Origin of the sequence: Photorhabdus heterorhabditis, assembly GCF_001280945.1 — a bacterium.
Classification (GTDB): domain Bacteria; phylum Pseudomonadota; class Gammaproteobacteria; order Enterobacterales; family Enterobacteriaceae; genus Photorhabdus; species Photorhabdus heterorhabditis.
This window is the reverse complement of the sequence record NZ_LJCS01000002.1, coordinates 1-57,671: the sequence shown is the minus strand read 5'-3', so window position 1 is coordinate 57,671 and position 57,671 is coordinate 1. Positions and strand designations below refer to the sequence as shown.

Here is a 57,671-nt window from a genome sequence, read left to right as displayed (position 1 = left end):
GGAGCATAGATGACGATGTGACTAAGGTGAGTGAAAGCAGCAAATTGAAAGATAAAGGATATAAAAACAATCATTTCAATACCAATTAATATTTTTTACAAAATCACTTTATTTATATATTAAAATACACTTAACTTTATTTTTAAAAAATAAAATGACAATAGCCAATCCATATAGTATTTATTTCCAACATGCCTCTTACTGAAAATTCACAGGTGATAATATGGTATTTGAGCACGATAAAACCGTCGAAAGAACAAAAAAACCGTCGATTCAATTAGGCAATGCTAAAGAGAAATCATCGGAACAAGCACTAGAATTGCCTCAAAGTCATCAGAACAATCCATTACTCCATGACCTCATCACCAGCGATAATTTACGTAAAGGGGCTGCGATCTTTGCCAAACGGATTGGTCCCTCCTATCAAGGAATTCTGGATGAACTTGAGCATCTCCATAATCTGAGTGGCAATGAGCAATTCACGGCAGGTTTCGAATTACATCGACGTATTACCCGTTATCTTGAGGAACATCCTGATTCTAAACGTAATACTGCCCTGAGAAGAACACAGACACAGTTGGAAGACTTGATGTTTACCGGTGCTTTGCAGGAAGTACGCAACCCATTGTTGGAAGTGGCGGAAACCCGCCCTGCAATGGCATCACAGATCTACCAGATTGCCCGTGATGAGGCCAAAGGTAATACACCTGGGCTGACCGACCTGATGGTACGCTGGGTGAAAGAAGATCCCTATCTTGCGGCCAAAACAGGCTATCAGGGAAAAGTTCCCGACAATCTTCCCTTTGAACCTAAATTCCACGTGGAGCTAGGCGATCAATTTAATGACTTCAAAACGTGGCTGGATACTGCCCAAAGTCAAGGGGTACTGACTCATGCACGGCTTGATGAACAGAATAAACAGGCCCATCTTGGCTACAGCTATAACGAGCTGCTAGATATGACCGGAGGAGTTGAAAGTGTGAAGATGGCAGTCTATTTCCTTAAGGAAGCAGCCAAACAAGCCGAACCAGGTTCTGCTAAATCACAAGAGACAATTTTACTCAACCGGTTTGCTAATCCGGCTTATCTGACCCAACTGGAACAAGGCAGATTGGCACAAATGGAAGCAATATATCACAGCTCACATAACACGGATGTCGCTGCCTGGGATAAGCAATTTTCCTCAGATGCGCTGACGCAATTTAATCATCAATTGGATAACAGCATGGATCTGAATAGCCAGTTGTCTCTTTTACTTAAAGATCGTCAAGGGTTACTGATCGGTGAAAGTCATGGCTCAGATCTGAACGGATTACGTTTTGTCGAAGAGCAGATGGATGTATTAAAAGCGCATGGCGTGACGGTCATTGGTCTGGAGCACTTACGCTCAGATTTAGCTCAACCGTTGATAGATAAATTCCTGACAAACGAGAATGAACCCATGCCCGCTGAGCTGGCCGCAATGCTTAAGACCAAGCATTTATCTACAAATTTGTTTGAACAGGCCAGAAGCAAGCAGATGAAAATCATTGCTCTAGATAACAACAGCACAACTCGCCCTTCCGAAGGAAAGCATGGCCTGATGTATCGTGCCGGGGCGGCTAATAATGTGGCAGTTGAGCGTTTACAACAATTGCCTGCGGGAGAGAAGTTCGTTGCCATCTATGGTAATGCTCATCTGCAATCCCATGAAGGTATTGATCACTTTTTACCAGGCATTACCCATCGTCTTGGATTGCCAGCCCTCAAGGTAGATGAAAATAATCGTTTTACCGCTCAGGCCGACGATATCAACCAACGCAAACGTTATGATGATGTGGTTGAAGTACCCCGTATTCAATTAACATCTTGATTACATTACAATTGCTAATATAACAAAACCAAAGATGAATACTTTTCACTATACCCAATAGATTGCAATTTGCAGCGCGGCGGCAAGTGAACGCATCCCCAGGATGCATAGATAACGATGTGACTGGGGTAAGTGAACGCAGCCAACAAAGAGGCAACTTGAAAGATAACAAGTATAAAAACTTATAGGTGATAATTATGGTGTACGAATACGGTAAAACCAATGATAGAAAAAGAAAACGATCAACACAGTCAGATAATTACGAAGAAAAACTATTTGCACCAGTATTAGATTTACCTAGAAATAATCAAAATACGCCTAATATGGAAGATGAATATGAAACACCTAAGGATTTTATTAATAGAACGGGTCGAGAAAAATTATTCCGTGCAATCCGTATGATAGCCTCAGATAAACGAGATCCTATTACACAAGATCAAGTTTCAGTGCCACCTGATGGTAATCTATTTACGGAACTTGAAAAGACACATCAAGGTAGAGCCGATGAATATAAAAAATTAAAAGAATGGCCGACACATGCTTCAATTATAGCAACCTCCCCCAACGCTAATATCCCTATTGCACAACATGTTTCCGGGGATAATATATTAAGCCCTTATATCTCTACAGGTGACGAACTAGGGGCCGCGCAGAATACGGTAAGGAGTTGGAATCAGGCTGGGCCAGTATCAGAAAGAAGGCTAAGACCAGAAAAAAATTGGTCGCCAATAATAGAGATCGACGTGAATAAGCTGCCTGACACGACTAAAATCTTCGATCTGAATAAACCGAGTAATACCTTCTTTAGTACCGCAAATAGCGACATCTCTCAAAACGCTTTTGCCGATAAAGAAGTGCTAATTTCACCAGAAATTCCAGGCCACGCTATCACACGGGTAATTAATGATCCAAAAGAGATCAAACAGATTGCTAATCTTAATCCAAGCCAATCGCCTATAGAAAAAAAGAACATCATTCCTGAAGAAAAAATAATTTTTGAAGAGAAAAAATCTGCTCCTATTCATGATAGTGATGCCAATCTACCGTCATCATCATTTATCTTTCAAAAACGCAAGAAACCGAGAAATATAAGATCACGCACGGATAGTTGATGCAAAAAACAGGCTAAATTAAGCCTTGAAAGACATATTTTTTTGAAACATCAAAACCAATATTCAATAATTGGAAAATTAAACTTAATTTTCCAATTATAATTGAAAGATGTAAACATTTATTCCAATGACTACAAATATAATGAGAAACAACCTAAAGGTGATAATATGGAACATGACTATAATGAGAAAGAAAAACAGAGAAAGTCATCAATTAAGTTGAATGATACTATTGCAAATAACGAAGGAAATATGGATATGACTAGCCCATTGGAATTGGGTCCTGAAATACCCCATTATAATCAAGAAAATGGCGATCTGTTTTATGGGCTTGCGACTAAAAGGGGACGCTATATAAAAAGCGCTAATCCTGATTTTGATTCAACGAAATCTGAGAGCATTCCAATGATTATAGATGTTTATAATAATAGTATTTCCAAGAATGTTTGGGATAGGCATACAGGAAAAGACCCAGACGAGATAGATAAGGAAATAGAAAAATTATTCGATGATCCCAAAAAATATTCTAGAAATATTAAAGTGTCAAAGAAATTACAGCAGGATGTTATTTCAGATGAAAGAGGATGGTATCCTCTATGGAATGATTATTTTAATACTGGAAAGAAAAACCCTAAATTTAATCTTTCTAAGATATATGAAAAAACAGCCAGTAAGTATGATTCTGATTATTATCACTCATGGGCTCTTTCCGCATTAGCACCTAAATTGCTTTGGAAAAGAGGCAGCAAATTAGGTATAGAAATGGCTGCCAAAAATGGGAGAACAAAGATACATTTTGTTCTTGATGGTCTGAATATCGAACAAGTTGTTAATAAAACCAAAGGTTCTGATTCTTTTGAAGCCGGCCCCGGTGAGTCAATTACCGCTTCTGAATTACGTTATGCTTATCGAAATAGAGAAAGGCTCGGAGATAGAATTCATTTTTACAAGGATGATAAAGAAGCTATTGCACCTTGGGATGAAAATCCAGAGCTATGGCAAAATTATATGCCTAAGAGTAATAAAAGAAATGTAACGGCTCAAGGAAATAGTGAAAGAATATCTAGATTAAACACATTGTTCGGGAGAGTGTTTTCTTCTTCAAAGAAAAGAAGCTGATTATATTTTACGAGATTTGCATATGAGAATCGCAATTACTTATCAAAAATAAATTCGAATTATTAGCAGAGAATTAACTGAGAGGTAATATATATGGAACACGAATACAGTGAAAAAGAAAAACCCAAAAAATACCCAATAAAGCTAACGGATTCTATTGAACATGATCAAGAGGGTATAAATACCACGACTCCATTAGAACTTAATTCTCAATACACTAACAGAGAAAGACCCGGGTTACGCGAACGTTTCTCAGCCACTCTACAACGTAACCTACCAAGCCATTCTATGCTCGATCGTGAGTTAACCACCGATGGCAAAAAAAACCAAGAGAGTCGATTCTCTCCCAACATGATAATGGACCGGATGATGCATTTCGGGGTCAGAACCAGATTAGGCAAAGTCCGAAATTCGGCGAGCAAATATGGCGGTCAAGTCACCTTCAAATTTGCCCAAACTAAAGGTACCTTCCTGGACCAAATCATGAAACACAAAGACACCTCAGGCGGTGTCTGTGAGTCTATATCGGCTCACTGGATAAGCGCCCATGCCAAGGGTGAAAGTATCTTTGACCAACTCTATGTCGGGGGCCAAAAGGGAAAATTTCATATAGACACTTTATTTTCCATTAAGCAGTTACAGATGGACGGCTATCTGGATGATGAACAAAGTACAATGACCGAGTACTGGCTTGGTACGCAAGGCATTCAACCAAGCATGCAAGAAAACGACGACATGGACGAACACTCATCCAAGGTAGTGGGTCAAACCGGTACCAAAGGTACAAAAGACCTATTAGACGCCATTCTAGATACGGGTGATAAAGGATCAGGCTACAAGAAGATAAGTTTTTTCGGAAAAATGGCTGGACATACTGTAGCTGCCTATGTGGATGCTCAGAAAGGTGTCATTTTTTTTGATCCCAACTTCGGCGAGTTTAGCTTCCCGAACACAACTTCGTTTTCTCGTTGGTTCACTGACGATTTCTGGCCAAAATCCTGGTACAACCTGGAAATCGGTTTAGGGCAACAATTCGAAGTCTTCAACTACGAGCCTAAGAAACCATAATTCACCACTCCCCCTAGTCAATTGAACAATCTGCTAATGAAGCAGTACAACAAGCAACTACGATCAACAAGTGGAAAACATAAAATAATTTTATAAATTCATTTTCAATTGCGCAGTCGTGATTTAATTACATTATTCCCTAAATACACGGCTGCATCACACATCACAGATCCTATACTTAGCCCGTTCCCTCTTAACTCAATGAGAACGTTCTCCTTTCATTTATTTACAAATATTTATCATTTATCCTATTTACAACTTATCACAAAAAGTCTTTACCAATATTCCTATCCCCTAAGAACATCCCTCCACTATCTTTCTCAACGGCTGTACCGATTTGTTTGTTATCCGTATATAAAAAACAATAGATAAACATTTATATATAATTGGACTAATTAATAGTTTTATATTGTTATTAATTGATATTTGATATTACACCAGTTTGATTATAATCACTCTGCCTTACGATTAGGATTAAAAATTACAACATAATATGTTGGCATGAATAGTAATCTCTGTGAATCAGCTTACTACGATAGCTATATAAATAATAAAATTAATCAACCTGGAGGATTATATGTCAAATTCCGAATACGATATTACAAATGAAAACGAAGTTTATCAGGAAAAAGAAAAGGAATATACTGTAGTCAATGGGAAATATTGGCAATATGAGATAGAAAGTAATAAAAATGACAATAATGATTTTATTTCCCTCATGAAAGGTAATCAAAATCATCCAATCTGGATAACATCTGATATTAAAGAAATGGCTTTATATATAGTAGAAGGTCTATTTTCTTATCACAAATTTTCAGCCGAATTACAACATACTTTAAAAAATGCAGTGAGCGCTGTTTTCAATGAATATACTGAAATAAAATATTCTGAGTTACTGAATAATATTAACAATATATTCAACTTGTTTTTTATAAAAAATTACAATACAAGCGATATCGATGCAGCAATAAATATTTTAACAGCAAAAATAGAAACTTATGACAAACTGGAAAAAATCGATCAAGACCAAACAGATTCAAATAATACTAAAGTGGATATATGGGAAGAACTTGGTATCAATGCCGAAGAACCTTTACTGAAAATATATCGTCAGGCATTCTCTACAGGAGATATTGATGATAAGATCTATTCAGATGTATTACTCACTTTCATGTCAGATGGTAATATAGAGTTAGGCGATAAAGAAAAATCAGATTATAACCAACGAATTAAGGATAAAGCAAATCTTTTCAAATCCTATAAAAAAGGAATTGAAAAAGTAGAGAATTTAATTGCCTTAAATAATATTAATCCAGGTATACCTATTACTCACCCAGAAACAGAACAAAGTATTAACATTGGTGATGATATACTATTAGCCCAATTAGCGAAAGAAGAGATAGCAATAAAAAAACAAAACCGTAGTGAATATAATCAGAAAGACATCTTTGACCTGCAAACACTACAAGCTGCTAAATATCATTTATTAGTCTTATCTTCGTTAGGCGCTCTACTCTATCAAATTGCCCCTAAAGTCGAAAAAATGACTAAAGGTCATGGTGATTATCGCGATATTATTTTTTCCCAAGATCAGGCTGAGTTATTATTTAAAAGAAATAATATTCACTATGATACTGACCATGTTCTTTACCAAGAATCAAAACATATTGAAATGGAAGGCTGTATTATTTTAACAGCAGCAATTATTTATCGCATGAGAAAAGAGAATACTAATACAGAACAAGCATTTAATTACTCCACCTTAGAAACAATAAAATTATTCGAAAACGACAAACGAAAACTTAACCCTTTCAATAAAAACAACGTAAAGCCCGCAGGATACTTTTCTTTTATCGATTTCAAAAAGAGAGATAAATTTGATTCACAATACAATTTTAATGAGCAATTTAATGTTTATAAAAACAAATACAGTCATTATGAATCTGTTTCGTTCAGTAAATTAATCCTTTCATCTCCCGCTGCACACTTAACTGTCGAAGAGATTATTAACCCACCAGAAGAGGCTTTTCTCTATTCAGTCGAACAGGGTATGGGAAATGTCGCCATGATAAAAATGTATCAAGGTAATTGGTTGGTTGTTTCAACGATCCAAGGCGGCGTGAAAGCAAAAAAATACTCCCAGCAGCAAGTTGATAACAATCCGACCTTACGTGCCATGTCTAAACCCAATGCATTATTTTTAATTGAAAGAAAAATTGAGATAGGCATGGGAATATTAATGCCAAATATGATAGTCAACACCGGAAAAAGACTTTTCCCAACGGGTTATGAACGAGCCAAAACCTTAAGCGGCTTCGCAGAAACAAGCAGATATAAATATTCTTACGATGCATTCTGGAATGACTATTATGGTATAACGTCAGGAATGAATGTAGGAATTAGTTTCACTGGTTCACCTAGATTTAATTTTTATAAAGAAGAGAACTTACTTTCTGTTACGACAACAGTCATCCAGCAAGGTTTAAATGATATTGCAATAAAAAGTAAACAGGCGCTGGACATTACCTCTGGTTGGCATATAGCAGCAACCATTCTTATTCCTTTCTATAATGTTATCTATAAATCAACGACCGATAGTGAATATAAATTAACGGGAGAGGATATTGGTTCCATTGTCTTTGATACCGCAAATGTGCTTTTGGTTGTTGCTACCCTAGGTATGTCATTGACTGAATCAATGGCCGCAAAAGTAACACAAACTACATTGCGCCTCAGACAAGCTGGTCTGACCGGAAGAGCTTTAATTACAGCGGTTGTCAGGACATTACCAGAGCATGGAATAATAACCTTACGTCAATCCTCTGGAATTATACTCGGTGGATTAATTGATTTAATCGAACCTTTGCCTATCAGATCAACACTAACCTTAACTTACCGGGGAGTCATCAGCGCAGTCGGTGCCATGAGAAATAGCATTAAACTTGAGAAAAGTTTCGCTGATATTTTTGGAAAAAGTACCAGAGGATTAGGTAAACTTAAAAATGAATGGCAAGTCAAAAATATTTCACTCGATAGGATGGCCCTTCATACAAATGAAGGAATATATAAAGGAATTTATTCAATACGCCCTGCTAATGTAGAAGTAGCGGTTAAACAGAACTACTATATAAAGGAATCAAGCACTCACTATCAAGTTAAATGGGATGATGCAAATCACACCTGGCGCGTTGTCAATCCAACTTATCCCGAACAATTTAGTTACTGGCCCGCAGTTAAATTAGATAAAGATGGGCATTGGGTTACTCATGCCAATATATCTAATCAATTTATTATTCTGGAGCAAAGTAAAAGAATCGATCAGGAACTTGAAGCTGCACACAGAAATATTAATAATGATAATATATTGGATGCATTTATTCATATCAATACCGCATTCAAAGATGGTGAAAGATATGATATTGATAAACTATCAGATATTACTGACACGTTAACCCATTTTTTCGAAAAATCGCTAAAACTTAGAGATAACACGATTCTACTCAGCACAGAGGTAATAGATATCCAACAGATCTGGATACGTGAAGTCATCTTACCATTGCAAAATAACCTAAGTATTTCGGTTGAAAAAATTAATGCGATCAAAACAGAATTTCCTTATTTATTAAGAAAAGCCTTTCCCTTTGACAACGAATCAGTGGTAAATAAAATTGCATTTTCCATCGAGGAAATACCTACCACACTGATGCCAAAATATAGTTCGGGTAATATCTTAAAAACGGTACAGTATACATCGTTAGAGAGTAACTATATCGATATTCCCCCTGTCGGGATCACAATAACAGGTAATGATATATTCATCAATCAAGTCACTCGTATACTCAATGAAATAGAGGGGATACCATCCGGCAATATTGTTATTCAAGAGATTGAGAAACAAGGTATAAATATTCAGCCACCTACCATGAACGCAATTGTACGTGAAAAAGAGGGGCAATTCTATGCCCGTAACAGCGCTGGCAGCAGTATCACTTTTGATCCTGATAATCATATTATTGATACAGAAGAGAAGCTTATTGAGGAACCCTGGCGCTCTCGTGAACCCGCTATCGCTTTATATCACGAGATGTTACATATCTACTATAATCGCTATCCAACATGGTTTACTTCTATTGATAACAAAGTGATTGATAAGAAAGTGAGTGGTGGCTTTTCTTTACTGGAAGAGTCGCGAATTGTGGGAGCAAAATATTATGTCAACGATAAAAATACATTATTTGATTTCAGTGATCTTAATTATTTACTAGAAAATAATTCCGCTTTATTGACGGAAAATAGATTCAGAGCAGAATATGCCATATTTAAAGGCAAAAGTGAGTATGTTATCCGACCGTATACTGGTAAAGGCGATAGTCAAATCCCACTGACAAATACCAAAATAAACATCAATGAATCACACCGAAACGTAATGGGCGTGGGTAATGGCAAACCTGAAAAAATGCCAAACGAATCAGCAACGGATTATCGAAATAGAGTGAGAGAATGGAGGAAAGCAAATAAGCAACCTGGAACAGATATCGAAACGGGTGATATTAGAAAGACAAAATCGGAAACCAGAATTAAACATTTGAAAGAAAGTTATCCTCAATTTGAACCACAAAAAATTGAGCTTGGGGGTGCATTCCAATTATGGACGGTACCGAATCAATCTGCGAATAAATTGATGCTGAGTTCCCACGGATATTTTTTCTCTGATAGTGCAGCGACACAAGTCCCCGCAGGAAAAACAATCCAATTTCTGGGTCCTCACGGCAAAACATTATTGGAAGCACCGGAAAATCCCTTGAATTCCCCTTTTGATGTCACATTGGGTAATAGTGGTTTTACTGTGCAACTTTATGCGACGATTGAATCAGGCAGCAAAGCAAGCTCCAGCAGTGTAAAAATAGGTGATAAGACATTTACCGTAAACGATATTCAGAATATGACTGCCGATGATGTTGAAAATTATTTACTTGCTACCGGAGTAGAAGCTAATACATCAAACCATGGTAAGGTTAGAAATTACGGTATCAAATATTACGAAAAAATGCCGGATGAGGAAGTTAAAGCAGCAATATGGAAAAATAGAGCAGACGAGACTGTTACCAGTAAATATGATGCCTTATTAGTTAGTCCAGAAGCGGGAAATCGTAAAAAATTGTCTGATATTTTTACTCTGATGAAAACAGACGAAAGGATGTCAAAGTACGACGAAATAACCTTTGTTGCTTGTCGTGAAGAATTGAACAGAATAAATATGAAATCAGTTCATGATACCGGCCTTGGCGGCGGTTATGAACCCAAGCTGGAACCAACTGTTATTCTTTCACGCCGGCGACGGGAAGCAACATTTACCCCCGATGGCGCAGTCATCTATTCAGTTATTGCGGTAAATCTGCATCGTAATTTCATAACAGAGAAAATCGTCGGCATAGCCCCTTTTCTGTTTATCGATAATTAAAAGGTCTTTTTGTATCACTTGAAACACTAAATTGAGGCGAGGAATATTTTCTCGCCTTATTTATTTTAAACTGTACTAGAATCCAGACTCACTCCTCGCGCCGTGAGGAGTAAGAAAAAGCATCCTACGATTTTGATATCTTATTTAGCCGACTACGTAGATCTGCGGGGGCAATATAATGAGTTGTTCGTTTTATTTTTATAGGAAGAAATATATTCATTGACTCAAGCTCTCTAAGTAATTTCCTGGCTGTATTTTCACTAACATCATATATATTTTGAACTGATTTTACTTTAAACAATCTTCCGGGTTCTTTTACACCTTTTTTGATTAAATCTTTCTGAATGAAGGTTAGCTTACTTTTATACTTTGAATGTTCCAACACATCGACAATTTCATAGAATTCTTTTGTTTTTACTTTTAAATACTCTTGTAATTCATCAAATGCATTTAGAATAATATTAACATTAAAATTGATAAAATAAGTCAAATCCCCATAATCCTTTTGAACATAAAGATATGACATACCATAGTCTTTAGCGTTCTCCTTGATAACCTTGCTTATTGAAATATATTCAAAAATGTCATATCCATTCTTTAGCATATACCAATAAAATATTGCCCTTGCAGTTCTGCCATTCCCGTCTCTAAATGCGTGTTCATACCCCATCATAAAATGAAGAATAATCGCTTTTATTACTGGTGGTATAAATTTCCTGCCATCCTCTCCATTATGATTTTCGTTAGCAAAAGCACATAATGCTTCTAACCTATTTTCTAACTCCTTATAGTTTGGCGGGTAAAATAATGGATTGTCATCATTTCCAATGTAAATATCATTACTGCATCTAAATTCCCCCGGTATATTTTCGTTTTCAGATACACCATTAGTCGCTATTCTGTGAAATTCAAGCATCAGATCCCTTGTAAGGGGTTCTTGTTTTCTTTTATCCGCTAGCTTTAATAGCATATAATTATTCAGAATCATTCTCTCATCAGGAGTACTGGGCGCTAATTCTTCCTCTAGCATTTTTTTTGCGTCAGCTCGGGTAGTTGCTGCGCCTTCCAATTGAGCGCTGGTGATGGCTTCTTCCATCAGTAAAGATGATACTAAGTAATTCTGTTGAATATTATCTGATGCTTGAGATCCTGCAATTGCAGCGACTTTACCTGCACCAAGTTGTACAATTTTGTGCAACTTTGGCTCTAGTGAATCATGTATACAAAAACTAAACTCATTCCCGCTTTTATCAAATAAGCCCGTACTTTTTTTTACCTGATCTCTACAGAACTTTACTGCATACCAGATGTGTTCAGCTTCTTTACTAGGAACTCGCCACTTAAGCTGACTCCAATGAAGGTATCTTCCTTGTTTATCAACAATACTATATTCACTGAGGTATTCCCCGAATTTAACAAAATCTAAATTTGAGAAATCAAGTTTAGGTGATTGTTCTACAGGATGTTTTGCCACATTACCTCACATTTCAAAATTTGATGTATAGGTAAGTATGACAATAAATCCTTAAGGAGGTCAACACGAATAAACCCGATTTATGAACTGTTTGAAACGTAGCCGAGGCCCCCATTTGGCTCGTCACTCAGCAAATTTTTTTGCTCAGTTCCGATCGACTGAAAATTTAGCTGATGAACCTACCAGCAGGCGGGTATATCGCTGATATTTTTTTCTTAAAAGACTTATATAACACTTTAAAGTATCTTAAATACCTTTATAAGCTTCAAATAGAACTTTTAAACCCTTCTCTTTTCATGTCAAATTTTGGTAAAATAAGAGATATGATAAAATCTCTTAACCATAAAATTTAAACTTAAGAGGTGCATTTGTGGCTCTAATACTTTATACCGAATCGGAGTTGCTAGCAGAACTTGGACAGCGCCTCCGGGAACATCGGCTACGACGTAACATGCTCCAGACAGAGCTGGCGTCCAGAAGCGGTATTTCTGTCTCAGCGCTCAAAAAAATTGAAAGCAGCGGGCGGGGTACGCTTGAAAATTTCATGAAAGTCGTTTTTGCTCTGCGGCTGGAGAACGAAATTAAGTCCCTGTTTATGCTACAACCGACCAGCATTGCTCAACTCAAAGCCATGAAAGCGCCGGTTCGCCAGCGCGCCCGGCGAACCCAACGTTCGTCTCGGAAACTCTCCGGCAATGGCCGCGCTCATCAATCAGGGAACGCAAAAAAATGACGAAGCGAAACTTTCAGTACCGGTCACTGGACCGACTACAGGTGATCTACAACGGTCATGGAGAACAGTGGGTATTAGGTCATCTGGCCGAAAGTACCGTACATGCCCGCTATTTATTTGAGTACACCCACAAAGCTCTTGAGAGCGGCATCGAATTCTCTCCTCTGCAACTGCCACTTTCCACTAATACTTACGCAAATTTTGAACACTTTCAGGACTGGCTCCCTGGCTTCATTGCAGATTCTCTGCCGGATGGGTGGGGACGGCTGCTTATGGACCGGTTCCTTCGCCGTAATTATGTCGATCCTGGGCGGATTTCCGTCCTGGAACGCCTTGCATTGCTAGGCGATAACACGATGGGGGCTTTGACCTACCAACCTGCTCTGCCTTTACCAGACGACCAGCAAGACAAATATAGTATTCTAAACTTGACCGGGCTGGCCAAACAAATCCGTAAGGAAGTCACTGGTCAGGACTCGGAAGCACTGCGTGAACTTTTCCTGCTTGGTGGCTCGCCTCACGGAGCCAGACCAAAAGCACAGGTAGAATATAATCCCTCCACCGGCCAAATGAAAACGACGGCGTTCCCAGGGAGTGAGCCTTGGTTGGTCAAATTCCCCGCAGCAGAGGAAAATCCTTGGGTCTGTGCCCTTGAAGAAGCGTATGCCTGTACTGCCAGAATGGCGGGCATTAATTTCCCCACAAGTCGCTATTTCCGCCTTGAAGGAGGACTCGCCGCATTTGGTGTCCAGCGATTTGATCGCGAGAATGGAATGCGAATGCCAGTACTGAGTATGGCCGGCGCCCTACATGCCGACTTCCGATTACCCTGTATGGATTACATAGATATCTTACGGGCGACTGGCTCTATCACGCGCTCTGTTGTTGAACGAGAAATCCAAGCCCGCCGCATGGTGTTCAATGTGTTGATGCATAATCGTGATGATCATGTGAAGAATTTCTCCTTCATTTTGAATAAAAGCAATGAGTGGGTAGTGTCCCCCGCCTATGATTTGACCTTTGCGGACGGCCCCGGAGGACAACATCAGACCTCGGTGACCGGCCACGGAACGGATATCACCCGCACCATATTGTTGAAGGTTGCCAATAATGCGGGCATCTCACCGGCCAGAATGAACAGCATTATTGATGAAGTAGCGGATGTCGCCGCCAATTTCGCTCATACTGCACGGAATGTAACTGATGATATTCCCGCTGACGAACTTCATCAGGTCACGGACTGCATTAACCGAAATCTGTCCTGCCTCAAACGATAGATTCAGGGTACGAACCTTATAGATTTTTCTGTTAATCAGAATCCGACGGCACCGACGGCAGAGAATACCGCACATCGGCAGCGTCCTGGCCGTCACCTGAAAAAAGAGTGGCTGCCAAACCTACGGCTTTACCTAATGATTAAATCACAATCCTAAATCAGATAATCCGGGATGATCGTCAGGGCGACGGCCTAAAGGCCAATGAAATTTTCGTTCAGACTCTTTTATTGGAAGATCATTAATGCAAGCATAGCGGTTATACATCAAACCCTCTTCATTAAATTCCCAATTTTCATTACCATATGAGCGAAACCAATTGCCAGAATCATCACACCATTCATAAGCATAACGAACCGCTATCCGATGATCAGTAAACGCCCATAGCTCCTTGATCAGTCGATATTCATGCTCTTTTTCCCATTTTCTGGTTAAAAATTCTTGAGCTTCCTTACGGCTGTGAACAAATTCAGAACGATTACGCCAATTAGTATCCAATGAATAAGCTAATGATACTTTCTCAGGGTCACGGCTATTCCAGCCATCTTCAGCCAAACGAATTTTTTGAATAGCAGTTTCCCGGGTAAATGGGGGTACTGGCTGGCGAATTTCTTTTATATCAGACATGTTGTCTCCTCATTAAATTTTCCATTAATTCACATTGCATTCACTTAATAATACTTTTGCAATATTCATTGCATCTAAAACACAATTCTTGTCACTCATTACATGAGCCATGGTAATAGCACCTTCTATCAAAAGTAGAAATTTCCTGGCTAAATCTACTGATGAGTCTGGCGATATTTCTTCACAAATAGAGAGAATATAAGTAAAAACTTTCTCTTTATGCTCCTTAGCAATGATTCTCACCGGATCATCAGGATTAAGGCGTTCACCAGATGTATTGATAAATGCACATCCTCTGAAATCATCACTTTCAAACCATGTTTGTAATACCAGAAAAATATTTAATAATTTTTCTTTAGGCGTATTATATTCGGCGATTGATGAGGTAAACCACCGCATCCAGCGTTCATCTCGTCGGCGAAGAACCTCTTCGACCAACCCATCTTTCGTACCGAAGTAACGATAAATTGTCTTACGTGAAGAACCTGTGGTACGCGTTATAAGATCAATACCTGTAGCAGAAATCCCCCTTGTATAAATCAATTCCTCTACCGCATCCAACATGTTTTCCCTGATGTTGGGCACCTGCTCACCTTCCATGCCTTTTAGGGTAGAACGATCGTTCTCCATAGTCAACCTCTTTACTAAAAAAATAGATTTAAATTGTTATCTCTATGATTTTAAAACAATTATAATATTTCCCACCTTTTCCATCAAAGGTACTCATTTCCACATAATAACGACTTTAAATAAAGAAAAATCACGAAATAATATTAAGTTTCCTACTACTGTTTCTTGCTAAGATATATCAGTAAAAAATAGAATTATTTATTAAGCATAGGCGAATAATATCATTAAATTATTTTCATAGAAAACTTATAATAATTTATCGCATCTCTTTATTGTAAATAATTTTTAATTTAAATATTTGATAATATTATTAGTTAATATCTTAAAACGCCACCAATAATCAAAATGAGAAATATAAAATGAAGGGCGAATATCCGCCCTTCTATCAGCCACCCGCTAATTTAACTGTCATACCTTTGGCTTCAAGTAATTGTTTCAATAAGTCTCTTTTATCGCCTTGAATTTCTATTTCGCCATCCTTTACTGAACCCCCACAGCCACATTTTTTCTTTAATTCAGCCGCCAGTTTGATCAGTGCCTGATCATCAGTATCAATGCCAGTAATTACGCAGACCCCCTTTCCTTTACGACCACTGGTTTGGCGCTGAATACGTACAATACCATCACCTTTTGGCCGCGGAGGTTTAACCGCTTCTTCCTGAATACGGCCTCCGTCCGTAGAATAGACCAGGCGCGAATTATTATCTTGCATTAATAAGCTCCTGCAATGGATTGATTAATTTGACGCAATGCCGCAGCAGGATCAGCTGCACGAGTAATCGGGCGCCCGATAACCATATAATCAACACCAGCCAATACCGCTTGTTCTGGTGTCATGATACGACGCTGATCACCCGCATCACTGCCTGCCGGACGAATTCCCGGAGTGACTAATTGGAAATCCTGACCGCAAACCTTTTTCAGTTGCTGAGCTTCATGAGCAGAACACACTACACCATTCAGCCCACATTCCTGAGTCAGTTTTGCCAATCTTTCAGCCTGTTGCGCTGGCGTAATATTAATACCAATGTCTTGCAGATCCGATTGTTCCATGCTGGTTAATACAGTGACAGCTATTAATAATGGCGCATCATTACCATAAGGTAGCAGCGCTTCTTTCGCAGCAGTCATCATTCTGGCACCACCACTGGCATGTACATTGACCATCCAAACCCCGATTTCAGCCGCCACCGCCACCGCTCTGGCTGTAGTATTGGGAATATCATGGAATTTTAAGTCCAGAAATACTTCAAAACCACGTTGGTGTAACGATTTAACAAACTGAGGACCATTAAGGGTAAACATCTCTTTACCCACTTTCAAACGGCAATCCTGTGGATCAATTTTGTCGGCAAAAGCCAATGCAGAATCTTGGTTGTCGTAATCTAAAGCCACAATTACAGGCGAGTTAATCTGTTTACCGAATGATGTTAAGGTATGTGATGTCATTTTTTAACCTTTTTAACCAACAAAGAAATATTACTGTGACACTGTCACTGACCATCCAATCCACGAATAGGTTTAATAGAGTCCCATAAACGACATGATGGGCAATGCCAATAAAGTGAATGAGAAGTAAAGCCGCATTTATGGCAACGATAATCGGGTTTGGTCCGAATTTGTTCACCAACCATGTCCCTCAGCAAAACAATACTTTCTTTCGCTCGGCCCTCTTCTGCTTCAGCCAGATGGTAATCCATCAGACGACAAAACAAGCGCATTGTCGGATGACGTTTCAGTTGATGGTTGATATAGATTTGCGCGACCTCATGCCCTTCTTTCTGCTCAATAATATCAGCCAGCATAAGCTCAGCAGTTGCACCACTATTCTCTTCCACACAACGTCTCAGGAAATTTTCCCATTCATTACCCTGATTCAGATGCTGATAACACTCCCGGAGCATGGGTAATGATTCACTGACAAGTTCTTTATCCTGCTCAAGAACAGATTTCAAAGAATCTGCCGCTTTGGTGTATTCCTGCTGGGCCATAAATAGACGTCCCAGCATAATAGAAACTCTGGCGCAATTTTTATCGGCTTGAACAGCTTTATTGAGATAACCAATAGCCTCATCAAGATCATCACCACTCATTTCTTGCAAAGCCAGTTCGCAATAAAAATGGGCAATTTTTTGTCGTAACTCATGTTTACCGGATTTAACTAATTTTTCAGCAATATCAATCGCTTTTTTCCAATCACTAGTTGCCTGATAAATAACCAGAAGCGATTGAAAGGCATTTTGCCGAAACTCTTTTTCAACCACCAACTGAGAGAACATATTTTCAGCGCGATCATATAAACCCGCTGACATATAATCACGACCTAGTTGTTGAATTGCGAGTAGACGCTGCTCAAACGTCAGAGATGCACTTTCTATAAGCGATTGGTGAATACGGATAGCTCGCTCTACTTCCCCTCTGGAACGGAACAGATTCCCCAAAGTCAGGTGAGCTTCAAAAGCGGAACTGTCCTCTTTTAGCATTTCAAGGAACAGATCCACGGCTTTATCCTGCTGGTTTGACAGGAGAAAGTTAACCCCGGCTACATATTCCCGAGACAAACGATCAGCATTTTGTTGCTTATCCTGTTGAGCACTTCTGCGCCCCATATACCAACCATAAGCAGCGGCCACGGGAAGCAACAGAAACAGCAGCTCTAACATAGGAGTTTATTCCCTGTTAAGTATAGGTGATGAATGAGCAACTGGAAGCTCCAGTTGTGCTTCCAATCTCTTAATCTTGCGTTCTGCCCTTGCTAATGACAAACGAACACGAAGATAGAATAATCCACAAATAACCCAGCCTAACACTAAACCACTAGCAAACAATACGGCCAAAAGTGTAGATACCGAGTAATCCCCTTTAGCAATCAGATAGTTAAAAGTAACAACCTGATCATTATTTGATCCAAGGGTCACAGAGATGATAAAGATCACCAATACCAGTAATAAAATCAGAAAATATTTCACATTTTTTCCTGTTATCTATCGTTGCTCGGATATTATGCCAAATAACCGGCATAACGGCTCGTTAAATTAGCATTTCCAGTCTGGACAAAGGAAGCAATTTATCACGATAAATGCCCCTTTCAGCGTTTTCTTAATGCCTTCTCATTAACTTAGTGTAAATAGGAAGCAATTACATATTAAGACCTTATTTGAAGTGAGGACGTTATATACCCTTCATCTTTCAAGTTGCTGCCTTGTTGGCTGCTTGCATTTACCCCAGTCACATCGTTATCTATGCTCCTGGGAATGTGTTCACTTGCCGCCGCGCTGCAAATTGAAATCTATTTTGGGTCTAGGTACTTATAATCGTTAATTAAGCGCCATTTTTCTGTGAGATAGCACATAACCATCACCAATGTCGCACTAATTAACGTTGACATCATAAGATCTTGCGGCCAATGCATACCTAACGCCATCCTGCTAATCAAAACACTGACCACCCATATCGTCACTATTGAGGATAAAATATAACGGCAACGAGGCAGCAATAAAATCAGTGTTACTACAACAATAGGCTTGATGAATTGATTCATGTCTGATACTAAATACTTTTATGTACATTTTAGAACTCTGCTTATAGCTTAACATACTGATGTTATAACGCTTACTTACATATAATTATTTAAAAATTTCCACAGATAATTTTTTACAAATATGGCAAAATATATACACGTTATAACCAGAGAAAATCTCCTATGCAGTTTCAGCTGATTTCCCAGACCAGTATTGTTTTTCTTTATCTATTTTTACAATGAGTCTGAATCAACATATGAAAAATAAAATGCAATTAAAACGAGTATCTGAAGCTAAATTACCCACGCAATGGGGTGACTTTTTAATGGTCGGTTTTGAAGAAATTGCCACCGGACGAGATCATGTCGCCTTGGTATACGGTAATATTTCTGATAATGAACCTGTTCTCTCCAGAATCCATTCAGAATGTCTGACAGGTGATGCCCTATTCAGTTTACGTTGTGACTGTGGCTTTCAACTTGAATCAGCCCTTGCTCAGATCGCGAAAGAAGGGAGAGGTATATTACTTTATCACCGACAGGAAGGCCGTAATATTGGCCTGATAAACAAAATTCGGGCCTATGCTTTACAGGATCAAGGAATAGATACCGTAGAAGCTAACCATCAGTTAGGTTTTGCCGCCGATGAACGTGATTTCACTTTATGCGCAGACATGTATAAATTGTTGGGAGTTAATGCTATTCGTTTGCTGACAAACAACCCTAAAAAAGTAGAAATTATGAACGAAGCAGGTATTAACATTGTGGAACGCGTTCCGCTAATTACCGGGCGTAACCCTAAAAATGCTTATTATCTGGATACCAAAGCCAAAAAAATGGGGCATTTATTACCTAAAGATATTACCTAAGAACTTTAAATTGTTTTTTCACTCACTTAAACAAGCAAAGACGACGCCAATATCAGCGCCGTCTTTATACCGTGTAAAAATTATTTCAACATATGACGGATAACATAATGCAAAATACCGCCATGACGGAAATAATCCAATTCAGTCCCGGTATCAATACGACATCGAGCATTAACAATTTCCTTGCGTCCATCAGCATAAGTCATTTTTACCGACACAGTTTGACCCGGCTTGAGATTATTCATCCCTTCAATATCAATCGTCTCATCACCTCTCAGATTCAACGTCTTACGGTTTATACCCTGAGTAAACTCTAGCGGTAATACCCCCATACCAATCAGGTTCGAACGGTGAATACGTTCAAATGATTCCGCAATAACCACCCGAACTCCCAATAACCGGGTTCCTTTCGCAGCCCAGTCTCGGCTCGAACCAGAACCATATTCTTTACCCGCAATCACAACTAATGGTATTTTTTCTTGCTGATAACACATGGCCGCATCATAAATCGCTAACTGTGTCTGTGATGGTATATGACGGGTATATCCTCCTTCTACGCCAGCAATCATTTCATTACGGATACGGATATTAGCGAAAGTGCCACGCATCATAACTTCATGGTTACCACGTCTTGATCCATAAGAGTTAAAATCTTTAGGAGCAACGCCATGCTCCTGAAGATAACGCCCTGCTGGGCTGTCAGCTTTGATATTTCCCGCAGGAGAAATATGATCCGTGGTTACAGAATCCCCAAGAATAGCCAGTATATTTGCGTCATGAATATCCGTTATAGCTTCCGGCTCTACTGTCATATCACTAAAGAATGGCGGGTGACGAATATAGGTAGATTCAGGCTGAAAGTCATAAGTTGCAGAACTTGCGACTTCCAGTAACTGCCATGTCTCATCACCATCAAATACTTCGGCATATTCTTTGTGAAACATGTCGGTTTTAACTTTATCAACAGCTTCAGCAATTTCTTTTCTGTTAGGCCATATGTCTCTCAAATAGACATCATTACCTTGCTGATCCTGACCAATCGGTTTTTTAGTCAGGTCCTTTTTCATACTGCCGGATAAAGCATAAGCCACAACTAATGGCGGTGATGCCAGCCAGTTAGTCTTTATCAGAGGATGAATACGACCTTCAAAGTTTCGGTTGCCAGAAAGGACCGCACCGACAGTCAGATCGGCTTGCCTAATTGCAACTTCAATAGGTTCAGGCAATGGCCCAGAGTTACCAATACAGGTTGTACAGCCATAACCGACCAGATTGAAACCAAGTTTCTCCAGATATGGCATAAAACCCGCCAGTTCAAGGTAATCAGTTACCACTTTCGAACCCGGTGCCAGTGAGGTTTTTACCCATGGCTGGCATTTTAGCCCCCTCTCAACCGCTTTCTTCGCCAGCAAGCCAGCGGCCATTAGAACACTAGGATTAGATGTGTTAGTACAGGATGTAATCGCGGCAATCACGACAGCACCATCTTCTAACTCATACATGCGGTTATCCAAATTAACCGGTGCGGAAGCGACTTTCCCCTGAGCTTTATTCATCTCCAGATCAATGGCTGACTGAAATGCCTGTGGTACTCGCGCTAAAGCGACGCGATCCTGTGGGCGTTTAGGCCCTGCAAGACTGGCTTCCACTATCGACATATCCAATTCGAGACTACTGGTAAATATCGGTTCATCACCTGGATTTCTCCACAATCCTTGGATCTTAGAATATACTTCAACCAGAGCAATCTGCTCTTCTGTACGCCCCGTCAAACGCATATAACTCAGGGTAATATCGTCTACCGGAAAGAAACCACAAGTTGCCCCATATTCTGGTGACATATTGGCAATTGTTGCCCTGTCAGCCAATGGCAGGTCAGCTAATCCATCACCATAAAATTCAACAAATTTCCCGACTACGCCATGCTTACGCAACATCTGAGTCACGGTCAGCACTAGGTCTGTCGCTGTAATACCTTCGCGCAACTTGCCAGTAAGTTTGAAACCAACGACATCAGGGATAAGCATGGAAACAGGTTGCCCTAACATAGCCGCTTCCGCTTCGATACCACCCACACCCCATCCCAAAATACCAAGGCCATTGATCATTGTGGTATGAGAATCAGTACCAACCAAAGTATCAGGATAAGCCAGCTCTCTGCCATTATGCATTTCATGCCAAACTGTTTTACCCAAATACTCCAAATTTACCTGATGGCAGATCCCTGTTCCTGGCGGTACCACACGAAAACGATTAAATGCTTTTTGTCCCCAGCGTAGAAATAAATAGCGTTCATAATTACGTTCCATTTCTAATTGAACATTTTGTTCAAACGCATTTTCCGTACCAAATTTATCCACCATAACTGAATGGTCAATAACCAAATCAACAGGCGACAGCGGATTAACCTGTTCAACATCTCCACCAAGGCGCAGAATGGCTTCCCTCATAGCGGCTAAATCAACAACAGCAGGCACACCAGTAAAATCTTGCATTAATACACGTGCTGGCCGGTAAGCAATCTCCCTATCTGCATGGCCTGTATTTTGCCAATCAATAATAGCTTTTAAATCATCAACAACAACAGAATTGCTATCAATATTGCGAAGAAGATTTTCCAGAAGAACTTTCATTGACTTAGGCAAGCGGGAAATATCACCTAAATGTTTAGCAACCAGTGGTAAACTGTAATAATCATACTCTTTACTTGCAGTGGAAAGTGTTGAAACACAAACCTTTTTCAAATCAAACGACATAACTCCTCCTTCTTATTATGCTGGTATATACCTGTTATCTTTCAAGTTGCCTCTTTGTTGGCTGCGCTCCCTTGCCGTCGCGATCCATCTTGAAATCTATTGGGTATAACTTAAAGCCATCTTAACGATGATGACATAAATTAAACATAACATATAAGCAGGTATTTATTTTTTATTACCACACAATTTGTCAATTCAGCGTATCTATCATAATTTCAGTAATAAATTTTGATAATTTAGTCAGGTAAACAATCGAATGATAATCGTATAGAATTCGTTTTCCATCAAATTGGATTTAAATGATTAATTAAAAGAATAAGGATAAATTATGGATATGAAAAACTCAATTACAAATCACCAGGAACATATCGAAAAAATCAATGAAGCCAATAAGTTCTTTCACATTGATGAAGCTTATTTTAATATAGAGAACACAAACAAATATAATGAAAAAGATGGTTTGGTGCAATTCATTGTAGCAACACAATTATCTGATCAAAAAGACGTTTTAGAAAAAACCAATAGTTTAAGTCAGACATTGATTGCCTTATCCTCCATCGTCACTAATTATGTAAATAAATATGCAGAAAAGCATGGAGAGCAATATAAGACAGATATGGCATTCTGGAGTAAAGCAGTAAGCAAACTGCCTTTAATGGGTACTAACAAAGTTGAGTCTAAAAGCTACACAGATTCATTAAATGGTTTAAGTATTTCAAAAAGTTTCCTGCATTTTATTATGAATGTTGTTGTATTTGAAAATACAGATATGCTGGCAGATTTCTCCCATTTTCTTACAAAACAAGGAGAAACGATTCGTTTAGGTATACGGAAAAATAAAGGCTTCTATTCTACTGTAACGTTGGCAATTGCCATCGATACCTTAGTTGTAGGAGAGAAAACCGTGTATATTCCTAAATTGAAGCTTTACCAAGTTAATTTTGATAGCAGTAATGCAAACTTTTTATCAAGTTGTGCTTCTAATGAAAATGTCAATGTTGATTTCAAATATTCATCTTTAGTATCGGTATTCGACTATGAAGCTCTCGATCATCCCGATGTTAAAGCCAGTTTTGATAATTTTATTAATAAGCAAAGAAAAACATCAATAGAAGAGTCAGATGATTTCTTCAGTGGTGAATTTGACGCACTCTGATAAATAAATTCCGGGAGATAACGGCCATCATTATCTCCCTCACCTTTTACTACACAATGGGTAACTTGATATCTTTGAACATGGCTTCAATATCTTCATTTGAACGCAAAGCAACAGCCTGATCAACAACATCACGCGTCAAGTGAGGTGCAAAACGCCACATAAAATCATACATATAACTGCGCAAGAAACTACTGCGACGAAAACCTATCTTAGTTGTGCTATAGCCAAATCTCTCACGCATATCAATGCAAATAAGATCTTTATCCTGTATCGGATCAACGGCCATACTCGCAATAACCCCCACACCTAATCCCAATCGGACATAAGTTTTGATCACATCGGCATCAGTAGCTGTGAAAACAATTTTAGGCTTTAAGCACACTTTATCGAATGCAACATCTAATTCAGAGCGGCCAGTAAAACCAAATGTATAAGTGACCAATTGATAATTAGCCAATTCTTCAATTGAAACATTCTCTTTACCCGCCAACGGATGATCTGGTGTAACAACTAATGTCCTATTCCAATGGTAGCAAGGTAACATTATCAGATCTTCGTACAAATGCAGTGCTTCAGTTGCGATAGCAAAATCAGCGTTCCCTTTACATACAGCTTCCGCAATTTGCGTTGGCGATCCCTGATGCATATGCAAAGAGACCTGCGGATAACGTTCAATAAACCCTTTAATTACCGGAGGTAATGCATAACGAGCCTGTGTATGGGTAGTGGCAATATATAGTGAACCACGATTTGGATAAGTATGTTCACTAGCAACTGACCGTATTGCATCAATTTTGGACAATACTTCACGGGAAATTCGGACAACCTCTTCACCTGCGGGAGTAACGTGCGTCAGGTGTTTACCACTACGGGAAAAAATCTGAATACCTAACTCATCTTCAAGCATCCTAACCTGTTTACTGATCCCAGGTTGAGACGTATACAGCCCTTCAGCTGTAGATGAAACATTAAGGTTGTGGTTTACCACCTCCACAATATAACGAAGTTGTTGTAATTTCATATAAGTACCATCCCAGAATAAACGCTGTGAACAATTATGACTTAAAATTTGGCCTGATATTGCTGTTTGCTATTTATTATAACTAATAGAAATAATTTTATCGTCGCATATAACCACTATAACACGATTATATATTTATATAACGAATAATTGAAAAATCATAATGAAAGTTATAGCTGTATTTCAATTCAAATATTTTAAGATTCTGTTGATAGATGAAAAAAGCCAACCTAATAAGGTTGGCTAATAGAAGAAAATGACTTCTTTTTGAGAAAAAAGAGAGGGTTAATTCTCTCAATAATTGTTACTTTTTATCTTTCTCAATCCATTTTCCATCAACATAGAACACGCTCCACCCCGTTGCCTTGCCATTTTTCTCTGAAGAAGCATATTGCTGTTTAGTTTTACGACTGAAACGGATAACAGTTTTATTACCCTCAGCATCAGCCACAGGCGCATCAGCCAGATAACGTAATTTTTCCGGCAGGCGGTCTTTGAAGAGAGCCAATTCTTCTACCAATGGTGCCCTCGTTTCCCTAGATTTAGGGAAAGTATTAGCAGCGAGAAATACACCGGCAGCGCCATCACGCAATACAAAATATGCATCAGACTTTTCACAAGGCAACTCTGGTAATGGTACGGGATCTTCTTTTGGTGGAGCGACTTCTCCACTACGCAAGATTTTACGGGTATTTTTACACGTTTCGTTAGTACAACCCATGTATTTACCAAAACGTCCCATTTTTAGGTGCATTTCAGAACTACATTTATCACATTCAATAATCGGGCCGTCATACCCTTTAATGCGAAACTCACCTTCTTCCACTTCATAGCTATCACAAGCAGGGTTATTACCACAGACATGCAATTTACGTTGGTTATCGATGAGATAGCTGTCCATTGCTGTACCGCATTTTTTACAACGGCGGCGAGCACGCAACGCGTTTGTTTCCGCTTCATCCCCTTCCAAAATATTGAGAATTTCATTTTCAGGAATAAGGTTGATCGTCTGTTTGCAACGTTCTTTCGGTGATAGTGCATAACCCGAACAACCCAGGAAAACCCCCGTAGTTGCAGTTCGAATTCCCATAGGACGATCGCAAGTCGGGCACGCAATGGACGTTATCACCATAGGATTAGGCCGCATCCCCCCATCTTCCGGGTCTTTATTTGCGACGTCTAGCTGTTCACTAAAATCAGTGAAAAACTCATCCAGAACCCCTTTCCATTCCGCTTTATTACTTGCAACCTGATCAAGCTGATCTTCCATCCGTGCGGTAAAATCATAACTCATCAGCTCGTTGAAATTTTCCTCCAGCCGATCAGTAACAATCTCACCCATTTTCTCCGAGTAAAAGCGACGGCTTTCGACCCGAACATAACCACGATCTTGAATCGTAGAGATAATAGAAGCATAGGTAGATGGACGACCAATACCGCGCTTTTCCAACTCTTTAACCAAAGATGCCTCACTGTAACGTGCTGGTGGTTTGGTAAAGTGCTGGCTCGGAATCAGTTGTTGTAAGTCAAGTTCAGTACCAACCTCAACAATAGGCAATGTGTGATCTTCATCACCTTTACGCAACGCAGGCATCACTTTTGTCCAGCCGTCAAAACGTAATGTACGGCCTTTAGCTCTCAGCTCAAAATCATCAGCTTGTACGGTCAGCGTCGTGGAATCGTATTTTGCCGGTGTCATTTGACAAGCAACAAACTGACGCCAAATAAGCTGATAAAGCTTTTGTGCATCGGCATCCATATCTTTCAGTTGTTCAGCCACGACATCAACACTGGAAGGACGAATCGCTTCATGCGCTTCTTGTGAATTTTCTTTACTGCTGTAGGTATTCGCTGCTTTCGGTAGGTATTTGTCACCAAAATTATCACTGATATAACCACGAACCATATCCAGCGCATCCTGACTCAGGTTAGTTGAGTCAGTACGCATATAAGTAATATGTCCAGCCTCATACAAACGCTGAGCCATCATCATGGTCTTTTTAACACCAAACCCTAAACGCGTACTGGCAGCTTGTTGCAATGTGGATGTGATAAACGGCGCACCAGGTTTACTGGATGTCGGGCGATCTTCACGATCAATAACCTTATAGCGGGCTTTTTCCAGTAAAGATACGGCAGCCTGAGTTTGTTCACTATTGACTGGCTTAAACGGTTTACCCCGTTTATGACTCACTTCCATATGCAGTGAAATTTCACCTTTCGCCAGCAAATCAGCATGTAACTGCCAATACTCTTCTGGTACAAATGCTTTAATTTCACGCTCTCTTTCTACAACAAGACGCACTGCTACGGACTGCACACGACCAGCAGAAAGCCCTCTCGCAACTTTTTTCCACAACAGTGGAGAAACCATATAACCAACCACCCGATCCATAAAACGACGGGCTTGTTGGGCATTTATCCGGTCAATATTCAATTCACCCGGCTTATCAAACGCCTGCTTAATAGCGTTTTTAGTAATTTCGTTAAAAACAACCCGGCTAAAACGATCACTATCGCCACCAATCACCTCTCGCAAGTGCCATGCAATGGCTTCTCCTTCACGGTCAAGATCCGTTGCGAGATAAACATGATCTGCTTTTTCAGCTAGTGATTTCAGCTCTGCCACAACTTTCTCTTTACCTGGCAAAATCTGATAATTAGCTTCCCAGTCGCGGTATGGATCAACCCCCATACGGTTGACTAACGCCGCTTTCTCATCCTTTTTAACTTTCTTCTTAGACTTATCGCTAGATGAGTTTGAACTCTTTTGGCTGGCTGAGCCACTGGTCGGCAAATCACGGATATGACCGACGCTGGATTTCACCACGTAGTCACTTCCCAGATATTTATTGATTGTTTTGGCTTTTGCCGGGGACTCCACTATTACAAGAGCTTTACCCATAGTTATCTTTACCTAGTTATCTTTTCAGATGATGGAATTCACAGAGCCATATCACGGTATTTAAAACCTCTTTTTATATTGCGATAGATTCTCAATATATCAACTTATTTTTATCCAGTTGATTTGCCCGAACTCAAAACACGTTGAATTATCTAAGGTATTTTAGATACCGCCCATGGGCTATGCAAATGAATGAAACGATCATCGTAAACAAAATCTTCCATCTGCATTACGAAAAGTCCACACTCTACCTGATAAAAAATGATGCGCAACAAATTATTTTTGACAAGGACAGACAAACGCAAAAGAGAACGACATCGATTAAACGTAAGCAATTATTAGAAAAAACCAACTTTATTATCCGCCAACATGAGGATTTTATTGATGGTATGTATGCAAACAGTGCGGAACAAAAAGGAGAAATCTTCGTGTCCAGTGGTGAATTTTCTCTAAATGAAAATGGTTGACCAACGACCAAAAGTCCAGCTGCTTTTAATATGTTCAAGCATCTGACACACATCCTGCCAGGCTAATATCATCTCGAAAATTAATAATAAAAACCTATTGACCAACAAATAGGCAGATATATGAAATTCATATAAGAATATATCTGCCGGGCATAGTTAGACGAGAAACCCCAGATATCCCTTATACTTCCAGAGTAAGATCGGAGAAAAAACCTGCCATCAGGGTATTAAACAACTCCGGCGCTTCCCAAAATGGTCCGTGACCAAGATTGAGCAAATTATATACTTGACCAGTCCAAAGATTTTTGTAAGTAATTCCATTTATGTAGTCGATATTGACAAATAAATCGTCTACACCATTGACAATCGCCAGTGGAGTTGGATTGGTTTCAACTAACAATCGCTGATCCATGACATCCGGTAAAATAGATGATTCAGACATATATTGCCGAGCTAAACCATCAGTCCGTGCAACTGCGGCTCTAAGAAATGGCTCACAAAGCGCATTTTCTCCATACAACGCAAGGGTATAATCGGTAATTTCTTCTTCAGTCAGTGAAGCTTTACCGGATATTGCCATAAACCGGTTTGATTTAAATCCAAGACTGACATTCTCTGGACCCGGACTAACCGGAGGCGTACCACAAATCATCAACCCTACAATGCCTGAAAACCTCGGGATCATTTCCAAACCAATATGTCCCCCCAGTGACCAGCCGAAAACAGCAACTTTGTTGATGCCTAATTTTTCCAATACTTCAATAATACAGAGGGCATAACCGGATATCGAATAAGTCCGGCGCGGGTCTACTGCATTCGATGAAGCACCATGCCCCGGTAAATCGATCGTCAAAACCCGGTATTCGTCACCAAAGCAGTTAACTTGATGACGAAAAATGTCTTTACAACTTGAATTACCATGTATAAGGAGCACCGGTAACCCGTCACCACCAGTATCAGTAATAGAGATGACAGCGTGACTGGTATGAATATCGTATTGTGAAATAGCCATAACACCTTATTTCCTTATGAGTATTTATTATAAGTCGCAATTTTTCGTGGAGTTACATAATACGTTTAAGTGTGTCGGCCAATAGAGCTATGCAAAAGTGATTTGTATTTGTTTTGAATATCCACCAAATAAAACACATAAACGCGAAGTCAGAGTATCAATTATTGGTGTAGAAAAGCCTGCTTCTCATCACACAGGAGAAGGGGACGTGAAGCAAATTATGTAATGCCTGTAATATTTTGAAAGGAGCAAAATCTCTGATTTTTAGGGAAATGACATTGTAACAATAAATGAAAAATGAGGATCGATCTGTTCAATTAGGACATTAATCAGGCAATTTATTGGAAATAATATCAAGGCGCCTCTAAGCATCAAGATAAAACGCCATTTGAGGTACGCCGAGATACTATTATACCTGTTATCTTTCAAGTTGCCTCTTTGTTGGCTGCACTCACTCACCCCAGTCACATAGTTATCTATGCTCCCGGGGATTCGCTCCCTTGCCGTCTCGATCCATCTTGAAATCTATTGGGTATATTCATAAAAACAGCGGTATTTTATCAAAACAGAGGTTTTTCTCCTCTTTGCCACCAGCGTAATAATAACTTATCAATACTTTCCATTGTGCTGCTGGTGAAACGTTCTACCATGCGCTTACGACGTGAATAAGTGACACCAATCACTTCACAATTATCTATTTGAGCAATTAACAGATCATCACTGACACCAATTTCATCAATCAATCCTTTCTCTTTCGCTTGAGTGCCATACCAGTATTCGCCTGTAGCCACATTTGCCACATCAAGTAATGGACGATGTGTATGAATAAACTCTTTGAATAATTCGTGAGTCTGGTTGAGATCTTCCTGAAACTTTTTCCGACCTTGCTCTGTATTTTCACCCAAAAAAGTCAGCGTGCGTTTATATTCACCCGCCGTATGCAGTTCTACATCGATATCATTCTTTTTCAATAGTTTATGAATATTTGGGATCTGAGCGACCACCCCAATAGAGCCAATAATGGCAAATGGTGCAGCAATAATGCGATCAGCAACACAAGCCATCATATAACCACCACTGGCGGCAACTTTGTCCACAGCAATAGTCAAGCGAATCCCTTTCTGACGCAAACGGGCAAGCTGAGAGGCAGCAAGCCCATAGCCATGAACCATTCCTCCGGGGCTTTCAAGACGCAACAACACTTCATCTTTTGCATCGGCAACGGCTAAAATCGCGCTAATCTCTTCACGTAATGAATCGACCTCATGTGCATCCATACTTCCTTTAAAATCCAGTACATAAAGACAAGGTTTCTGTAACCCTTTCTGACCAGTTTTAGCTTGACTCTTCTTCTGCTTAGATTCGAGCTTTTGCTGCTTATTAAACTCTTTCTGCCAGATTTTTCTCTCAGCTTCCGTCATACGCGCTCGCTGCATTTGACGCTGTTTATCCCGGTGCACCTCACCAAGATCTGTTAGCTTCAACTCTCCTTTTGGCAAGGATTTACGCATTCCTATGCCAATACCAAATATAGCCAGAACAATCACAGCCAATACTAGCGTTACCACTTTGGCTAAAAACAACCCATAAAGAGATAAATACTCCACAAATCCACCTTTTTTTCACAATAACTAAAAATAAATATATTTCATTATTTTCATTTAAAAACAAAATATTATAATAAACTCATATTCAATCAAAACAAATATGTACAAATAAAAAATATCCAGTATATCGGGCTTAGTAACTAATTCTACACCATTAGACAGAGAAATGGGGATCAGTTCAAAAATGAGAGAAATCATTGAACAGTGAAAAAGCCCGTTATTATCGCTGTAAACAATAAGGGCCAAATGGCCCCATCATTATGCTGCCCTTACAATGTAGTTAAATGCGATATTGCGAGGGCGATTCTCTGAGGCTACAGGGACAACCCTTGACGCCTCAAATCCAAAGCCGTATGGAGTATCTGGGTTAAAATTATTTACCGATTTAAAACTGCCGTCTGTCCCTATTCCAACAACTTGACTAGCATAAAAAGCCCCTCTTGTTGCCAAATGATAGTTTGGTGCTATCGTGCTGGCGAATGAACCCTGAATGTTTCTGATGGCATCCCCCTGATGAGTTAGAATTCTACGGTTATTATCAACACCCCGGCCATCATCCCAACCTCGAATAAATTCCCCTCTTAAATCGGGTAATCTACCATCAGGATAAGCCTCTGCTAATTTCGGAAATTTCGACTTATCAAAGACCGAACCATTACACTGCAACCACCCAGCAGGTGGTATGGTAGTCGGCCAGGGAACAGGAACACCTACAGGAATGTCAGAGCTATTTGAGATATTTGAAATTTTTTGTTCTAATGCTTCATTTAATTGAGCAGTAAGCTTGGTTATATCACCATTATCCAAAATATCCTCGCCAGATTGTTCCGCAATAAAATTAGCTACGATAGCTGATATAGTTGATGATTGACGCAACACTTTATTTAACAAATGAGTGGGAATATCATTTGGAGAAAATCCTGTCTGCAACCCCGGACTAACTTCATATCTCTCTTGACTCACTACATTAACATTATCATTAATAGAAAGAGCTTTAAAATCATTTCTTTGGTTCATATACCTTCCTTAAATTATACCCAATAGATTTCAATTTACAGCGCGGCGGCCAGTGAACGCAGCCAACAAAGCAGCAGCTTGAAAGATGAAAGGTATAAATAATACTATTTCATAATCAACATATTTAAATCATTGTAAAAATAATCTCTCTGCCACTCACGCCAATCAAAGTCTAGTTTAGAAAAAGAATAATGCAGTGTTCTTATTACTTATAAGATTAACTATTTTTATATCATTGCCAGCAATAAGTCATTCAACATTTTGGAACCGAAAATATAGCCAAAATACTTGTACTTAACATGTAGAAACTATATTTATCTCTCTTTTCCTGCAATTCCATCTATTTGATGAGGTATATACCCAATAGATTTCAAGATGGATCGCGACGGCAAGGGAGCAAATCCCCGGGAGCATAGATAACTCTGTGACCGGGGGGAGTGAATGCCGCCAACAAAGGGTAATTTGAAAGATAACAGGTATGAATAATTGAACAGATTTAACTAAAGACAAATACCAACGCCTTCAATGTTTCACCGTTTATCTCCTAAGCAATAGACTTTGACGAATTTGACTCAGTACATAAGTTTCTGTTTTGATAACCAGAGTTACTCTGACAGCAACAAACCGCCCCATCAATAATAGGAAATCTTCAAATGTTACATTACCAACCCAAACATGACCTCCTACAGCAACGTATTATTCTGGTTACAGGCGCTGGAGATGGTATTGGTCGTGAAGTGGCGTTGACTTACGCCCGTTATGGCGCGAAAGTAATTCTGCTTGGCAGAACTACACATAAACTGGAAGCCGTCAAAAAAGAAATCGAACAAGCAGGTGGAGCCTCTGCCACTATCTACACCCTGGATCTACTCACTGTCACAGCCGAAAAATGCAAAGAATTGGCTGACGATTTAGCAAAATATTATCCGCGTCTGGATGGCATTTTGCATAACGCCGGATTACTGGGCGCTGTTGCTCCAATAGCAGAACAGCCGGTTCAGTTATGGCATGATGTTATGCAAGTCAACGTCAATGCGACTTTCATGTTGACTCAAACGTTGCTTCCACTGTTACTGAAATCCCCTGACGGCTCACTCATCTTTACCAGTTCAAGTGTTGGCCGAGAAGGTCGCAGTGGCTGGGGAGCCTATTCTGCCTCTAAATTTGCCACCGAAGGCATGATGCAAGTTCTAGCTGAAGAATATAAAAACAGTTCCCTACGCGTTAACTGTATCAATCCCGGTGGAACACGCACAAATATGCGTGCCAACGCATTCCCTAACGAAAATTCTGCTAAACTGAAAACTCCAGCAGAGATTATGCCACTGTACCTTTATTTAATGGGCAGCGACAGTCTGCATAAAACAGGCATCAGTTTTGATGCACAACCCGGACGCAAAGCAGGACCAGCCGAATAATGACAATAAATGACAACCAACACCAAAGAAGGCAACAACGTCTGAAAGAAAAAGTAGATTCCCGCATTGAAGCCGCACTGTTAGAACGGGGAATCCTCATCATTTTTACCGGCAATGGTAAAGGTAAAACCACTGCGGCTTTCGGCACGGTCACCCGTGCAGTAGGTCATGGACGGCGTGCCGGTGTTATTCAATTTATAAAAGGCAAATGGGAGAATGGTGAAAAAAATCTCCTGGAACAGCATGGTGTAAATTTTCATGTTATGGCAACCGGTTTTACCTGGGAAACCCAAAGCCGAGAAACGGATACCACCGCTTGTCATCAGGTATGGCAGCACGCGCTGGAGATGTTATCCGATCCTAATTTGGATCTGGTTGTACTGGATGAGCTGACTTATATGGTGAGTTATGGCTATCTTCCTCTCGAAGATGTTATAACCGCCCTAAACCACCGACCAGAGCACCAATCCGTTATTATTACTGGCCGCGGTTGTCATCGTGAATTATTGGAAATGGCGGATACCGTCACAGAGATGCGCCCGGTAAAACATGCTTTTGATGCTGGCATTAAGGCACAAAAAGGCATCGACTGGTAGGAAAAAGGCCCCGTTATTACACGAGGCCCACAGGAATAGCAATTAACCAGAAATAGAAAGAACTAGAAATTAACGGCCTTTTGATGCCGTTGTACGACCTGCATTCTGGCGGGAACTACCCGGACGTTTTCCTGCCGATGGACGTGATGCCACTTGAGCATGACGTTTAACCGCACGGCGGATCTGGTTGGATTTCATACGACGTTGATCACGTTCGACCGCCACCTTGGAGACAGTCTCTTCGTTTAAACCAACTAATTGACGCAGATAGTTAGTTTGTTCCAGACCAAGCTCTGTCCAACCTCCACGTGGTAAGCCTTTTGGCAAACCAATATCACCATAACGCACGCGAATAAGACGGCTTACTTGTACACCAACAGCCTCCCAAAGACGACGAACTTCACGGTTACGCCCTTCTGTCAGCGTCACATTATACCATTGGTTCATCCCCTCACCGCCTTTAAAAGCGACGGTGAGGAATGCTGCTGGACCATCTTCCAGCTGGATACCTTTAGCAAGTTGCTTCAATTTGGCATCATCAACTTCACCAAAAACACGAACGGCATATTCGCGTTCCACTTCACGGCTTGGATGCATTAAACGATTAGCTAACTCCCCATCCGTAGTAAATAGCAACAAACCACAGGTATTTACATCCAGACGCCCTACAGCTATCCAACGGGAACCCAGTAATTTAGGCAGACGATCAAAAACGGTTGGCCGTCCTTCCGGATCGTGGCGGGTACAAAGCTCACCTTCTGGTTTGTAATAAGCCAGCACACGGCAAATCGCTTTTTGTGATTCTTTGATGTTTAATATCCGGCCATCAAGGCGGATTTTTGTCGCGGGCTGTACTTCAATACGATCACCTAAAGTCGCAATCTTGCCGTCAACACTGACGCGCCCTTGTTGAATATAGCCTTCTATTTCGCGGCGGGAACCGTGGCCGGAACGCGCGAGAATTTTCTGTAACTTTTCAGATTTTTGTGTCTTACCGCTCATTGAGCAACCTCTGTTGTCGCCTTCACAGGCGTCGTGTTATATATCGATCAATACGTTATAATAAAATTTTCTTATAACAAACTGATTTTAATACATTTTATAACATAGAATGTGAAAAAACAGGTCATACACTCTAGTTCGTGGCCGAACATTCTACACTAATTTTATAATCAATGATTCCAATAAATCACTCAGTCAGCTGAATGTGCTTAAATTCGTCGTAATAACACAAATATATTATTGTGGCAATCAGTTGAAACATGATACTTAAAGATATGAATATCCATGATATTCAAAAGATAAGAAAATTCCTAAATACGACAAAATAAACAACGACCGACAGCTGTTAATTATCGAAATTCCAGCCAGCATTCTTTCGAAACAAATTCACGTTGAAATATCAAAACCAAGATAAACCAAGATGAAAGTGGTCATGAGATATTAATCCACCCCACCCGCCACACTTTATCAAACTCTAATCTTTATCATTCCTGAATTGATGACAAATTTGCAATACTTTTCAGTGAATCAGGGACTGTTTCTCTGAGATTAATAATTCAAAATTAACAATAACCATTTCGATTAAATTAAAAAACCAAAAATATAAAGCCTGCGTATAACACAGGCTTTATACTCGTCATCTTTCAAATTGCCTCTTTGTTGGCTGCACTCACTCACCCCGGTCACCAGGGCGGGATTCTACTTTGCGTAAAAATTATACATTTCGCAGATATTGATAATTTCTCACATTCAATACGATTTTATTGATAGGTTTTGATATCTGGCATGAACATTTATTGAGCTAGTAGAGGGTTGTTTTTATCCACAATAACCATATAGAAAATGTGAGATCCCGCCCTGCCCCGGTCACAGAGTTCTCTATGACATAGTTATCTCTGCTCCCGGGGATTCGCTCCCTTGCCGCCGCGGTCCATCTTGAAATCCATAGGGTATAAATTCTGAAAATAATTACTACTTAACTTATAAAAATGGAGTTATATTTCCTGCGCCTTCGCGTATTACAACCGGCGTATCATCAGTTAAATCAATGACAGTTGTAGGTTGTTGCCCTAAATAACCACCATGAATAATCAGATCAACCAGTTTCCCCAAATTATCTTTAATTTCTTCGGGATCAGATTCAGCAAAATCATTACCTGGTAAAATCAGACTGGTGGACATCAATGGTTCACCCACTTGTTCAAGCATAGCCAGAGCAATGGGATTGGATGGAACACGTAACCCTATTGTTTTCCGCTTATCATTCATCAAGCGGCGAGGAACTTCTTTAGTCGCACGCAAAATAAACGTGTAATTGCCCGGTGTATTATTCTTAATCAAACGAAAAGCTGAATTATCGACGTAGGCATAGGTCGATATTTCTGATAAATCCCGGCACATCAAGGTAAAATTATGATGACTATCCAACTGACGAATACGACATATTCGTGTCATCGCATCTTTATCTTCCAAACGGCAACCAATCGCATAACCAGAATCAGTCGGGTAAACAACGACTCCACCTTTCTTAAGCACATCCACACTTTGCCCTATTAGGCGTGGCTGCGGATTATCAGGATGAATATAAAAAAACTGGCTCATAAATTACCTCTTAATTTTATGCAGCCCCTACAGTGACCAGTTGCGCCATATTGGTACCACATCACCGGGTAACCACAATTTACGCCCTAACTCTATCCATGCACAAGGCTGGTGAAAATCAGAACCCAACGAAGCCATCAAATCATATTCCCGTGACAATTGACCAAGATATTGCCGCTCGTTAGGCGCCTGCTGGCACTGTGCAACTTCCATTGCATCACCACCATGTTGCTTAAACCAGATAATCAAACGTTTCAACCATTTAGTAGATAAATCATACCGCCCCGGATGCGCAATGACTGCCTGTCCACCTGATTGATGAATGACATCAATAGCTTGTTCAATTGTACACCATTGCGGTGGAACGTATCCGATTTTTCCCTTTGCCAAATATTTTTTAAATACTTTCGCAATCGTTGGCTCTTTACCTATTTCGATTAAATAGCGGGCAAAATGGCCTCGTGTCACTTGCCCACCATTCGCTAATCGGTTTGCCCCTGCCCAAGCATCGGGAATACCTACCCTTGCCAGTCTGTGGCCTATTTCAATTCCTCGTTCTTTCCTAAGTTCAGATTGTTTATTAAGTAATTCAATCATTGCATCTGACTGAATATCAATGTTCAACCCCACAATGTGAATCTCTATATTTTGCCACAGAGTCGATATCTCAACGCCTGATATGAGTTTCAATGGCAAATTGTGTTGGCTAATATGCTCATGGGCTAACGGAATAGCGTCCGTCGTATCATGATCAGTCACGGCCAATACATTAACGCCCATTGCTACCGCGCGTTCGACTAACTCCGATGGTGAAAGTGAACCATCCGATACAGTCGTATGGCTATGAAGATCATAAATTGTCACCAACTCAGTGACTGAATTTGTCATTATCTCTTTCTCTGCCTGAATAGATTTGGAACATATGAGACGATAGCTTAACGGTAAATAGCAGCATTTTACATCAAAAACAAATAAATCTATTTAAAATCAATCTAATAATTAAAAATAAGAATTAAATCTACACCATAAAACACTAAGTTTCACGCTAAATAGATCAATAGTAACAGATAAGCTTACAAAGATTGGGAAAGTACTGATGATGAGTTTCAACGTTGAGAAAAAACCGGGGTTGACTCCGGCTTTCAATATAATTTCGTTTCAGTTCTAAGGGTAGAATGAATTATTTTTTTACTGTAGTAATATCATATTTTTATATTAACTACCTATAGCAAACCAGAAAGCTACTGTTTCACCATCTCCAGCACAATATGTAAACCCTGATGCTGATACATTCTCCGCTCTTACAGGAGCCACATTATACCCATTATCATCAACTGCTTTCAATGTCAGTTGCACATTGTAACAGGCATTAGGAAATGGCCTGGGGAAAAGGACTTGAGTTTTATCTGCTACTCTGGTGACTATTCCCCATTGTTGAATGACTTGGGGAGCGTTATCCTCTCGCCAACTAGCTATGCCGAATAACTCTAAATCTTCATCACTTTTATTATTCATACACTTTCCTCGAGGTAAGTAGTTAACATTTCTCGGAAAAAACCTAATGATTAAATTATTTTATAAAAGATTTAACCACATGAATTAAGCATTGATAAATAAATTTTAAGTCAAAAAAATATACCAAGCTATTTATGCACAGTATCAAAAAAATATCTATCAATCTACTCCAGAACTCATATTTTTATAGCAAAGATTAGTGCTCAGATATAAAATATCGAACTGAGCATTATCATTTTAAGCGTTAAAGACTAATCAGAATTCTTCCTTATTTCACCAATAGATTTCAAATAATAGGGCTTACCCGGATTATAAATAAGGTGGATAAAATAGTTAATTTGGAAAAATTTAGGGGTAAAACACCCAATGAATTATTTAAAAGAATACGGACATGTTTACTTCCAGAGTAACGATGTTGCACTTATTATGTGAATCTACCTAATATTTTTTTCATCCCCCCTTGACATATCAACATCGTTCCAGTTTACTAGTACACAAGTTAAGGCAATGTCGTCTTATATACCCTATGGATTTGATGACGGGTATATACTCTCTCAATACTAAAGAGGCACTGAAAATGACTATATTTATGATGACTATCCGTTGGTGGCACAACTTCCCATTAAGGGCGGAATGGTCACGCACATAAATCATCAGTGCCAAATTACCAAAACCCGCCACAAGGCGGGTTTTTTGTATACGTAATTCATTATCAGGATAAAAAATGGCGGATAAACAACCAAAACTAATCATAATTGAGCAGGAAACCGCTTATCAGCCCGATCCTGCGCAGCTATTCAATCAACTCTGCGGTGAACGTCCGGCAACGTTATTGCTGGAATCTGCGGAAATTAACAGTAAAAAAAGCGTGAAAAGCCTACTCATCATTGACAGTGCCTTGCGTGTCAATGCAAATGGCAATACGGTCACTTTTGATGCTCTGACAGAAAATGGTCGAAATCTATTACCTTTTCTCGCCCAAAAATTTACCAAAAACATTCAAGCCGAAATTACGCGCGATTCTCTTCAATTAATCTTTCCTAAGACCAACCACAATATGATGGATGAAGATAATCGACTGAAAGCTATGTCAGTATTTGATGCATTACGCGCCCTTCTTTCTCTAATGGAAGTGCCATCACAATATAATGCAGAGGCTATATTCGTTGGCGGTCTTTTTTCCTACGATCTAGTGGCCGGGTTTGAACCGTTACCAACAGTAAAAACGGTTCAGCGCTGTCCTGATTTTTGCTTTTATTTGGCAGAAACTTTACTGGTGATCGACCACCAGAATAAAAATGCCCGTTTGCAAATTAGTCTCTTTAGTGATTCTCAAGAAGAAAATCAACGCCTTAAACAGCGTCTGAAAATACTCACAGAATTGATCACCGAACCCGCTCAACCTATAAAACAAATCGCTGTGCCTGCAATGAAAGTTTCGTGTAATCAGGATGACAAGATATATGCAGAAATAGTCGCACGGTTACAACAATCTATCCATCAAGGCGATATTTTTCAGGTAGTTCCATCACGACGCTTTTCTCTACCATGTCCAGCACCGCTTAATGCTTATCAAAAACTTAAACATCGTAATCCAAGCCCTTACATGTTTTTCATGCAGGACAAAGATTTCTGCCTGTTTGGTGCTTCCCCTGAAAGCGCTCTTAAATACGATGCATCCAACCGCCAGATTGAAATTTATCCTATTGCCGGCACACGCCCTCGTGGACGCGATGCCACCGGAGAATTAGATGCAGATCTGGACTGCCGGACAGAACTCGAGATGCGTACAGATCACAAAGAATTAGCTGAGCACTTGATGCTGGTTGATTTGGCTCGCAATGATTTGGCCCGTATTTGTGAACCCGGCAGCCGCTATGTCGCCGACCTGACAAAAGTGGATCGCTATTCCTTTGTTATGCATATGGTTTCCCGCGTCGTGGGAACACTACGCCATGACCTGGATATTTTTCATGCTTATCAAGCCTGTATGAATATGGGAACTCTCACTGGTGCACCAAAAGTACGGGCCATGCAACTTATCGCCCGTTATGAAAATGAACGTCGGGGCAGCTATGGTGGTGCTGTCGGCTATTTCACCAGCAAAGGTGATATGGATACTTGCATCGTTATCCGCTCTGCCTACGTGGAAGATGGCATAGCGACCGTTCAAGCTGGCGCGGGTGTAGTACTGGATTCTGTACCTTTGTCAGAGGCTGAAGAGACTCGCAATAAAGCGAGAGCCGTCATTCGCGCAATTGCGGAAGCTCATCAAGCAAAGGAGATTTTCTAATGGCAAATATTCTTCTGCTCGATAACGTGGATTCGTTCACCTATAACCTCGTCGATCAATTACGCAGCAATAATCATCAGGTTGTTATCTATCGCAATACCGTTGCAACCGAAATCATTATGGAACAATTCAGAATACTACCATCTCCGTTACTGATGCTTTCACCGGGACCCGGAAAACCGTCTGATGCAGGATGTATGCCTCAGTTACTCCAGCAAATAATCGGCAAAATTCCGGTGATTGGCATCTGCCTTGGACATCAGGCAATTATTGAAGCATATGGTGGAAAAATTGGCGCTGCTGATGAAATCCTACATGGTAAAGCCTCTCTGGCAGAACATGATAATCAAGCCATGTTCGCTAATCTGGAAAATCCTTTGCCCGTTGCACGTTACCACTCGCTGACAGGTAGCAGAATTCCATCTGAACTGACTATTTCGGCACGTTGTGGCAACACTATTATGGCTGTTCGCCACGACAAACATAAGGTTTGTGGATTTCAGTTCCATCCAGAATCTATTCTCACAACACATGGGGCCAGATTACTTGAACAAACTCTGACCTGGGCACTGAATTAAAAGGAGTGTGAAAATGCAGTTTATTTTCGATAAATTGTTCAGTGCGCAGATACTGACACAGCAAGAAAGCCAGCAACTGTTTTCAGCCATAATTCAAGGAAAATTAAGCGAATCACAACTTGCGGCTGTACTTATCAGCATGAAATTACGGGGCGAACAGCCAGAAGAGATCGCGGGGGCCGCTCAAGCGTTGCTGGAAAATGCCCTGCCATTTCCACGGCCCGACTACACTTTTTGCGATATTGTCGGAACCGGTGGTGATGGCACCAACAGTATCAATATATCGACCGCTAGTGCATTTGTCGCAGCGGCTTGTAATATCAAAGTTGCTAAGCATGGTAACCGCAGTGTTTCCAGCCGTTCAGGTTCATCTGATTTGCTGTCTGCATTTGGTATCGCACTTGATATCAGTGCAGAATGTGCACGCAACGCTCTGGATGAAATCGGCGTCTGTTTTCTTTTTGCTCCCCAATATCACATTGGATTCCGCCACGCAATGCCGGTACGCCAGCAACTAAAAACCCGGACTCTATTCAATGTGTTAGGTCCTCTGATCAATCCGGCACGTCCGCCGTTAGCATTAATTGGCGTTTACAGCCCCGACTTGGTTGACCCCATAGCCCGCACCTTGCAAGTTCTGGGTTATCAACGAGCAGCCGTTGTTCACAGTGGTGGAATGGATGAAGTTGCCCTACATGCACCAACAAAAGTTGCAGAGCTTAATGGTGAGGAAATCACCCGTTACCAATTAAATGCTGAAGATTTTGGTTTACAAAATCATCCAATGGATGCATTAAAAGGAGGTTCACCAGAAGATAACCGCGAAATGCTCAGTCTATTGCTACAGGGCCGAGGTGAGAAAGCCCATGCTGATGCTGTTGCCGCTAACGTTGCCCTTCTGATGAAAATTCATGGACAGGAAAATTTACGTCACAACACACAACAAGCTCTTGAAACTATCCATAGTGGCCGAGCTTATGAACGAGTCACTGCACTTGCAGCAAGGAGTTAACAATGCAAGCTACCGTTTTACAGAAAATTGTTAATGATAAAGCAGAATATCTTATTGGACGTAAGCGGCAACAACCACTGGAAAGTTTTATTGATTCCATTGTTGCCAGCAACCGCAGTTTTTATCAGGCACTAAGTAATAAACAGACCGTTTTTATTCTGGAATGCAAAAAGGCATCTCCTTCAAAAGGACTCATTCGCCAGAATTTCGATCCAATCCAGATAGCAAAAACTTATCAGCCTTATGCCGCCGCAATCTCAGTATTAACTGATGAAAAATATTTTCAAGGTCACTATGACTTCCTTCGGTTGGTGAGTGATGCTGTTCATCAGCCAGTATTGTGTAAAGATTTTATTATCGACCCTTATCAGATTTATCTCGCTCGTTATTATCAGGCAGATGCAATTTTATTGATGCTTTCTGTCCTTAATGACGAACAATATATTACGCTGTCTGAACTTGCACATAGCCTAAATATGGGCGTGCTGACTGAAGTTAGTTCAGAGGAAGAACGAAGCAGAGCTGTTACACTAAAAGCCAAAGTGATTGGTATCAATAATCGTGATCTGAGAGATCTTTCTATTGATTTGAACCGTACCAAACAACTTGCTCCACCATTACCGCAAGGAACCATTGTTATTAGCGAGTCAGGCATTCACCAGCATCAGCAAATTCGTGAACTCAGTCATTATGTCAATGGTTTTCTAATTGGCAGCGCTTTGATGGCTCAGTCCGATTTAGATCTGGCATTACGCCAATTAATTCTGGGTGAAAATAAAGTTTGTGGGTTAACCCGTCCACAGGACGCCAAAGCCGCGCTACAAGCCGGTGCTGTATATGGCGGTTTGATATTTGTTGAACACTCCCCGCGTAAAATTAATATCAAACAGGCCCAACAAATCATCAATGCAGCTGCTCTCAAATATGTAGGAGTGTTCCAAAATCAATCATCTGCATTCGTCAGCCATACCGCCCATACCCTTTCTCTGACGGCGGTGCAATTGCATGGGGCAGAAGGCGAAATTTACATTCAAGAACTTCGAAAGATATTGCCTGAAAATTGCCAAATATGGAAAGCCATTGATATGTCAAAAGATACATTCCACACTAAAATCGGAAACATTGATTGTTATCTGCTTGATAACGGCAAAGGTGGAACCGGCAAGACTTTTGACTGGCAATTAATTGACAAACAATCACTCAATAACATCATTCTGGCAGGTGGATTAAATGAGGAAAATTGCCAGCAAGCAGCAAAATATGGCTGTCTCGGACTTGATTTTAACTCTGGTGTCGAAAGCTCACCTGGCATCAAAAGCAGTCATAAATTGAATAAAGTTTTTCAACGTTTGCGCTGTTACTAAGTAGCAGCAATTTTCCGATTAATTACATGGATAAATAGAATAATGAGTAAACTTAACCCCTATTTTGGTGATTTCGGTGGACAATTTGTCCCACAAATCCTTATTCCAGCCCTTGATCAATTAGAAGCGGCATTTATTACTGCTCAGAAAGATCCTGAATTCCAACAAGAGTTTCAGAATCTCCTGAAAAACTATGCGGGTAGACCCACTGCATTAACTTTATGCCGTAATCTGACCAGAGGCACTAAAGCTCGCCTTTATCTGAAACGTGAAGATTTATTACATGGTGGCGCTCATAAAACCAATCAAGTACTTGGTCAAGCGTTACTGGCCAAACGTATGGGTAAAGATGAAATTATTGCAGAAACCGGTGCTGGCCAGCATGGCGTAGCAACCGCCCTTGCCTGCGCACTTTTAAACATGAGATGCCGTATTTATATGGGAGCTAAAGATGTGGAACGCCAATCCCCTAATGTCTTCCGCATGCGTCTGATGGGAGCCACAGTTATCCCGGTCTACAGCGGCTCTGCAACTCTGAAAGATGCCTGTAATGAAGCACTGCGCGACTGGTCTGGTAGCTATGACAAGGCTCATTATTTATTAGGTACTGCCGCAGGCCCTCATCCCTATCCAACGATGGTTAGGGAGTTCCAACGTATGATTGGTGAAGAAGCCAAATCCCAGTTTTTAGCAAAAGAGGGGCGTTTGCCCGATGCCGTGTTGGCCTGTATTGGTGGTGGTTCAAATGCCATTGGCATGTTTGCGGAATTTATTCCAGAAACCTCAGTACGGCTGATTGGTGTTGAACCCGCCGGACACGGTATTGAAACAGGTAAACATGGTGCCCCGCTGAAACATGGTAAGCAGGGTATCTATTTTGGTATGAAATCACCAATGATGCAGACAAATGAAGGCCAGATTGAAGAATCTTATTCTATTTCAGCAGGCTTGGATTTCCCTTCAGTTGGTCCTCAACATGCTTATCTAAATAGTATCGGGCGAGCTGACTATGTTTCTATCACTGATGATGAAGCATTAGAGGCATTCAAAACGCTTTCTCGCGAGGAAGGCATTATTCCAGCTCTCGAATCCTCTCATGCACTGGCTTATGCTTTGAAAATGATCCATCAATCTCCAGATAAAGAGCAATTATTGATTGTTAATCTATCCGGTCGTGGTGATAAAGACATATTTACTGTTCATGATATTTTAAAATCAAGGGGGGAAATCTAATGGAACGTTACAAGCAACTATTTAAAAAGCTGGAAAACCTTAAACAAGGTGCTTTTATCCCCTTTGTCACACTGGGCGATCCAAATCCGGAATTATTGTTGGAAATTATTGATGCATTAATTGCCGGAGGTGCTGATGCGCTTGAGTTGGGTATTCCTTTTTCTGATCCATTAGCTGATGGCCCAACAATTCAGAATGCCAATCTGCGTGCTTTCTCCTCAAACGTCACCCCCACCCTTTGTTTTGAACTACTCGCAAAAATCCGAGCAAAACATCCTGATATGCCAATTGGTTTATTAATGTACGCGAATCTGGTTTTTCACAATGGGATAGACGAATTTTATCGCCGCTGCAAAGATGCCGATATTGACTCGGTATTAGTTGCAGATGTTCCTATATCAGAATCACGGCCATTCCGTACCGCAGCAATGAAACATGGAATTGCCCCTATTTTTATCTGTCCACCCAATGCTGAAGATGAATTATTATGTGAAATCGCTTCTCATGGCCGGGGATATACCTATCTATTATCCAGACCTGGGGTTACCGGTACAGAAAGACGCGCTGAACAGCCTTTAGATCATCTAGTCAATAAGCTACGAGAATATCATGCAGCACCACCATTACAGGGATTTGGTATTTCAGAACCCACGCAGGTAAAAGAAACATTAGCCAGCGGAGCGGCAGGAGCAATTTCCGGATCTGCAATAGTTAAAATTATTGAAGACAACCTTTCTCAGCCAGAAATAATGCTGAAAAAATTGACTGAATTTGTATCAAAAATGAAATCTGCCACCCAAATTTAGCGCAAAAAATGGGGCAAAATTTGCCCCATAATTTCCATATCAAACAAACTCTGTTCTCATCAGAAATGATAACCCACACCAAACATAAATACCCACGGATCAAGCCGGGTGTCAATTTTATATTGCTGGTCACCTGCTTTGAATTTTACATCCGTTTCAACGTTTACCCACCACACAGAAGCATTCAGCATCCAGTTCTGATCTAACTCATAATCCAGACCAACGTGTCCCGCAACACCCCAAGAATCTTTTAAATCTAGACTATGTAAGTTAATATCTTTAACAGCTGAATTACCATTGAATTTTTCATTAAAGAAAGTGGTATAGTTCAAACCAATACCAACATAGGGGCGAAATTGACTTTCTTTAGAACCGAAATAGTATTGTGCCATTAATGTCGGCGGCAGATGTTTTACCTTAGCAATATCACCAACACCCGGTAAACTTACCTGATGTTGGAACGGTGTCGCTGCCAGTAATTCAACACCTATATTATCGGTAATCATATAACTGAAGGTTAAACCCATCTGAGTATTATTATCCGCACTAAAAGAACCCACCCCTAATACATTATCTGAGCCAGTATTAGGTCTTAACGTCGCAGTACCCGTGCGGAAAATAAAATCGCCTGCTTCATGAGCAAGAACAAACGATGGTGCTAAAGTTGCCGCTGCCAATACAAATGCAGAAAGTTTTTTCATTATTCATCCCATTCCTGTTATTTAAAGTAGACCGAAATATACCGATATATTTCAAATTATGATCCAAGACAGATCACATCTTTTAAATAATTTAAGTAAGATCGCATACTTGCAATATTATTATTTCAAAAATAAATTATTTTAAATTGATACAAATCAATGTTTATTATTAATTAGAGTTTTTTCATACTTATATACCAATGCCAATATTTTACATTTCATCTAATTATATTTCCATTATGTTTTAACAAGGTTAAATTTATGTTTATTTTTATGTTGAAAATATCATATGAAGAACTCTTTTCTCTCATCAACCATTACAATCAGCTATTAATTTATCTATATAATCTCCTTTCAACTATCCACATTTGTCCATACAGAGTACAATTGACCATTATGTATCATTGTTTAACCTGATGGGAGCTGTCTTCATGCCAATCACGGCGAATACCCTGTACCGTGACAGTTTTAACTTTTTCAAGAATCAACTGTTAAGTATTCTGACTCTGGCCATCCTTGCGGCCTTGGTTACTACCCTATTAGGGCATCTGTTTATCCCTGATAGCGAACAGATGAAGCTGCTAACAGAAGCAGAATTCACTTTTGCAACATCGGGCAAGGCAGGTATTCAGGATTTAGTGTCTCAGATGACACCAGAACAACAGTCAATGATTATGCGTGCGGGAATAGGAACTATTTTCTCAAGTATGATTGGTAATGTACTGCTCGCGGGTGGTGTGCTGACATTGGTCGCTGCAATTTCAGCCGGAAACCGTATCTCTTCATTACAAGCAATCGGTTTATCAGCAAGCCAATTACCGAAGTTGTTTCTGCTACTGCTGATATGTACCCTGCTAATTCAACTTGGTTTGATGGCAATGCTGGTGCCAGGAATTATTTTATCTATCGCACTGGCCTTGGCACCCGTTATTGTGACCGTTGAGCGTAGTGGTATTTTTGCTTCAATGAAAACAAGCTGGAAACTGGCATTTGCCAATATTCGTTTACTGATTCCAGCAATTCTATTATGGCTGACTGCAAAACTCTTGATAGCATTTATTATTGACCGTCTGACATTCATTCATAATGAGATGGCAGAAATCACTCTTGGCGTATTGAATAACTTGATCTCCGCCATTCTGCTGATCTACTTATTCCGCTTATATATGCTAGTTACTTCTTCACAGCAAAAATAAATATAAATTCCCTGTTACAAGACAGGGAATTTTTTCAAAATAGTGCTAACTAGGTTAAATATAAATTAGCAAATTTGATTAGAACCGATAACCAACACCAACTACCCAAGTGCCTATTTTAAAGTTATCCAGTTTTGAATATTCATAGGATGCATCGATGGCCAGATTTGGGGCAGGATTAAACTGTAATCCTGCGCCATAGCTAACAGATGTCTTCTCCTCTTTACGGCTAAAGCCGGATGGAGAAACTTCCTGCTTTCCATGTATATGTGTAGCACCAACCAAACCGTATACACTCACATATTCATTAAAGCGGTATGAAGGGCCAGCCATCAAGGAATAATAATCCATATCAAGTTTAGTGAGTTTTTTATCACCATATTTGAAATCATAACCCGTATATGTGGCCGAGCCAATAATACCGAAATGATCATCCAGCTCATAACGATATTTTACGTTAAAACCTTTTGGGTCTTTATTAATTTTATTACCATCATACTTCACATGTCCCTGAGCATAGCCACCAGAAATAGTGCTTTCACCACTCGCATTTGCTGCAAACGCGAATACAGATAAACTAACTGCTACCACTGAGGCTACCAATGTTTTTTTCATTGAAAATCCCTAATATTGTATAAATTATAAAAACAACTAATTGCGAGCCGGTATTGTTTATCAACCATTAATAGAAAACAACTAAATCCTGTTTATTGTTAATTTATCGTTTAATAAAGAGAAATACTATAATTGTGGTCATTTCAGCAGAAAACCGTATTTACTTATCATAGACAATTGATTTATTAGCAAGCCAACTCGCCAAATGGTCCCCACTACTACTTATATACCGTATAGTAGATATTCGCCAATATTCGCTTGCTGGTTTATACAATTCGATTATAACTGACCAAAAAATTATTATAGGTACTTATAATAAGATGGCAGAAATCATTATTGATGTGTTGAATAATTTAATCTCCACTATTCTACTGATTTACCTATTCCGATTATATATACCCTTCATCTTTCAAGCTGCTGCTTTGTTGGCTGCATTCACTTACCCCAGTCACAGAGTTATCTATGCTCCTGGGGATGCGTTCTCTTGCCGCCGCACTGCAACTTGAAATCTATTGGGTATATGCTAACTGCCTTTTCATAGCAAAAATAAACATAAAATCACTACCCAAACAAACCTCATAGTTATAAAAACTATGAGGCTAACAGGCCATAGACTCACATTGTATTAGATGTGCTACTTCAAGCCGATATATTCTTAGCTCCACAAGATGACATAACCCTTTCAACGGTTTCTTGCTCAATTTTTATTTCAAAATCAGTAAACAACGCCTTTGGTTTTACATTTCTGCCGTTTTTTTCCAAAGCCACAAAACCGTGTCGATTCAGCGTCTTTAATGTAGCTGACAAGTTGCTTTGCTGCCTTCCAGACAGCTTGGCCAGCTCTGCGATTGTCTCCGGTTTCTGTTCATTGATTAGACGTAAAAGAACAATATTATCACTACTAAGTACTTGAGCCAGAGCAATCATAGAGGTAAACCAAATCTTAGGTTCACCCGGCTGAATAACATATTCACCTTTAACTATAGCCAGTGTGCGCCTGCGTATAAGCTCTTCATTCATTACGCCAATGAGTGCTTTCATCGTATTACCCTCTTTTTTCGCGTTCAGCGATAATTTCATCAATTTTAGTAAAAAAATCCTCAATTAACTGATATGCAGAAGTAAATTCATACGGAACACCCTTATCTATAGAGTTTCTATGAACATGGTCATACACTAATCGCCCCCGGTACTGATCTTTTCTTGATGGCGTAATTGCGTGCGCATTATCCATACCAAATACTCTTGTATTGTATTTGTCATGCAACGTTAAGTTATAACGGATACCATGCGGAATGAAATTCGTTGGCTGGACTGCCCACACCTCAATTTTCCACCAATAACCATCATCCCTATTGACTCGCTGACCATGCAACTCAAGTAAGACGTTCAAACCTGAATCAAATTGCATTACTAAAAACCTCCCTGTTTATTATGACCTAATCATATGTTTTTATCCAATGAACTTCAAGTTCAGTGAACAATTATGAATCATTATCTTTTGATGTAATTAGAGTACCACTCAGGCTTACTTTGAATCATTCGTACCGCAAAATAGAGATCGGGCACCACAATCAGATCGTCGTCACTACTTTTCAGTTTGTTCTGCTTTATCCAACGAGTAAGTTCTGTCCGACGACCAGCGAGCACCAGTGTGATACCTTTCACTTTCAATTCAGTAATCAATTCATCAATAGCCGCAAATACACTGACATCATCATGGGTGAAACTAACAGCAGCATCGACAACTAACCAACCTGGACGTTTTTGCACTCTGTCAACATGCTGTAACACCCGCTTTTTAAAATAACTGACATTGAAATAAGTCAATGGTGAGTTAAACCGGTACAACATCACACCGTCTATCGGTTTAATCTCATTACCCTGATTAATTGAATGGATCATCCCTTGTTCATTAACACCCAGGAGTTGATCTGTCGGGCGGAATATAATTCGCAAAAACTGCAATAAACCCAGCAGAACAGCAAAACCTACCCCATTAATCAAACCAACCACCACCACTGCAATCAGTGTAAATAATGACAGAGTAAATGCCTGACGATTTCGTTTCCTCAATGACAGAATCGCCCGCAGACTCAACAGTGACGATGCTGAATAAATAAGCACCACACCAAGAGATGACAACGGAATATAATTCAGGAAATCTGTCATAAACAACAAAACTAACAAAATAATAGAGGCGGCAATGACAGAAACCAGTTGAGTTTTCCCGCCTATAGCATCATTAACTGCGGTACGGCTGCTAGCAGCACTGACCGCAAACCCCTGCGATAAAGCAGAAGCAATGTTCGCAATGCCCAACGCCCTAAGCTCAGAATCCGCATCGATCTGATAGCCATTTTTACTGGCAAAGCTACGAGCAGTCATCATAAAACTAACAAAACTGATAACAGCGAGGTTCAGAGATGGAATAACCAGCTCACGCATAATTCCAGGCTGAAAATCTGGCACGGGTACAATGGGTAATCCCTTACCACTAACACTACCAACAATCTGGATACCATATTTTTCAAGCCCAAATTGCCAACTTATATAAGTCGTTAATACCATAGCCAATAGAGGCCCAGGCCAGGCAGGACGTAAGAAACGCACAGTTAATAAAATCAACACCGTTACAACAGACATTGCTAACGTTGGTAAATGCGTACTCATTAGTTTGGCTGGCAATGCTATCACCCGTTCAATCAACCCAACGGGTACGCCGGCAAAGCCAAAGACTTTAGCCAACTGATCCACAATGATTGTCAATGCAACACCGTTCATTAACCCTTTAAGGATCGGTCTTGAAAGAAAATCAGTAAATGCACCTAATCGAAAATGACTCGCGAGAACACACCATATCCCTGTCATTAAAGTCATCACGATCGTAAGCTGCCAACGTACATCTTCATTACCCAAAGCCAAAGGCGCAACTGCTGCTGCAATGACAGCGCACGTTGCTGCATCCGGCCCGACAATCAACTGTTTTGAAGTCCCAAATAATGCATACACGAACATAGGTAAAATACAGGCATAAAGACCTATAATTGCACTTATCTCCATTAATTCAGCATAAGCAATAGCAACAGGTAGAGCGACAGCAGCCACAGAAAACCCGGCTCTTAGATCATGACTAAACCACTCCTTACGATAATGAGAGAAATTGCCTAACCCTGGCATCCAACGCTGTAGTTTTTTCCACTGCATCTGGTTTATGCCCTCTTATTTTTCAATGGGTCTTGGTTATAATGCTGTGTTATATGTTTACTGACAACAGGAAGTTAATTACGCCGCCCTTTATGGTAAAATTGTGCGAAACGGATCGATAAATTTCTTTTTTTATTGATAATTAAAGTCATACTGTTGCCGCTTGGTACACTTAATCACCAACATCAGGCACAGTCAGATATCGGAATTACGATAGGTTCAAACATGAAACAACTTTTAGACTTTTTACCTTTAGTCGTGTTTTTTGTTGTATACAAAATGTATGACATTTTCTACGCTTCCGGGGCCTTAATTGCAGCGACTGGTTTAGCTGTAGCCATTACTTATCTCATCTACCGAAAAGTAGAAAAATCCTCCCTGATTACTTTTGTTATGGTTGCGGTTTTCGGCACCTTAACTTTGGCTTTCCACAGTGATCTATTTATTAAATGGAAAGTCACAGCAATTTATGGTTTGTTCGCATTAGCTTTGCTAGGCAGCCAATGGTTCATGAAAAAACCACTTATTCAGAAAATGCTAGGAAAGGAGTTGATTTTACCGGATTTTGTCTGGAATAAACTAAATATGGCGTGGGCGCTATTCTTCATTGCTTGTGCACTGGCTAATATTTATGTCGCATTCTGGTTACCACAAGATGTCTGGGTCAACTTTAAAGTATTTGGTCTAACTGCCCTGACTCTGGTTTTCACCGTGCTCAGTGTAGTATATATTTATCGCCATCTGCCACACGAACAGAAGTAACCATATTCAAATGAATACCTGTCTTCTGTAATCTGTAGGCAGGTATTGTCTTTTCATCAAATAAAGTAAAGTTTTCAATGACACAACAACAATTACCCAACGGAGAGTTAGTACTCCGCACACTGGCTATGCCTGCCGATACCAACGCAAATGGAGACATTTTTGGCGGATGGTTAATGTCACAAATGGATATTGGGGGCGCAATTCTAGCAAAAGAAATTGCAGAAGGCCGCGTTGTCACTGTCAGAGTAAATGGTATTACTTTCCTAAAACCTGTCGCTGTTGGTGATGTAGTATGCTGTTATGCACATTGTCTCAAAACTGGTAACAGCTCGATTACCATTAATATCGAAGTCTGGGTGAAGAAAGTAGCATCTGAGCCTGTAGGTCAACGCTATCGTGCAACCGAAGCTGTATTCACTTATGTTGCTGTTAATGAGGATAATACTCCACGCCATTTACCAGAAGGTAAAACCCAATTCCAACTAGCCAGCAGCACTTGCGAATAAACCTGGTACGGATGAAAAAAGGAGCATCTTAATAATGCTCCTTTTTCTTTTCCAATAATCAGGATTGAGTTATACCAGTAATTCTAAATTCTACTGTTGTAATATAGCCAACAGCGGGTATTTTTTCATAGCGCCATTTTCTCATCGCTTTTTTTACTTCCCTGTCAAAAACATTCGGTGGATTGGCACCAATCACTTCTATATTTTTTACCCTGCCGTCTTCATCAATATCATATTTGACTTTAACATAACCTTCGGTCCCCAATGCTGAAGCTCTTGATGGGTAAATAGGCAAAGATTTACTTAATGCTTTTGGGCCTCTCTGCGGCTTAATCACCGTATCATTCCGACTATTATCGACACGGTCAGCCTGTGTATTCTGGTTGAACAATGGTTTTTCCGATTGATCTGCTTTCTTCTCAACGGGTTCAGATTGCTTTTTAACAACCTTTTTCTTCACTTCTGGCTTCGGTTTTTTCACCTCTGGTTTTAGGATCACCGGCTCTGGAACAGGTTCAGGTTCTGGTGGTTCCTCTGGTTCTGATACAGGTTCCGGTGCAGCAGGTTCTGATACAGAAACTTCTTCAGCAGCTAACTGAATCATAGCTACAGACATAGGTGCAACATCAGGCTGTCTTTCCGGTATCACAGTACCAAAAAGTGCGGCAGCAACAGAGATATGTAAACAAACTGATAAAAATACTGGCCAACGTATCCAGCGCATAAGAAAGTTCTTTATTAGCAGCATAATAGTCAATCCTCGAATAACTGCTATTTTAAATGCAAATAGCAATCATATTCAATAAAGATTGTAGATGAGCGTGAATATAAGGCCAAAAATACTATTTTTTAATGCATCCATTCACCATACTGAACGAATAATAAAGCACGACGTTGTTTATAACCATTTAATTTACGTAGTGAATAAATTCGCAAATTACGTCTTGATTGCCCCACCAGCCACCGGCGACGACGGTGGGAACTCTGGCGTAACATCCGCCACCTCCCTACTTCATTCCTGCTATGTCTCATAAAATACACCTGTAAAAATAATCCCGCTCATTATATACCCAATAGATTTCAAGATGCATCGCGACGGCAAAGGAGCAAATCCCCGGGAGCATAGCAAAGAGTTCAGCCAACAAAGAGGCAACTTGAAAGATAACAGGTATAAGCCTTTAAAAATGATATCCAAGACGTATCTGGATAGTACTTTTTATATCAATAATGCGAAATGACTAATATCAAGTATGATGCTTGCAGTATATTTGCGGATTTTTTGGTAAATTCATCAGATTAATAGATCGTTTATATCCCGTGCCTCTGGGAAAACGAGTTAAACGCCACCAAAGATGTCTGAACAAAACAGGATTGATTGCCGAACATGACAACCTTTTATTCCGTCCTAAGTTGGCTTGCTATTTTCTTCTATTGGCTGATTATTGCCAGTATTACCTTACGCATTTTGATAAAGCGCCGACCTGTAACTTCCGCTATGACCTGGCTATTGATTATTTATATCCTACCTTTAGTTGGAATTATTGCTTACCTGTCATTTGGTGAGCTGCATTTGGGGAAACGTAGAGTTGAACAGGCAAAAGCCATGTGGCCATCAACAGTCACATGGCTTGAAGAATTGCGCAAATCTCGCCATATCTTTGCCACAGAAAACAGTGAAGTAGCAACACCTTTATTCCAGCTTTGCGAACGGCGACAAGGGCTTGAAGGTGTTAAAGGTAACAAGATCCAACTGTTGACAACCTATGACACTTCATTAAAAACCATCATCAAAGATATTGATAACGCCAAACACAATATTGAGATGATGTTTTATATCTGGCAATCCGGCGGCTTGGTCGAACAAGTCACTGATGCCCTCATGGCCGCAGCACGCCGAGGGGTCAGATGTCGCGTCATGGTAGATTCAGCGGGAAGTTGGTTATATTGTCGCAGTCAATACCCAGACATCATGCGCCAAGCAGGAATTGAATTTGTTGAAGCTTTGCGGGTTAATATCTTCCGTTTATTTTTACGCCGGATGGATCTGCGCCAACACCGCAAAATCATCTTGATTGATGATTATATTTCTTACACTGGTAGCATGAATATGGTCGATCCACGTTTCTTTAAACAAAATGCCGGTGTTGGGCAGTGGATTGACATCATGGTAAGAATGGAAGGGCCTGTCACCACGACTATGGGGGTTATTTACGCCTGTGACTGGGAAATGGAAACGGGTCAGCGTATCTTCCCGCCATCACCAGATAACAACATTATGCCATTTGAACAGGCCAGTGGGCACACGACTCAGATTATTGCATCCGGTCCAGGATTCCCTGAAGAGTTGATTCAACAATCTTTAATGACCGCTATTTTCTCTGCCCGTAAGCAATTGATTCTGACTACCCCTTACTTTGTTCCCAGTGATGACCTCATGAATGCTATTTGTACCGCAGCCTTACGGGGTGTAGACGTCATTATCATCGTTCCCCGTAGAAATAATTTTTTCCTTGTCCGTTGGGCAAGTCGGGCATTCTTCTCTGAACTATTAAACGCAGGGGTTAAGATTTACCAATTTGAAGATGGTTTATTACATACCAAAAGCGTTTTGGTTGATGGTCAGCTCAGCATGGTTGGTTCAGTTAATCTCGATATGCGTAGCCTGTGGCTAAATTTTGAAATTACCGTGGTTATCGATGATGAAAACTTTGGCCATGACCTAACTCTGGTGCAATACGATTATATTTCCCGTTCTACATTGTTGGCAGCCAATGAGTGGGAGCAACGACCTCTGTGGCATCGAATTATTGAACGTATTTGTTACTTCTTTAGCCCGCTACTGTGATCAATCCCCTCGTCTTGTAAAGACGGGGGTACCAATCAATGCGTCATCATGTTTTAATTCCTCCTTCATGACTCACGCATAAATCAATATGGACAACAGGCCCCCGCAAACTATGAATTTAGATCTCAATAACCGAATGACAGAAGACGAAACTCTTGAAAAGGCGTATGACATCTTTCTTGAGCTGGCCCCATCCAATCTTGATCCTGCTGATATTCTGTTATTTAGCTTACAATTCGAAGTACGTGGCGGTGCCGAACTATTAAATCCTTCTGATGAATGGCTTGAACATGTAGATTTCGATCTGAACCCTGACTTCTTTGCCGAAGTCATTATCGGGCTAGCAGAATCTGAAGATACAGAGATTAATGATATTTTTGCCCGTATTCTTATTTGCCGGGAAAAATCTCACCAAATTTGCCATATTTTGTGGAAAGAATAGAAAAACAAAGTTAGTCATCTCTATCACGTTGCCCCACCTGCTCCCAATACAAAATACCGTTACAGCACAAATTTTACCGGCGAAAAACTTTCTGTATTATGTTTCAAAATAATAAACATTACTCAACAACCACCGACTAAAGTCGGCTGTCTTTTATACAGAAGTCCTTCACATGATGTGAAGGACTTTTTTTTGAACTAAATGCTTAGCTCACGATCAGATCCTTAACGGATTTAATTGAGGGTTTCTGAGATGATAAAAAGTAATAATGAATGGGCTAAAGAACAATTTGGGCACGCTAAACTTGGTGATCCAAGAAGAACGGCTAGGCTCGTTAAAATGGCGTCAGACTTAGCTCAGCATCCCGGTAAATCGGTAGTAAAATCATCTCCTTCACCAGCCAACAACGGATGACACCGCCCAGCGTCTTATGACCATCCCGGGTGTTGGTCCAATCACAACTAGCTTACTTTCTTCACAGTTGGGAGATGGCCGACAATATGCCAAAAGTCGTGATTTTGCCGCCTCAACGGGATTAGTCCCCAGGCAATACAGCACGGGAGGAAAAAATACCCTGCTGGATATCAGCAAACGAGGCAATAAGAACTTGCGCAGATTACTGGTGCAATGTGCACGAGTATTTATACAGCGATTGGATCATTATTCAGGAAAACTGGCTGACTGGGTCAGGCAGCAGTTTGAACGAAAACATTCCAATGTAGTGACCTGTGCACTGGCGAATAAATTTGCCCGGATAGCTTGGGCAATCACGACACAGCACACGATATTTGACGCCTGATTCTGCGTCATTATGAATAAATTTAAACGTTACCCCACTGGTTTTGCGAAGACTGATAATTGATGACATAAACGGCCTATCGGCCTGATGAGAAACCTTCTCAAGCAAAGTGGCAAGGTTTATACCCGGCTAATACCTAACGCGAAGTCCGATACGTTAATGCCGATAATCACGGCGAAAATCAAGCCTAACAGGCTGATCTACACAGACAATTTTGCCAACTATGATGTGTTAGATGTATCCGATTTTAAACACTATCGTATCAACCATAGTACAGAGTTTGTAGACACTAAAAATAATCAAAATCATATCAATGGAATAGAGAATTTTGGAACCAGGCCAAACGTCATCTGCACAGATTTAATGGCATCCCAAAGGAGCATTTTGAGCTCTTTCTCAAGGAATGTGAATAAAGGTTTAATACACCGGGTGTAAAATACCAATTACATATTCTAAAACAAATAGTTAAAGGAAAAATATAATCGTTATCTAGGACAGCCCCAAAAATATTATTCACAACTTATATTCTGTAGTGACAAATTGATTCAAGAAAAGATATTTTCTTTGATTGATCTACATCTAAGACAGCAATGCGCATATATTCCTCTTTTTATTTTTCCAACAGGATATTTCTGCAAAAAAGACATATCCGAAGAAACTCTCATGACTATAGGTGAATATACAACACGGAAGGAAAATTTAAATGATATATAAACTTAACGCATCTGTAATAATAAAAAATAATTCATTGCTTCTTCATGGCAAGAATTCTTATGAATTAAAAATCCAAGAGAAATCAGAGAAAATAATTTCTTTTATAGAGTCTTTAAGCAAAGGAATAGATGAAGAACATATAAAAAAACTTGTCAGCAAAGATAATTTAATCAAAAAAATTTATAATAAACTAAAAGATACAAAATTGATTATTTCATATTTGGATGATTATAAAGAAACATCAATGGAAAAAAGCCATGAATTTTTAAATTATCATTTATCCACTATCGAAGCTCCCTTTAAATTTAAAAAAGACTTACACGCTCTTATTATTAGTTGTGGTGGAATTGGATCTCATATTGCTATCTGTCTTGCCACATCAGGTTTTAGTGAAATAACGCTGATAGATTATGACAAAGTTGATATAACTAATTTAAACAGACAATTCGCATTTGATAAATACGACATTGGTGAATTCAAGGTAACAGCACTTAAAAACAAATTGAAGAAAATAAATTCAGAATTAAAAATAAATATCCATATCAAAAAATTAGACTCAGAAGAATCCCTTGATTTTTTCTCAAAAAAGGTAGATATAATAATTTCAGCCATAGACACCCCTGTTATCATGTCTTCTATATATACAGCCGAATAAATAACTTTTCAAAATAATAGATCACTTGGAGGGAACTCAGTCCGATTTTTGCGATCTGATCAATTGCGAAAAATCCCAAACCCCAACACGGACTGAGTGATGCCTATCATAGCACCTATACCTC

At 39.9% G+C, this 57,671-nt stretch carries 48 protein-coding genes, 5 pseudogenes and 1 other annotated feature; of the genes and pseudogenes, 28 read left to right on the top strand and 25 right to left on the bottom strand.

What is annotated here, in order from left to right; all coding sequences use genetic code 11:
* The first annotated feature begins 223 nt into the window (after positions 1-223).
* From AM629_RS01200 to AM629_RS01180, 5 genes are all read left to right on the top strand, one after another.
* Entirely contained in the window at positions 224-1,852 is a 1,629-nt protein-coding gene (locus AM629_RS01200; RefSeq protein WP_054475367.1) for a membrane-targeted effector domain-containing toxin, read from the top strand.
* Between the two features lie 197 nt (positions 1,853-2,049).
* Positions 2,050-2,964, top strand: a complete 915-nt coding sequence (locus AM629_RS01195; RefSeq protein ID WP_054475366.1) for a DUF7587 domain-containing protein — start codon at positions 2,050-2,052, stop codon at positions 2,962-2,964.
* Positions 2,965-3,132: 168 nt separating this feature from the next.
* Complete coding sequence (locus AM629_RS01190; RefSeq protein WP_054475364.1) at positions 3,133-4,083, top strand: hypothetical protein; 951 nt, start codon at positions 3,133-3,135, stop codon at positions 4,081-4,083.
* Between the two features lie 93 nt (positions 4,084-4,176).
* Positions 4,177-5,151: a YopT-type cysteine protease domain-containing protein gene (locus tag AM629_RS01185; protein WP_054475362.1), complete on the top strand. Its 975-nt coding sequence runs from the start codon at positions 4,177-4,179 to the stop codon at positions 5,149-5,151.
* A 577-nt stretch (positions 5,152-5,728) separates the two neighbouring features.
* Positions 5,729-10,612: a putative adhesin gene (locus AM629_RS01180; RefSeq protein ID WP_054475361.1), complete on the top strand. Its 4,884-nt coding sequence runs from the start codon at positions 5,729-5,731 to the stop codon at positions 10,610-10,612.
* Positions 10,613-10,736: 124 nt separating this feature from the next.
* Here the strand turns inward: AM629_RS01180 and AM629_RS01175 are convergent, their stop codons facing one another.
* Positions 10,737-12,086 (bottom strand): Fic family protein, encoded by a 1,350-nt coding sequence (locus AM629_RS01175; RefSeq protein WP_054475354.1) that lies wholly within the window; start codon positions 12,084-12,086, stop codon positions 10,737-10,739.
* A gap of 370 nt (positions 12,087-12,456) precedes the next feature.
* Here AM629_RS01175 and AM629_RS24940 point away from each other — a divergent pair.
* The 3 genes and pseudogenes from AM629_RS24940 to AM629_RS01160 all read left to right on the top strand — a co-directional run.
* Positions 12,457-12,600, top strand: a pseudogene (locus tag AM629_RS24940) (helix-turn-helix domain-containing protein); the annotation flags it as partial.
* Positions 12,601-12,630: 30 nt separating this feature from the next.
* Positions 12,631-12,819, top strand: a complete 189-nt coding sequence (locus AM629_RS24460) for a hypothetical protein (RefSeq protein ID WP_235525374.1) — start codon at positions 12,631-12,633, stop codon at positions 12,817-12,819.
* Complete coding sequence (locus tag AM629_RS01160) at positions 12,816-14,096, top strand: type II toxin-antitoxin system HipA family toxin (RefSeq protein WP_054475348.1); 1,281 nt, start codon at positions 12,816-12,818, stop codon at positions 14,094-14,096. The genes AM629_RS24460 and AM629_RS01160 overlap by 4 nt, the downstream gene beginning before the upstream one ends.
* Before the next feature lie 144 nt (positions 14,097-14,240).
* Here the strand turns inward: AM629_RS01160 and AM629_RS01155 are convergent, their stop codons facing one another.
* The 7 genes from AM629_RS01155 to AM629_RS25165 all read right to left on the bottom strand — a co-directional run bounded on the left by AM629_RS01155 (position 14,241) and on the right by AM629_RS25165 (position 18,891).
* Positions 14,241-14,711 (bottom strand): nuclear transport factor 2 family protein, encoded by a 471-nt coding sequence (locus AM629_RS01155; protein ID WP_200905747.1) that lies wholly within the window; start codon positions 14,709-14,711, stop codon positions 14,241-14,243.
* 33 nt (positions 14,712-14,744) lie between these two features.
* Positions 14,745-15,350 (bottom strand): TetR/AcrR family transcriptional regulator, encoded by a 606-nt coding sequence (locus AM629_RS01150; RefSeq protein WP_054475346.1) that lies wholly within the window; start codon positions 15,348-15,350, stop codon positions 14,745-14,747.
* Between the two features lie 385 nt (positions 15,351-15,735).
* The gene (gene yciH, locus AM629_RS01145; RefSeq protein WP_054475345.1) at positions 15,736-16,062 is read right to left on the bottom strand and encodes a stress response translation initiation inhibitor YciH; all 327 of its coding nucleotides are present in this window, start codon (positions 16,060-16,062) and stop codon (positions 15,736-15,738) included.
* Positions 16,062-16,799, bottom strand: coding sequence for an orotidine-5'-phosphate decarboxylase (gene pyrF, locus AM629_RS01140; RefSeq protein ID WP_054475344.1), 738 nt, complete (start codon positions 16,797-16,799; stop codon positions 16,062-16,064). The genes yciH and pyrF overlap by 1 nt, the downstream gene beginning before the upstream one ends.
* A gap of 44 nt (positions 16,800-16,843) precedes the next feature.
* Positions 16,844-18,013, bottom strand: coding sequence for a lipopolysaccharide assembly protein LapB (gene lapB / locus AM629_RS01135; protein WP_054475343.1), 1,170 nt, complete (start codon positions 18,011-18,013; stop codon positions 16,844-16,846).
* 6 nt (positions 18,014-18,019) lie between these two features.
* Positions 18,020-18,319 (bottom strand): LapA family protein, encoded by a 300-nt coding sequence (locus tag AM629_RS01130; RefSeq protein ID WP_054475342.1) that lies wholly within the window; start codon positions 18,317-18,319, stop codon positions 18,020-18,022.
* 320 nt (positions 18,320-18,639) lie between these two features.
* A complete protein-coding gene (locus tag AM629_RS25165) occupies positions 18,640-18,891 on the bottom strand; it encodes a phosphatase PAP2 family protein (protein WP_072161779.1) in 252 nt (83 codons plus the stop codon).
* A gap of 248 nt (positions 18,892-19,139) precedes the next feature.
* Between AM629_RS25165 and ribA the strand changes: the two genes are divergently transcribed.
* Positions 19,140-19,739 (top strand): GTP cyclohydrolase II, encoded by a 600-nt coding sequence (gene ribA, locus AM629_RS01125; protein WP_054475599.1) that lies wholly within the window; start codon positions 19,140-19,142, stop codon positions 19,737-19,739.
* Between the two features lie 80 nt (positions 19,740-19,819).
* Here ribA and acnA read toward each other — a convergent pair whose 3' ends face one another.
* Positions 19,820-22,495 carry an aconitate hydratase AcnA gene (gene acnA, locus AM629_RS01120; RefSeq protein ID WP_054475341.1) on the bottom strand — a complete coding sequence of 892 codons (2,676 nt, stop codon included), beginning with the start codon at positions 22,493-22,495 and terminating at the stop codon, positions 19,820-19,822.
* Between the two features lie 328 nt (positions 22,496-22,823).
* Here acnA and AM629_RS01115 point away from each other — a divergent pair, with 328 nt between their 5' ends.
* Positions 22,824-23,651 (top strand): Evf family palmitoylated virulence factor, encoded by an 828-nt coding sequence (locus tag AM629_RS01115; protein ID WP_054475338.1) that lies wholly within the window; start codon positions 22,824-22,826, stop codon positions 23,649-23,651.
* A gap of 49 nt (positions 23,652-23,700) precedes the next feature.
* Here the strand turns inward: AM629_RS01115 and cysB are convergent, their stop codons facing one another.
* The gene (gene cysB / locus AM629_RS01110) at positions 23,701-24,675 is read right to left on the bottom strand and encodes an HTH-type transcriptional regulator CysB (RefSeq protein WP_054475337.1); all 975 of its coding nucleotides are present in this window, start codon (positions 24,673-24,675) and stop codon (positions 23,701-23,703) included.
* Between the two features lie 304 nt (positions 24,676-24,979).
* Complete coding sequence (topA, locus tag AM629_RS01105; RefSeq protein WP_054475336.1) at positions 24,980-27,580, bottom strand: type I DNA topoisomerase; 2,601 nt, start codon at positions 27,578-27,580, stop codon at positions 24,980-24,982.
* Between the two features lie 182 nt (positions 27,581-27,762).
* On the opposite strand from topA, the pseudogene AM629_RS01100 reads away from it, so the two are divergent.
* Positions 27,763-28,113: pseudogene (locus AM629_RS01100) on the top strand (DUF2498 family protein).
* A gap of 115 nt (positions 28,114-28,228) precedes the next feature.
* On the opposite strand, the gene AM629_RS01095 reads toward AM629_RS01100, so the two are convergent.
* The 3 genes from AM629_RS01095 to AM629_RS01085 form a co-directional block, all read right to left on the bottom strand.
* Positions 28,229-29,059: an alpha/beta fold hydrolase gene (locus tag AM629_RS01095; RefSeq protein ID WP_054475335.1), complete on the bottom strand. Its 831-nt coding sequence runs from the start codon at positions 29,057-29,059 to the stop codon at positions 28,229-28,231.
* Between the two features lie 560 nt (positions 29,060-29,619).
* Positions 29,620-30,666 carry a protease SohB gene (gene sohB, locus AM629_RS01090; RefSeq protein ID WP_054475333.1) on the bottom strand — a complete coding sequence of 349 codons (1,047 nt, stop codon included), beginning with the start codon at positions 30,664-30,666 and terminating at the stop codon, positions 29,620-29,622.
* Between the two features lie 258 nt (positions 30,667-30,924).
* On the bottom strand, positions 30,925-31,683 hold the full coding sequence (locus tag AM629_RS01085) for a phage tail protein (protein WP_054475332.1): 759 nt from the start codon (positions 31,681-31,683) through the stop codon (positions 30,925-30,927).
* A gap of 653 nt (positions 31,684-32,336) precedes the next feature.
* Between AM629_RS01085 and AM629_RS01080 the strand changes: the two genes are divergently transcribed.
* Complete coding sequence (locus AM629_RS01080) at positions 32,337-33,101, top strand: YciK family oxidoreductase (protein WP_054475331.1); 765 nt, start codon at positions 32,337-32,339, stop codon at positions 33,099-33,101.
* Positions 33,101-33,697, top strand: coding sequence for a cob(I)yrinic acid a,c-diamide adenosyltransferase (gene cobO / locus AM629_RS01075; RefSeq protein WP_054475328.1), 597 nt, complete (start codon positions 33,101-33,103; stop codon positions 33,695-33,697). The genes AM629_RS01080 and cobO overlap by 1 nt, the downstream gene beginning before the upstream one ends.
* 69 nt (positions 33,698-33,766) lie before the next feature.
* Here cobO and rluB read toward each other — a convergent pair whose 3' ends face one another.
* From rluB to AM629_RS01055, 4 genes are all read right to left on the bottom strand, one after another.
* The gene (rluB, locus tag AM629_RS01070) at positions 33,767-34,699 is read right to left on the bottom strand and encodes a 23S rRNA pseudouridine(2605) synthase RluB (RefSeq protein WP_054475325.1); all 933 of its coding nucleotides are present in this window, start codon (positions 34,697-34,699) and stop codon (positions 33,767-33,769) included.
* A gap of 981 nt (positions 34,700-35,680) precedes the next feature.
* Positions 35,681-36,301, bottom strand: a complete 621-nt coding sequence (locus tag AM629_RS01065) for an L-threonylcarbamoyladenylate synthase (protein WP_054475324.1) — start codon at positions 36,299-36,301, stop codon at positions 35,681-35,683.
* Between the two features lie 27 nt (positions 36,302-36,328).
* Positions 36,329-37,189, bottom strand: coding sequence for an RNase RNM (gene rnm / locus AM629_RS01060; RefSeq protein ID WP_072161777.1), 861 nt, complete (start codon positions 37,187-37,189; stop codon positions 36,329-36,331).
* 327 nt (positions 37,190-37,516) lie between these two features.
* On the bottom strand, positions 37,517-37,816 hold the full coding sequence (locus tag AM629_RS01055) for a gp53-like domain-containing protein (protein WP_054475323.1): 300 nt from the start codon (positions 37,814-37,816) through the stop codon (positions 37,517-37,519).
* A 598-nt stretch (positions 37,817-38,414) separates the two neighbouring features.
* Positions 38,415-38,514 (top strand) — a sequence feature (Trp leader region).
* A gap of 26 nt (positions 38,515-38,540) precedes the next feature.
* Between AM629_RS01055 and AM629_RS01050 the strand changes: the two genes are divergently transcribed.
* From AM629_RS01050 to trpA, 6 genes are read left to right on the top strand one after another with little or no spacing between them, the layout of a single operon-like run.
* Positions 38,541-40,109 (top strand): anthranilate synthase component 1, encoded by a 1,569-nt coding sequence (locus AM629_RS01050; RefSeq protein WP_054475322.1) that lies wholly within the window; start codon positions 38,541-38,543, stop codon positions 40,107-40,109.
* Positions 40,109-40,687, top strand: a complete 579-nt coding sequence (locus AM629_RS01045) for a glutamine amidotransferase-related protein (RefSeq protein ID WP_054475319.1) — start codon at positions 40,109-40,111, stop codon at positions 40,685-40,687. The genes AM629_RS01050 and AM629_RS01045 overlap by 1 nt, the downstream gene beginning before the upstream one ends.
* A gap of 13 nt (positions 40,688-40,700) precedes the next feature.
* Positions 40,701-41,699 carry an anthranilate phosphoribosyltransferase gene (trpD, locus tag AM629_RS01040; RefSeq protein ID WP_054475318.1) on the top strand — a complete coding sequence of 333 codons (999 nt, stop codon included), beginning with the start codon at positions 40,701-40,703 and terminating at the stop codon, positions 41,697-41,699.
* A gap of 2 nt (positions 41,700-41,701) precedes the next feature.
* Positions 41,702-43,063 carry a bifunctional indole-3-glycerol-phosphate synthase TrpC/phosphoribosylanthranilate isomerase TrpF gene (trpCF, locus tag AM629_RS01035; RefSeq protein ID WP_054475316.1) on the top strand — a complete coding sequence of 454 codons (1,362 nt, stop codon included), beginning with the start codon at positions 41,702-41,704 and terminating at the stop codon, positions 43,061-43,063.
* 42 nt (positions 43,064-43,105) lie between these two features.
* Positions 43,106-44,296, top strand: coding sequence for a tryptophan synthase subunit beta (gene trpB, locus AM629_RS01030; RefSeq protein ID WP_054475314.1), 1,191 nt, complete (start codon positions 43,106-43,108; stop codon positions 44,294-44,296).
* Positions 44,296-45,102, top strand: a complete 807-nt coding sequence (gene trpA, locus AM629_RS01025) for a tryptophan synthase subunit alpha (RefSeq protein WP_054475313.1) — start codon at positions 44,296-44,298, stop codon at positions 45,100-45,102. Before trpB ends, trpA begins: the two co-directional genes overlap by 1 nt.
* 59 nt (positions 45,103-45,161) lie before the next feature.
* On the opposite strand, the gene ompW is transcribed toward trpA, so the two are convergent.
* The gene (gene ompW / locus AM629_RS01020) at positions 45,162-45,803 is read right to left on the bottom strand and encodes an outer membrane protein OmpW (RefSeq protein WP_054475312.1); all 642 of its coding nucleotides are present in this window, start codon (positions 45,801-45,803) and stop codon (positions 45,162-45,164) included.
* 431 nt (positions 45,804-46,234) lie between these two features.
* On the opposite strand from ompW, the gene AM629_RS01015 reads away from it, so the two are divergent.
* Entirely contained in the window at positions 46,235-46,999 is a 765-nt protein-coding gene (locus tag AM629_RS01015; protein WP_054475311.1) for a YciC family protein, read from the top strand.
* 78 nt (positions 47,000-47,077) lie between these two features.
* Here AM629_RS01015 and AM629_RS01010 read toward each other — a convergent pair whose 3' ends face one another.
* The 4 genes from AM629_RS01010 to AM629_RS00990 all read right to left on the bottom strand — a co-directional run bounded on the left by AM629_RS01010 (position 47,078) and on the right by AM629_RS00990 (position 50,821).
* On the bottom strand, positions 47,078-47,614 hold the full coding sequence (locus tag AM629_RS01010) for an Ail/Lom family outer membrane beta-barrel protein (RefSeq protein WP_054475310.1): 537 nt from the start codon (positions 47,612-47,614) through the stop codon (positions 47,078-47,080).
* A gap of 639 nt (positions 47,615-48,253) precedes the next feature.
* On the bottom strand, positions 48,254-48,655 hold the full coding sequence (locus tag AM629_RS01000) for an HVO_A0114 family putative DNA-binding protein (RefSeq protein ID WP_054475306.1): 402 nt from the start codon (positions 48,653-48,655) through the stop codon (positions 48,254-48,256).
* A 4-nt stretch (positions 48,656-48,659) separates the two neighbouring features.
* Positions 48,660-49,025: a toxin-antitoxin system TumE family protein gene (locus AM629_RS00995; protein ID WP_054475305.1), complete on the bottom strand. Its 366-nt coding sequence runs from the start codon at positions 49,023-49,025 to the stop codon at positions 48,660-48,662.
* 83 nt (positions 49,026-49,108) lie between these two features.
* Entirely contained in the window at positions 49,109-50,821 is a 1,713-nt protein-coding gene (locus tag AM629_RS00990) for a SulP family inorganic anion transporter (protein WP_054475304.1), read from the bottom strand.
* A gap of 225 nt (positions 50,822-51,046) precedes the next feature.
* On the opposite strand from AM629_RS00990, the gene AM629_RS00985 reads away from it, so the two are divergent.
* Positions 51,047-51,583: a septation protein A gene (locus AM629_RS00985; protein WP_054475303.1), complete on the top strand. Its 537-nt coding sequence runs from the start codon at positions 51,047-51,049 to the stop codon at positions 51,581-51,583.
* A 77-nt stretch (positions 51,584-51,660) separates the two neighbouring features.
* Positions 51,661-52,092, top strand: a complete 432-nt coding sequence (yciA, locus tag AM629_RS00980; protein WP_054475301.1) for an acyl-CoA thioester hydrolase YciA — start codon at positions 51,661-51,663, stop codon at positions 52,090-52,092.
* 58 nt (positions 52,093-52,150) lie between these two features.
* Here yciA and tonB read toward each other — a convergent pair whose 3' ends face one another.
* Positions 52,151-52,840 (bottom strand): TonB system transport protein TonB, encoded by a 690-nt coding sequence (tonB, locus tag AM629_RS00975; RefSeq protein ID WP_054475300.1) that lies wholly within the window; start codon positions 52,838-52,840, stop codon positions 52,151-52,153.
* Positions 52,841-52,941: 101 nt separating this feature from the next.
* Entirely contained in the window at positions 52,942-53,124 is a 183-nt protein-coding gene (locus tag AM629_RS00970; RefSeq protein WP_054475299.1) for a YciY family protein, read from the bottom strand.
* A 352-nt stretch (positions 53,125-53,476) separates the two neighbouring features.
* Here AM629_RS00970 and cls point away from each other — a divergent pair, with 352 nt between their 5' ends.
* The 6 genes and pseudogenes from cls (at position 53,477) to AM629_RS00945 (ending at position 57,547) form a co-directional block, all read left to right on the top strand.
* On the top strand, positions 53,477-54,937 hold the full coding sequence (gene cls / locus AM629_RS00965; RefSeq protein WP_054475298.1) for a cardiolipin synthase: 1,461 nt from the start codon (positions 53,477-53,479) through the stop codon (positions 54,935-54,937).
* Between the two features lie 112 nt (positions 54,938-55,049).
* Positions 55,050-55,379, top strand: coding sequence for an HI1450 family dsDNA-mimic protein (locus tag AM629_RS00960; protein WP_054475296.1), 330 nt, complete (start codon positions 55,050-55,052; stop codon positions 55,377-55,379).
* A 252-nt stretch (positions 55,380-55,631) separates the two neighbouring features.
* A pseudogene (locus AM629_RS00955) lies at positions 55,632-55,781 on the top strand (IS4/Tn5 family transposase DNA-binding protein); the annotation flags it as partial.
* Between the two features lie 7 nt (positions 55,782-55,788).
* A pseudogene (locus AM629_RS00950) lies at positions 55,789-56,178 on the top strand (transposase); the annotation flags it as partial.
* A 96-nt stretch (positions 56,179-56,274) separates the two neighbouring features.
* Positions 56,275-56,660, top strand: a pseudogene (locus tag AM629_RS21680) (IS1595 family transposase); the annotation flags it as partial.
* 221 nt (positions 56,661-56,881) lie between these two features.
* A complete protein-coding gene (locus tag AM629_RS00945; RefSeq protein WP_054475294.1) occupies positions 56,882-57,547 on the top strand; it encodes a ThiF family adenylyltransferase in 666 nt (221 codons plus the stop codon).
* Positions 57,548-57,671 lie beyond the last annotated feature (124 nt).

Excerpts from the sequence above, each read along its gene's own strand:
- AM629_RS01195 (WP_054475366.1), top strand. The coding sequence starts at position 2,050 with ATGGTGTACGAATACGGTAAAACCAATGATAGAAAAAGAAAACGATCA.
- tonB (WP_054475300.1), bottom strand. The coding sequence starts at position 52,840 with ATGCTGCTAATAAAGAACTTTCTTATGCGCTGGATACGTTGGCCAGTA.
- AM629_RS01015 (WP_054475311.1), top strand. The coding sequence starts at position 46,235 with ATGCCAATCACGGCGAATACCCTGTACCGTGACAGTTTTAACTTTTTC.
- AM629_RS00995 (WP_054475305.1), bottom strand. The coding sequence starts at position 49,025 with ATGCAATTTGATTCAGGTTTGAACGTCTTACTTGAGTTGCATGGTCAG.
- AM629_RS01010 (WP_054475310.1), bottom strand. The coding sequence starts at position 47,614 with ATGAAAAAAACATTGGTAGCCTCAGTGGTAGCAGTTAGTTTATCTGTA.
- rnm (WP_072161777.1), bottom strand. The coding sequence starts at position 37,189 with ATGACAAATTCAGTCACTGAGTTGGTGACAATTTATGATCTTCATAGC.
- AM629_RS01080 (WP_054475331.1), top strand. The coding sequence starts at position 32,337 with ATGTTACATTACCAACCCAAACATGACCTCCTACAGCAACGTATTATT.
- acnA (WP_054475341.1), bottom strand. The coding sequence starts at position 22,495 with ATGTCGTTTGATTTGAAAAAGGTTTGTGTTTCAACACTTTCCACTGCA.
- ribA (WP_054475599.1), top strand. The coding sequence starts at position 19,140 with ATGCAATTAAAACGAGTATCTGAAGCTAAATTACCCACGCAATGGGGT.
- topA (WP_054475336.1), bottom strand. The coding sequence starts at position 27,580 with ATGGGTAAAGCTCTTGTAATAGTGGAGTCCCCGGCAAAAGCCAAAACA.
- yciA (WP_054475301.1), top strand. The coding sequence starts at position 51,661 with ATGACACAACAACAATTACCCAACGGAGAGTTAGTACTCCGCACACTG.
- AM629_RS01095 (WP_054475335.1), bottom strand. The coding sequence starts at position 29,059 with ATGGCTATTTCACAATACGATATTCATACCAGTCACGCTGTCATCTCT.
- AM629_RS00960 (WP_054475296.1), top strand. The coding sequence starts at position 55,050 with ATGAATTTAGATCTCAATAACCGAATGACAGAAGACGAAACTCTTGAA.
- yciH (WP_054475345.1), bottom strand. The coding sequence starts at position 16,062 with ATGCAAGATAATAATTCGCGCCTGGTCTATTCTACGGACGGAGGCCGT.
- AM629_RS24460 (WP_235525374.1), top strand. The coding sequence starts at position 12,631 with ATGAAAGTCGTTTTTGCTCTGCGGCTGGAGAACGAAATTAAGTCCCTG.
- AM629_RS01160 (WP_054475348.1), top strand. The coding sequence starts at position 12,816 with ATGACGAAGCGAAACTTTCAGTACCGGTCACTGGACCGACTACAGGTG.
- AM629_RS01150 (WP_054475346.1), bottom strand. The coding sequence starts at position 15,350 with ATGGAGAACGATCGTTCTACCCTAAAAGGCATGGAAGGTGAGCAGGTG.
- ompW (WP_054475312.1), bottom strand. The coding sequence starts at position 45,803 with ATGAAAAAACTTTCTGCATTTGTATTGGCAGCGGCAACTTTAGCACCA.
- cysB (WP_054475337.1), bottom strand. The coding sequence starts at position 24,675 with ATGAAATTACAACAACTTCGTTATATTGTGGAGGTGGTAAACCACAAC.
- AM629_RS00970 (WP_054475299.1), bottom strand. The coding sequence starts at position 53,124 with ATGAGACATAGCAGGAATGAAGTAGGGAGGTGGCGGATGTTACGCCAG.
- AM629_RS01000 (WP_054475306.1), bottom strand. The coding sequence starts at position 48,655 with ATGAAAGCACTCATTGGCGTAATGAATGAAGAGCTTATACGCAGGCGC.
- AM629_RS01115 (WP_054475338.1), top strand. The coding sequence starts at position 22,824 with ATGGATATGAAAAACTCAATTACAAATCACCAGGAACATATCGAAAAA.
- AM629_RS01180 (WP_054475361.1), top strand. The coding sequence starts at position 5,729 with ATGTCAAATTCCGAATACGATATTACAAATGAAAACGAAGTTTATCAG.
- trpA (WP_054475313.1), top strand. The coding sequence starts at position 44,296 with ATGGAACGTTACAAGCAACTATTTAAAAAGCTGGAAAACCTTAAACAA.
- lapB (WP_054475343.1), bottom strand. The coding sequence starts at position 18,013 with ATGTTAGAGCTGCTGTTTCTGTTGCTTCCCGTGGCCGCTGCTTATGGT.
- AM629_RS01085 (WP_054475332.1), bottom strand. The coding sequence starts at position 31,683 with ATGAACCAAAGAAATGATTTTAAAGCTCTTTCTATTAATGATAATGTT.
- AM629_RS01200 (WP_054475367.1), top strand. The coding sequence starts at position 224 with ATGGTATTTGAGCACGATAAAACCGTCGAAAGAACAAAAAAACCGTCG.
- cobO (WP_054475328.1), top strand. The coding sequence starts at position 33,101 with ATGACAATAAATGACAACCAACACCAAAGAAGGCAACAACGTCTGAAA.
- AM629_RS00990 (WP_054475304.1), bottom strand. The coding sequence starts at position 50,821 with ATGCAGTGGAAAAAACTACAGCGTTGGATGCCAGGGTTAGGCAATTTC.
- trpB (WP_054475314.1), top strand. The coding sequence starts at position 43,106 with ATGAGTAAACTTAACCCCTATTTTGGTGATTTCGGTGGACAATTTGTC.
- AM629_RS01045 (WP_054475319.1), top strand. The coding sequence starts at position 40,109 with ATGGCAAATATTCTTCTGCTCGATAACGTGGATTCGTTCACCTATAAC.
- trpCF (WP_054475316.1), top strand. The coding sequence starts at position 41,702 with ATGCAAGCTACCGTTTTACAGAAAATTGTTAATGATAAAGCAGAATAT.
- AM629_RS01185 (WP_054475362.1), top strand. The coding sequence starts at position 4,177 with ATGGAACACGAATACAGTGAAAAAGAAAAACCCAAAAAATACCCAATA.
- rluB (WP_054475325.1), bottom strand. The coding sequence starts at position 34,699 with ATGAGCGGTAAGACACAAAAATCTGAAAAGTTACAGAAAATTCTCGCG.
- AM629_RS01050 (WP_054475322.1), top strand. The coding sequence starts at position 38,541 with ATGGCGGATAAACAACCAAAACTAATCATAATTGAGCAGGAAACCGCT.
- AM629_RS01065 (WP_054475324.1), bottom strand. The coding sequence starts at position 36,301 with ATGAGCCAGTTTTTTTATATTCATCCTGATAATCCGCAGCCACGCCTA.
- cls (WP_054475298.1), top strand. The coding sequence starts at position 53,477 with ATGACAACCTTTTATTCCGTCCTAAGTTGGCTTGCTATTTTCTTCTAT.
- trpD (WP_054475318.1), top strand. The coding sequence starts at position 40,701 with ATGCAGTTTATTTTCGATAAATTGTTCAGTGCGCAGATACTGACACAG.
- AM629_RS01190 (WP_054475364.1), top strand. The coding sequence starts at position 3,133 with ATGGAACATGACTATAATGAGAAAGAAAAACAGAGAAAGTCATCAATT.
- AM629_RS00945 (WP_054475294.1), top strand. The coding sequence starts at position 56,882 with ATGATATATAAACTTAACGCATCTGTAATAATAAAAAATAATTCATTG.
- AM629_RS25165 (WP_072161779.1), bottom strand. The coding sequence starts at position 18,891 with ATGAATCAATTCATCAAGCCTATTGTTGTAGTAACACTGATTTTATTG.
- AM629_RS00985 (WP_054475303.1), top strand. The coding sequence starts at position 51,047 with ATGAAACAACTTTTAGACTTTTTACCTTTAGTCGTGTTTTTTGTTGTA.
- pyrF (WP_054475344.1), bottom strand. The coding sequence starts at position 16,799 with ATGACATCACATACCTTAACATCATTCGGTAAACAGATTAACTCGCCT.
- AM629_RS01055 (WP_054475323.1), bottom strand. The coding sequence starts at position 37,816 with ATGAATAATAAAAGTGATGAAGATTTAGAGTTATTCGGCATAGCTAGT.